Source organism: Nonomuraea ferruginea (genome assembly GCF_039540635.1).
Taxonomy (GTDB): domain Bacteria; phylum Actinomycetota; class Actinomycetes; order Streptosporangiales; family Streptosporangiaceae; genus Nonomuraea; species Nonomuraea ferruginea.
The window spans coordinates 57,672-112,963 of the sequence record NZ_BAABFD010000011.1 but is presented as its reverse complement, the minus strand read 5'-3'; the positions used below and the strand labels follow the sequence as shown (position 1 = coordinate 112,963).

General features: G+C 71.2%; 54 protein-coding genes and 3 tRNA genes (2 of these 57 cut by a window edge). 23 read left to right on the top strand and 34 right to left on the bottom strand.

What is annotated here, in order from left to right; translation table 11 throughout:
- Positions 1–571 carry the 5' portion of a thiamine-monophosphate kinase gene (locus ABD999_RS21405; RefSeq protein WP_271280230.1) on the bottom strand. Its footprint begins 548 nt before the window's first position, so 571 of the gene's 1,119 nt are visible here — the first part of the coding sequence; it begins with the start codon at positions 569–571; its stop codon lies beyond the left edge, outside the window.
- Positions 572–711: 140 nt separating this feature from the next.
- On the opposite strand from ABD999_RS21405, the gene ABD999_RS21400 reads away from it, so the two are divergent.
- Together ABD999_RS21400 and ABD999_RS21395 are read left to right on the top strand one after the other, a co-directional pair.
- Positions 712–945 (top strand): Lrp/AsnC family transcriptional regulator, encoded by a 234-nt coding sequence (locus ABD999_RS21400; RefSeq protein ID WP_138708324.1) that lies wholly within the window; start codon positions 712–714, stop codon positions 943–945.
- A gap of 11 nt (positions 946–956) precedes the next feature.
- Positions 957–1,385, top strand: coding sequence for a DUF3515 family protein (locus ABD999_RS21395; RefSeq protein WP_148029513.1), 429 nt, complete (start codon positions 957–959; stop codon positions 1,383–1,385).
- Here the strand turns inward: ABD999_RS21395 and ABD999_RS21390 are convergent.
- From ABD999_RS21390 to ABD999_RS21380, 3 genes are read right to left on the bottom strand one after another with little or no spacing between them, the layout of a single operon-like run.
- Complete coding sequence (locus ABD999_RS21390; RefSeq protein WP_271280229.1) at positions 1,368–2,465, bottom strand: D-alanine--D-alanine ligase family protein; 1,098 nt, start codon at positions 2,463–2,465, stop codon at positions 1,368–1,370. The two genes, ABD999_RS21395 and ABD999_RS21390, sit on opposite strands and share 18 nt — an antisense overlap.
- 58 nt (positions 2,466–2,523) lie before the next feature.
- Entirely contained in the window at positions 2,524–3,534 is a 1,011-nt protein-coding gene (locus ABD999_RS21385; protein WP_271280228.1) for an NAD(P)H-dependent glycerol-3-phosphate dehydrogenase, read from the bottom strand.
- Between the two features lie 4 nt (positions 3,535–3,538).
- Entirely contained in the window at positions 3,539–4,249 is a 711-nt protein-coding gene (locus tag ABD999_RS21380) for a lysophospholipid acyltransferase family protein (protein WP_271280227.1), read from the bottom strand.
- A gap of 77 nt (positions 4,250–4,326) precedes the next feature.
- Here ABD999_RS21380 and cofC point away from each other — a divergent pair, with 77 nt between their 5' ends.
- Positions 4,327–4,965, top strand: coding sequence for a 2-phospho-L-lactate guanylyltransferase (gene cofC / locus ABD999_RS21375; RefSeq protein WP_148029509.1), 639 nt, complete (start codon positions 4,327–4,329; stop codon positions 4,963–4,965).
- An 18-nt stretch (positions 4,966–4,983) separates the two neighbouring features.
- Entirely contained in the window at positions 4,984–5,184 is a 201-nt protein-coding gene (locus ABD999_RS21370; protein WP_219543711.1) for a hypothetical protein, read from the top strand.
- Positions 5,185–5,232: 48 nt separating this feature from the next.
- On the opposite strand, the gene ABD999_RS21365 is transcribed toward ABD999_RS21370, so the two are convergent.
- From ABD999_RS21365 to leuC, 4 genes are all read right to left on the bottom strand, one after another.
- Positions 5,233–5,532: an HU family DNA-binding protein gene (locus tag ABD999_RS21365; RefSeq protein ID WP_148029507.1), complete on the bottom strand. Its 300-nt coding sequence runs from the start codon at positions 5,530–5,532 to the stop codon at positions 5,233–5,235.
- 100 nt (positions 5,533–5,632) lie between these two features.
- Complete coding sequence (locus ABD999_RS21360; protein WP_148029506.1) at positions 5,633–5,860, bottom strand: SCO5555 family protein; 228 nt, start codon at positions 5,858–5,860, stop codon at positions 5,633–5,635.
- Entirely contained in the window at positions 5,839–6,426 is a 588-nt protein-coding gene (gene leuD, locus ABD999_RS21355) for a 3-isopropylmalate dehydratase small subunit (protein ID WP_148029505.1), read from the bottom strand. Before leuD ends, ABD999_RS21360 begins: the two co-directional genes overlap by 22 nt.
- Positions 6,427–6,440: 14 nt before the next feature.
- Positions 6,441–7,826: a 3-isopropylmalate dehydratase large subunit gene (gene leuC / locus ABD999_RS21350; protein WP_148034312.1), complete on the bottom strand. Its 1,386-nt coding sequence runs from the start codon at positions 7,824–7,826 to the stop codon at positions 6,441–6,443.
- A gap of 101 nt (positions 7,827–7,927) precedes the next feature.
- On the opposite strand from leuC, the gene ABD999_RS21345 reads away from it, so the two are divergent.
- Positions 7,928–8,644, top strand: coding sequence for an IclR family transcriptional regulator (locus tag ABD999_RS21345; protein WP_148029504.1), 717 nt, complete (start codon positions 7,928–7,930; stop codon positions 8,642–8,644).
- A 121-nt stretch (positions 8,645–8,765) separates the two neighbouring features.
- On the top strand, positions 8,766–10,490 hold the full coding sequence (locus ABD999_RS21340) for a hypothetical protein (RefSeq protein WP_271277440.1): 1,725 nt from the start codon (positions 8,766–8,768) through the stop codon (positions 10,488–10,490).
- A gap of 108 nt (positions 10,491–10,598) precedes the next feature.
- Here the strand turns inward: ABD999_RS21340 and ABD999_RS21335 are convergent.
- From ABD999_RS21335 to ABD999_RS21320, 4 genes are all read right to left on the bottom strand, one after another.
- A tRNA-Glu gene (locus ABD999_RS21335) sits at positions 10,599–10,674 on the bottom strand.
- A gap of 18 nt (positions 10,675–10,692) precedes the next feature.
- Positions 10,693–10,768 (bottom strand) — tRNA-Glu (locus tag ABD999_RS21330).
- 78 nt (positions 10,769–10,846) lie between these two features.
- Positions 10,847–11,428 (bottom strand): hypothetical protein, encoded by a 582-nt coding sequence (locus ABD999_RS21325; protein ID WP_271277439.1) that lies wholly within the window; start codon positions 11,426–11,428, stop codon positions 10,847–10,849.
- A gap of 41 nt (positions 11,429–11,469) precedes the next feature.
- Positions 11,470–11,541: transfer RNA gene (locus ABD999_RS21320), tRNA-Gln, on the bottom strand.
- 143 nt (positions 11,542–11,684) lie between these two features.
- On the opposite strand from ABD999_RS21320, the gene ABD999_RS21315 reads away from it, so the two are divergent.
- Positions 11,685–13,652 carry a M3 family metallopeptidase gene (locus tag ABD999_RS21315; protein ID WP_271277438.1) on the top strand — a complete coding sequence of 656 codons (1,968 nt, stop codon included), beginning with the start codon at positions 11,685–11,687 and terminating at the stop codon, positions 13,650–13,652.
- A gap of 4 nt (positions 13,653–13,656) precedes the next feature.
- Here the strand turns inward: ABD999_RS21315 and ABD999_RS21310 are convergent, their stop codons facing one another.
- Positions 13,657–14,472, bottom strand: coding sequence for an NAD(P)H-binding protein (locus ABD999_RS21310; RefSeq protein WP_271277437.1), 816 nt, complete (start codon positions 14,470–14,472; stop codon positions 13,657–13,659).
- A 59-nt stretch (positions 14,473–14,531) separates the two neighbouring features.
- Positions 14,532–16,163: a heparinase II/III domain-containing protein gene (locus ABD999_RS21305; protein ID WP_271277436.1), complete on the bottom strand. Its 1,632-nt coding sequence runs from the start codon at positions 16,161–16,163 to the stop codon at positions 14,532–14,534.
- Positions 16,164–16,292: 129 nt separating this feature from the next.
- On the opposite strand from ABD999_RS21305, the gene ABD999_RS21300 reads away from it, so the two are divergent.
- Positions 16,293–16,892 carry an HD domain-containing protein gene (locus ABD999_RS21300; protein ID WP_148029498.1) on the top strand — a complete coding sequence of 200 codons (600 nt, stop codon included), beginning with the start codon at positions 16,293–16,295 and terminating at the stop codon, positions 16,890–16,892.
- A gap of 10 nt (positions 16,893–16,902) precedes the next feature.
- Here the strand turns inward: ABD999_RS21300 and ABD999_RS21295 are convergent, their stop codons facing one another.
- Positions 16,903–17,265, bottom strand: a complete 363-nt coding sequence (locus ABD999_RS21295) for an antibiotic biosynthesis monooxygenase family protein (RefSeq protein WP_271277435.1) — start codon at positions 17,263–17,265, stop codon at positions 16,903–16,905.
- A 124-nt stretch (positions 17,266–17,389) separates the two neighbouring features.
- On the opposite strand from ABD999_RS21295, the gene ABD999_RS21290 reads away from it, so the two are divergent.
- A complete protein-coding gene (locus ABD999_RS21290) occupies positions 17,390–18,166 on the top strand; it encodes a fumarylacetoacetate hydrolase family protein (RefSeq protein WP_219552330.1) in 777 nt (258 codons plus the stop codon).
- 34 nt (positions 18,167–18,200) lie between these two features.
- Positions 18,201–19,532 (top strand): glutamate--tRNA ligase, encoded by a 1,332-nt coding sequence (gene gltX, locus ABD999_RS21285; protein ID WP_378525191.1) that lies wholly within the window; start codon positions 18,201–18,203, stop codon positions 19,530–19,532.
- An 84-nt stretch (positions 19,533–19,616) separates the two neighbouring features.
- Here gltX and cimA read toward each other — a convergent pair whose 3' ends face one another.
- A complete protein-coding gene (gene cimA, locus ABD999_RS21280) occupies positions 19,617–21,191 on the bottom strand; it encodes a citramalate synthase (RefSeq protein WP_271277433.1) in 1,575 nt (524 codons plus the stop codon).
- Positions 21,192–21,383: 192 nt separating this feature from the next.
- Positions 21,384–22,031, bottom strand: a complete 648-nt coding sequence (locus ABD999_RS21275) for a DsbA family protein (RefSeq protein WP_148029493.1) — start codon at positions 22,029–22,031, stop codon at positions 21,384–21,386.
- Between the two features lie 90 nt (positions 22,032–22,121).
- On the opposite strand from ABD999_RS21275, the gene ABD999_RS21270 reads away from it, so the two are divergent.
- The 4 genes from ABD999_RS21270 to ABD999_RS21255 all read left to right on the top strand — a co-directional run bounded on the left by ABD999_RS21270 (position 22,122) and on the right by ABD999_RS21255 (position 25,076).
- Positions 22,122–22,778 carry an O-methyltransferase gene (locus tag ABD999_RS21270; RefSeq protein ID WP_271277432.1) on the top strand — a complete coding sequence of 219 codons (657 nt, stop codon included), beginning with the start codon at positions 22,122–22,124 and terminating at the stop codon, positions 22,776–22,778.
- An 82-nt stretch (positions 22,779–22,860) separates the two neighbouring features.
- Positions 22,861–23,211 (top strand): YciI family protein, encoded by a 351-nt coding sequence (locus tag ABD999_RS21265; RefSeq protein WP_148029491.1) that lies wholly within the window; start codon positions 22,861–22,863, stop codon positions 23,209–23,211.
- Positions 23,212–23,216: 5 nt separating this feature from the next.
- Positions 23,217–24,455, top strand: a complete 1,239-nt coding sequence (locus ABD999_RS21260) for an RNA polymerase sigma factor (RefSeq protein WP_271277431.1) — start codon at positions 23,217–23,219, stop codon at positions 24,453–24,455.
- 75 nt (positions 24,456–24,530) lie between these two features.
- Positions 24,531–25,076 (top strand): Uma2 family endonuclease, encoded by a 546-nt coding sequence (locus tag ABD999_RS21255; protein WP_271277430.1) that lies wholly within the window; start codon positions 24,531–24,533, stop codon positions 25,074–25,076.
- A 3-nt stretch (positions 25,077–25,079) separates the two neighbouring features.
- On the opposite strand, the gene ABD999_RS21250 is transcribed toward ABD999_RS21255, so the two are convergent.
- On the bottom strand, positions 25,080–26,258 hold the full coding sequence (locus tag ABD999_RS21250) for a DUF418 domain-containing protein (RefSeq protein ID WP_271277429.1): 1,179 nt from the start codon (positions 26,256–26,258) through the stop codon (positions 25,080–25,082).
- 81 nt (positions 26,259–26,339) lie between these two features.
- Here ABD999_RS21250 and ABD999_RS21245 point away from each other — a divergent pair, with 81 nt between their 5' ends.
- On the top strand, positions 26,340–26,963 hold the full coding sequence (locus tag ABD999_RS21245) for a TetR/AcrR family transcriptional regulator (protein ID WP_219552343.1): 624 nt from the start codon (positions 26,340–26,342) through the stop codon (positions 26,961–26,963).
- A gap of 13 nt (positions 26,964–26,976) precedes the next feature.
- Here ABD999_RS21245 and ABD999_RS21240 read toward each other — a convergent pair whose 3' ends face one another.
- Together ABD999_RS21240 and ABD999_RS21235 are read right to left on the bottom strand one after the other, a co-directional pair.
- On the bottom strand, positions 26,977–28,074 hold the full coding sequence (locus ABD999_RS21240; RefSeq protein WP_271277428.1) for a branched-chain amino acid aminotransferase: 1,098 nt from the start codon (positions 28,072–28,074) through the stop codon (positions 26,977–26,979).
- 175 nt (positions 28,075–28,249) lie between these two features.
- Positions 28,250–29,296, bottom strand: a complete 1,047-nt coding sequence (locus ABD999_RS21235) for a 3-isopropylmalate dehydrogenase (RefSeq protein ID WP_148029485.1) — start codon at positions 29,294–29,296, stop codon at positions 28,250–28,252.
- A 107-nt stretch (positions 29,297–29,403) separates the two neighbouring features.
- Between ABD999_RS21235 and ABD999_RS21230 the strand changes: the two genes are divergently transcribed.
- The gene (locus ABD999_RS21230) at positions 29,404–30,219 is read left to right on the top strand and encodes a class I SAM-dependent methyltransferase (RefSeq protein WP_271277427.1); all 816 of its coding nucleotides are present in this window, start codon (positions 29,404–29,406) and stop codon (positions 30,217–30,219) included.
- A gap of 428 nt (positions 30,220–30,647) precedes the next feature.
- Here the strand turns inward: ABD999_RS21230 and serA are convergent, their stop codons facing one another.
- Positions 30,648–32,237, bottom strand: a complete 1,590-nt coding sequence (serA, locus tag ABD999_RS21225) for a phosphoglycerate dehydrogenase (RefSeq protein ID WP_148029483.1) — start codon at positions 32,235–32,237, stop codon at positions 30,648–30,650.
- 238 nt (positions 32,238–32,475) lie between these two features.
- On the opposite strand from serA, the gene ABD999_RS21220 reads away from it, so the two are divergent.
- Both ABD999_RS21220 and ABD999_RS21215 read left to right on the top strand, forming a co-directional pair.
- On the top strand, positions 32,476–33,330 hold the full coding sequence (locus ABD999_RS21220) for a hypothetical protein (protein ID WP_219548453.1): 855 nt from the start codon (positions 32,476–32,478) through the stop codon (positions 33,328–33,330).
- A 50-nt stretch (positions 33,331–33,380) separates the two neighbouring features.
- Positions 33,381–34,763, top strand: a complete 1,383-nt coding sequence (locus ABD999_RS21215; protein ID WP_148029481.1) for an MFS transporter — start codon at positions 33,381–33,383, stop codon at positions 34,761–34,763.
- Here the strand turns inward: ABD999_RS21215 and ABD999_RS21210 are convergent.
- From ABD999_RS21210 to ABD999_RS21200, 3 genes are read right to left on the bottom strand one after another with little or no spacing between them, the layout of a single operon-like run.
- Positions 34,720–37,374 carry an FtsX-like permease family protein gene (locus ABD999_RS21210; protein WP_271280018.1) on the bottom strand — a complete coding sequence of 885 codons (2,655 nt, stop codon included), beginning with the start codon at positions 37,372–37,374 and terminating at the stop codon, positions 34,720–34,722. The two genes, ABD999_RS21215 and ABD999_RS21210, sit on opposite strands and share 44 nt — an antisense overlap.
- Positions 37,371–38,051 carry an ABC transporter ATP-binding protein gene (locus ABD999_RS21205; protein ID WP_271280017.1) on the bottom strand — a complete coding sequence of 227 codons (681 nt, stop codon included), beginning with the start codon at positions 38,049–38,051 and terminating at the stop codon, positions 37,371–37,373. Before ABD999_RS21205 ends, ABD999_RS21210 begins: the two co-directional genes overlap by 4 nt.
- A complete protein-coding gene (locus ABD999_RS21200; protein ID WP_148029478.1) occupies positions 38,048–38,560 on the bottom strand; it encodes a PadR family transcriptional regulator in 513 nt (170 codons plus the stop codon). The genes ABD999_RS21205 and ABD999_RS21200 overlap by 4 nt, the downstream gene beginning before the upstream one ends.
- Positions 38,561–38,649: 89 nt before the next feature.
- On the opposite strand from ABD999_RS21200, the gene ABD999_RS21195 reads away from it, so the two are divergent.
- From ABD999_RS21195 to ABD999_RS21185, 3 genes are all read left to right on the top strand, one after another.
- Positions 38,650–39,207: an FHA domain-containing protein gene (locus tag ABD999_RS21195; RefSeq protein WP_271280016.1), complete on the top strand. Its 558-nt coding sequence runs from the start codon at positions 38,650–38,652 to the stop codon at positions 39,205–39,207.
- A 94-nt stretch (positions 39,208–39,301) separates the two neighbouring features.
- Positions 39,302–40,843, top strand: a complete 1,542-nt coding sequence (gene dacB, locus ABD999_RS21190) for a D-alanyl-D-alanine carboxypeptidase/D-alanyl-D-alanine endopeptidase (protein ID WP_271280015.1) — start codon at positions 39,302–39,304, stop codon at positions 40,841–40,843.
- A 213-nt stretch (positions 40,844–41,056) separates the two neighbouring features.
- Positions 41,057–41,887, top strand: coding sequence for a CAP domain-containing protein (locus ABD999_RS21185; protein WP_271280014.1), 831 nt, complete (start codon positions 41,057–41,059; stop codon positions 41,885–41,887).
- A 140-nt stretch (positions 41,888–42,027) separates the two neighbouring features.
- Here the strand turns inward: ABD999_RS21185 and ABD999_RS21180 are convergent, their stop codons facing one another.
- A complete protein-coding gene (locus ABD999_RS21180; protein WP_271276415.1) occupies positions 42,028–42,867 on the bottom strand; it encodes a LysR family transcriptional regulator in 840 nt (279 codons plus the stop codon).
- 108 nt (positions 42,868–42,975) lie between these two features.
- Here ABD999_RS21180 and ABD999_RS21175 point away from each other — a divergent pair, with 108 nt between their 5' ends.
- Positions 42,976–43,488, top strand: a complete 513-nt coding sequence (locus ABD999_RS21175; RefSeq protein WP_271276416.1) for a nuclear transport factor 2 family protein — start codon at positions 42,976–42,978, stop codon at positions 43,486–43,488.
- A gap of 90 nt (positions 43,489–43,578) precedes the next feature.
- Here the strand turns inward: ABD999_RS21175 and ABD999_RS21170 are convergent, their stop codons facing one another.
- From ABD999_RS21170 to ABD999_RS21145, 6 genes are all read right to left on the bottom strand, one after another.
- The gene (locus ABD999_RS21170) at positions 43,579–43,830 is read right to left on the bottom strand and encodes a hypothetical protein (protein ID WP_219548433.1); all 252 of its coding nucleotides are present in this window, start codon (positions 43,828–43,830) and stop codon (positions 43,579–43,581) included.
- Positions 43,831–44,144: 314 nt separating this feature from the next.
- A complete protein-coding gene (gene ilvC / locus ABD999_RS21165; RefSeq protein WP_148034310.1) occupies positions 44,145–45,128 on the bottom strand; it encodes a ketol-acid reductoisomerase in 984 nt (327 codons plus the stop codon).
- A 23-nt stretch (positions 45,129–45,151) separates the two neighbouring features.
- Positions 45,152–45,676 carry an acetolactate synthase small subunit gene (gene ilvN, locus ABD999_RS21160; RefSeq protein ID WP_148029472.1) on the bottom strand — a complete coding sequence of 175 codons (525 nt, stop codon included), beginning with the start codon at positions 45,674–45,676 and terminating at the stop codon, positions 45,152–45,154.
- The gene (locus ABD999_RS21155; protein ID WP_148029471.1) at positions 45,673–47,409 is read right to left on the bottom strand and encodes an acetolactate synthase large subunit; all 1,737 of its coding nucleotides are present in this window, start codon (positions 47,407–47,409) and stop codon (positions 45,673–45,675) included. The genes ilvN and ABD999_RS21155 overlap by 4 nt, the downstream gene beginning before the upstream one ends.
- A gap of 215 nt (positions 47,410–47,624) precedes the next feature.
- Positions 47,625–50,240 (bottom strand): putative bifunctional diguanylate cyclase/phosphodiesterase, encoded by a 2,616-nt coding sequence (locus tag ABD999_RS21150; protein WP_416276706.1) that lies wholly within the window; start codon positions 50,238–50,240, stop codon positions 47,625–47,627.
- Between the two features lie 242 nt (positions 50,241–50,482).
- Positions 50,483–51,403 carry a 2-hydroxyacid dehydrogenase gene (locus ABD999_RS21145; protein ID WP_148029470.1) on the bottom strand — a complete coding sequence of 307 codons (921 nt, stop codon included), beginning with the start codon at positions 51,401–51,403 and terminating at the stop codon, positions 50,483–50,485.
- Between the two features lie 38 nt (positions 51,404–51,441).
- On the opposite strand from ABD999_RS21145, the gene ABD999_RS21140 reads away from it, so the two are divergent.
- On the top strand, positions 51,442–52,491 hold the full coding sequence (locus tag ABD999_RS21140) for a PQQ-dependent sugar dehydrogenase (protein ID WP_271276418.1): 1,050 nt from the start codon (positions 51,442–51,444) through the stop codon (positions 52,489–52,491).
- Positions 52,492–52,494: 3 nt separating this feature from the next.
- Here the strand turns inward: ABD999_RS21140 and ABD999_RS21135 are convergent, their stop codons facing one another.
- The 3 genes from ABD999_RS21135 to ABD999_RS21125 all read right to left on the bottom strand — a co-directional run.
- Entirely contained in the window at positions 52,495–54,378 is a 1,884-nt protein-coding gene (locus ABD999_RS21135; protein ID WP_271276419.1) for a VanW family protein, read from the bottom strand.
- 179 nt (positions 54,379–54,557) lie between these two features.
- Positions 54,558–55,220 (bottom strand): response regulator, encoded by a 663-nt coding sequence (locus ABD999_RS21130; protein WP_148029467.1) that lies wholly within the window; start codon positions 55,218–55,220, stop codon positions 54,558–54,560.
- On the bottom strand, positions 55,217–55,292 hold the 3' portion of the coding sequence (locus ABD999_RS21125) for an ATP-binding protein (protein WP_261808327.1). The gene runs 1,472 nt beyond the window's last position; only the last 76 of its 1,548 coding nucleotides appear in the window; its start codon lies beyond the right edge, outside the window; the stop codon is at positions 55,217–55,219. The genes ABD999_RS21130 and ABD999_RS21125 overlap by 4 nt, the downstream gene beginning before the upstream one ends.

The following is a 55,292-nucleotide window of genomic DNA, read 5'->3' as shown; positions in this document are numbered from 1 at the left end:
CGGCTCTCCCAGGGGCGGAAGGGTCGGACGGGGATGCGGGCTCGTCCGGGGTGACCTCTGTCTTCTGGGGTTCCTCGTACGTGGCGGAGGTCGCGGGTGGGGGGACGCGGCCGGATTCGAGGAGGGCGAGACCGGCGGCCGACCAGCCGAGGCGGCCGGCGACCGCGACGACGTGCCCCGGCCGTGCGCCGGAACGCTCCACGGGCGGGCGGCCCTGAAGGTCGCCCAGCACCGTCACCCCGATCACCACCAGGTCGCACCGGGTGATGTCACCGCCCGCCACGCTCGCCCCCACCAGCGCGCACTCGTCGCGGAACCCGTCCGTCAGCGCGTCCAGCCACGTGACGGGAAGGCACGCCGGGATGCCCAGCCCGACCACGATGGCCGTGGGCACCGCGCCCATGGCCGCCACGTCGGCGAGGTTCTGGGCGGCGGCCTTGCGTCCGACGTCGTAGCCGCTGGACCAGTGGCGGCGGAAGTGTCTACCCTCGATGAGGACGTCCGTGGAGACCACCACGCGCCCGTCGGGCGCGCTCACCATGGCGGCGTCGTCGCCCGGGCCGAGAAGCACCGTCTCGCCCTGGGGCAGCCGCCCCGAAACACGTGCTATGACACCGAACTCGCCGAGATCTCCGACTGTGATGACGCACCTCCTGACGCACACAGGGTACGGTGGCCCTTCGGCGTGATCCAATCGCCTGGGAGGACGTAATGGTGCAGGCCTACATCCTTATTCAGACCGAGGTCGGCAAGGCCGCCGCAGTGGCTCACGAGATCTCCGGCATCCCCGGGGTGACTCAGGCGGAAGACGTGACCGGACCGTACGACGTGATCGTCCGCGCCGAGGCCCGCAACGTCGACGAACTGGGCAAGCTGGTGGTGGCCCAGATTCAGGCGGTGGAGGGCATCACACGTACTCTTACGTGTCCGATCGTCCACATCTGAGGTTCCCATCGATGCGTGCGGCTTCCATCCTGTTCGTCCTTCTCGCGCTCGCCGGGTGCGGCGCCGTCCAGGTGGAGCCGCCAGTGCCGGAGGGTGAGGCGGTGGCCGCCTGCGAGCGCCTCGCCGGGCTGCTGCCCGAGACCCTCGACGGCGACGGCCGCACCGCGACCATGCCCGAGTCCCCGTACGTCGCGGTGTGGGGCGAGGGCGCCATCGCGCTGCGCTGCGGTGTGCCGCGCCCGGCCAGGATGGCGCCGACCGACCAGCTCCAGGAGATCGACGGGGTGGGCTGGTTCGCCGATCCGGAGACGCCCACCCTGTTCACGGCCGTGGCCGCGCCGCTCTACGTGGAGGTCGCGGTCGGCGGCTCGCACGTGGCCGGCGAGGTGCTGGCCCTGCTGTCGGGCCCGATCGGGCAGGTCTCACCGCAGGCCGGGTGACCGGTTCAGGGCGAGCTGGATGAGCCTGTCGACCAGCTCCGGGTAGGACAGCCCGGACGCCGCCCACAGCTGGGGCGCCACCGACAGCGAGGTGAAGCCCGGCATGGTGTTGATCTCGTTGAGCACGAGCTCGCCCTCGGGCGTGTAGAAGAAGTCGACCCGGGCCAGCCCCTCGCACTCCAGCGCCTCGAACGCGCGCACCGCCAGCGCGCGCACCTCCTCTGCCACCTCGGCGGGGATGTCGGCGGGCACGGTCAGCGACATCTGGTCGGGGTAGTACTTGGCCTCGAAGTCGAAGAACTCCTGCCCGCCCTCGACCTTGACCTCGCCGGGCCTGGAGGCGGCGGGCGGGTCGTCGCCGAGCGACTGCAGCACCGCGCACTCGATCTCCCTGCCGCCGACCGCCGCCTCGATGAGCACCTTGGGGTCGTGCTGGCGGGCGAACTCGACGGCACGCTCCAGCCCGGCCCTGTCGTGGGCCTTGGAGATGCCCTGCGAGGACCCGGCCCTGGCGGGCTTGACGAACATCGGCCAGCCGAGCTGCTGCTCGGCCTCCTTCATGATCCGGTCTCGGCCGAGCCGCCAGTCGCGGTCGCGTACGGCGAGGTAGCGGCCGATCGGCAGGCCGGCGGCGGCCAGCACGGCCTTCATGTAGCCCTTGTCCATGCCGACGGCGCTGGCCAGCACGCCGGAGCCGACGTAGCGGACCCCGGCCATCTCCAGCAGGCCCTGGATCGTGCCGTCCTCGGCGAACGGCCCGTGCATCACCGGGAAGACCACGTCGACCGACCCCAGCTCGACCGGGATGCTGCCCGGGTCGTAGGCGACCAGGCCGGTGCCGCCGGTGGGCAGCGCGAGCGACGCGCCGGAGGTGTCGACGGAGGGCAGCTCGCCGCCCTCGATCTGGAACCGCTGGTCACCGGCGGCCAGCACCCATCTGCCGTCTTGGGCGATCCCGATGGGGACCACCTCGTACTTGCTCGTGTCGATCGCCTCCAGCACGCTCCCCGCCCCCATCAGGGACACGGCGTGCTCAGAATTGCGACCTCCGAAGACGACGGCGACGCGTGGCTTGCTCATGTCGTCCGAATCTACCGGGCGCGTTCCCGTCACAGCGAGCCGAGCACGCGGTAACGGGTCAGACTCCGTAACGCTCGGGCTTGGGCGAACGCGACATCAGGAGCATCCCGGCCTCGGTCGGGGACATGCCGTCGTGCACCACGCCCACCACGACCTCGGTGATCGGCATCTCCACTTCGTGCTTCCTGGCCAGCCCCAGCACGGACTCGCAGGACTTGACGCCCTCGGCGGTCTGGCGGGTGGCGGCGATGACCTCGTCGAGGGTCATGCCCCGGCCGAGGTTCTCGCCGAAGGTGCGGTTGCGCGACAGCGGCGACATGCAGGTGGCCACCAGGTCGCCCATGCCGGCCAGGCCGGCGAAGGTGTGCGGGTCGGCGCCGAGCGCGCCCCCGAGGCGGGAGATCTCGGCCAGCCCCCTGGTCATGAGCATGGCGCTGACGTTGGCGCCCATGCCCATGCCGGCGGCCACGCCGACGGCCAGCGCGATGACGTTCTTCACGGCGCCGCCCAGCTCGACGCCCACCACGTCGGTGTTGGTGTAGGGGCGGAACCAGGGCGGCAGGTGGCAGGCCTTCTGCAGCCGGGCGGCGACGCCCTCGTCGGAGCAGGCGACGACGGCGGCGGCGGGCTGGCGCAGCGCGATCTCCTTGGCCAGGTTGGGCCCGGACACGACGGCCACCTGCTCGTCGGGGACGCCGGCGACCTCGCGGATCACCTCGCTCATCCGCTTGGAGGTGCCGAGCTCGACGCCCTTCATCAGGCTGACCAGGACCGCGTCGCGCGGGATGTGCGGGCGCCAGGCGTCCAGGTTGGCCCGCAGCGTCTGGGAGGGCACGGCGAGCACCACGAACTCGGCCCCGTCGAGCGCCTCGGCCACGTCGGTGGTGGCGCGCAGCGAGGCGGGCAGCGCGATGCCCGGCAGGTAGTCGGTGTTCATGTGGGTGCGGTCGATGGACTCGACCACCTCGCGCCTGCGCCCCCACAGGGTGGTCCGGTTTCCCGCCTCGGCCAGGATCATCGCGAACGTGGTGCCCCATGACCCGGTGCCGAACACCGCGACCTTCGCCATCACGTCACCGCCCTTCGGGGTCGTAGGGAGTCTCCGGCGCCTTCTCGCCCCGGAGCTCTGCCAGCTGCGCGGTGATCGCCGCCATGATGTCGGCGGTGGCCTCGCGCAGCACCTGAGCGTGCGGCGGCAGGCCCGCGTATCCGGACAGGTCGACCGGCTCGCCGACCATGACGCGGAACGTCTTGCGCGGGAACAGCCTGGGCTTCTTCTCCCCGTACGGGAGCAGCTCCTGGGCTCCCCAGTGGGCCACCGGGATCACCTTCGCGCCGCTCTCCAGGGCCAGCCTGGCGACGCCGGTCTTGCCCACCATGGGCCACAGCCCGGGATCGCGGGTGCAGGTGCCCTCGGGGTAGAACAGGATCGCCCCGCCGGCCCTGAGCCGCTCCGACGACGCCTCCAGCGACCTGGCCGCCTCGCTGCTGCCGCGGTTGACCGGGATGGCGCGCAGCGACCGCACCGCGTGACCCAGGAACGGCACCTTGAACAGGGTGGACTTGGCCAGGACGATCGGCCAGCGGCCGTTGTTGTAGAGGAAGTGGGCCAGCAGCACGGGATCGGTCCACGACAGGTGGTTGGCCGCGATGATGACGCCTCCGGTGCGGGGGATGCGGTCGCCCCGGCGCCAGTCGCGCTTGACCAGGAGCGTCGAGAGCGGTTTCACGATCACGACGGCCAGCGTCTCCCAGAAACGCGATGGACGCGTAAAGCGGCTCATGGGCTCCTCCAGCACCGACGGATGCGCCCAAGTGTCCCGGTTGGCCGCGCGGGATGTCGAGGCGCGATGCTTAGCCTATGAGCTTGCGCTGGTCACTGGTGATCCCGGTGAAGACGCTGGTAGCGGCGAAGACCCGGCTGGCCGCCGCCACGGGTCCGCACCGGACGCGGCTGGCCGTCGCCGTCGCCTGCGACACCGTGACGGCGGCGCTCGCCTGCCCGCCGGTGGCGCGGGTGATCGTGGTGACGGCCGACCCCGCCGCCGCGGGGCCGCTGGCGGCCCTGGGCGCCGACGTGGTGGAGGACCCCGACCGGGGGCTGAACACCGCGCTGCGCACCGGCGCCGCGCACGCCGCGCGGCTGGCGCCCGGTGACGCGGTGGGGGCGCTGCAGGCCGACCTGCCGGCGCTGCGGCCGGCCGAGCTGGCCACGGCGCTGGCCGCCGCCGCCGAGTTCGACCAGGCGTTCGTGCCCGACGCGCTGGACGTCGGCACCACCTTCTACGGGGTACGGCCCGGCCGGCCGTTCCTGCCCCGGTTCGGCGGGGAGTCGCGGGCCAGGCACCTGGCGGGCGGGGCGAAGGAGCTGTGCCTGGAGGGCATCGACTCGCTGAGGCGGGACGTGGACACGCCCGACGACCTGCGCGCGGCGCTGGCGCTGGGATTGGGGCGGCACACCGCCGCGGTGGTGGCCGAGCTGTGGCCGGGCTCGGGCTGACCCTCTAGATTGGTTCACGTGCAGGGCACAGTGCGCAGCTTCGACACCGGCACCCGGTCCGGCACGGTCTTCCTCGACGACGGGACCGTGCTGGCCTTCCCCACGCGCGCCTTCGACGCGGGCCCGCTCCGGCTGCTCCGCACCGGGCAGCGGGTCAACATCGCGGTGACGGACGGCGAGATCACCTACATCACGCTGTCGACGTTCCCGCTGCCATGAAAGAGCCCGGGGCCGCGATCGCGGAACCCGGGCCTTCGCCGTCAGCGCTTACTTCTTCTTCGCGGCCTTCTTGCCGCCCTCGTTCACCAGCTCCTTGAAGTCGGAGCCGGGCCGGAACTTGGGCCCCCAGCTCTCCGCGACCTTGATCTCGGCACCGGTCGACGGGTTCCTCGCCGTGCGGGCGGGCTTGTGCACCATTTCGAAGGCGCCGAAGCCGGTGATCGAGACCTTGTCACCATTCGCCACGGCCTTCTGGACGGCGTCGATGATCGCGTTGACGGCCTCGGTGGCCGTCCTCTTGTCGCCCACGCGGTCCGCGATGGCGTCGACGAGCTCCCGCTTGTTCATGAAAGTTCTTTCCCCCCAAGTTGCGGCTCGGGGTTCCAGCTCACGAGTCCGGCGTAGAAACCCCGTACGCGCTCGAAAGTAGGCGGGATCGCGGGTGAACTCAATCACCATGCGTGTTTTCGGCATCGCGTGGCGTGTCGAGCAGCGCCATCAGGCTTTCGAGGCGGGCGGCGGCCCGCCCAGGATCACGTTTGGCGAGATCGCAGATGGCGAGGTAGCGGCGGCCCAGCCGCTCCCGGTCTGCGGCGGGCAGCATGCGGACGCGGCGGTGCGCTTCGCGCAGCCGCCGCGCCAGTTCGTCGTCTTCTAGACGGTGGTCGGCAACCATGGCTGCCGACCATTCTCGTACGAGGTGATGTCGTCGGCGTGACGCAGGGTCAGCCCGATGTCGTCGAGGCCCTCCATCAGCCGCCAGCGGGTGTAGTCGTCGATCTCGAACGCGACGGTCTCGCCGGCCCAGCGGACCTGGCGTTCGGCCAGGTCGACGGTCACCTGCAGCTCGGGGTCCGCCTCGATCGCCCGCTGCAGGTCCTCGACCCGCTCGCCCGGCAGCACGACCGGCAGCAGGCCCATCTTGGTGGAGTTGTTGCGGAAGATGTCGCCGAACCGGGCGGCGATGACGACGCGGAAGCCGTACTGCTGCAGCGCCCAGACGGCGTGCTCGCGCGAGGAGCCGGTGCCGAAGTCGGGACCGGAGACCAGGATCGAGGCGCCCGCGTGGACGGGGTCGTTGAGCACGAACGACGGGTCCTCGCGCCAGGCGGCGAACAGGCCCTTCTCGAACCCGGTGCGGCTGACCTGCTTGAGCCAGACGGCCGGGATGATCTGGTCGGTGTCGACGTTGCTGCGGCGCAGCGGCGCGGCCTTGCCGGTGTGCGTGGTGAAAGCGTCCATCGGTACGGGGTCTCCTAGAGGTCGGCGGGCGCGGTCAGGCGGCCGGTGATCGCGGTCGCGGCGGCGACCTGCGGCGACACCAGGTGGGTGCGGCCACCCTTGCCCTGGCGGCCCTCGAAGTTGCGGTTGGAGGTGGAGGCGCTGCGCTCGCCGGGCTGGAGCGTGTCGGGGTTCATGCCCAGGCACATGGAGCACCCGGCCTCGCGCCACTCGGCGCCGGCCTCCTTGAACACCTCGTGCAGGCCCTCCTGCTCGGCCTGCTTCTTGACCATCATCGAGCCCGGCACGACCAGCATGCGGGTGGTGACCTTGCGGCCGCGCAGGATCTCGGCGGCCGAGCGCAGGTCCTCGATGCGGCCGTTGGTGCACGAGCCGACGAAGACGGTGTCGACCTCGATGTCACGCAGTCGCGTGCCGGGGGTCAGCGCCATGTACTCCAGCGCCCGCTCGGCCGCGGACCGCGCCACCGGGTCGGCGAAGCTCTCCGGGTCGGGCACGCTCGCGCCGAGCGGCAGGCCCTGGCCGGGGTTCGTGCCCCAGGTGACGAACGGGGTGAGCGTCGTGGCGTCGATCTCGACGACCTGGTCGAACACGGCGTCGTCGTCCGTCTTGAGCGTCTTCCAGTACGCCACCGCCTGGTCCCACGCCTCACCGGAGGGGGCGTGCGGGCGGCCCTTGAGGTAGGCGAACGTGGTCTCGTCCGGGGCGATCATGCCCGCGCGGGCGCCGGCCTCGATGGACATGTTGCAGACGGTCATGCGGCCCTCCATGGAGAGCTTGCGCACGGCCTCGCCGCGGTACTCGATGATGTGGCCCTGGCCGCCGCCGGTGCCGATCTTGGCGATGATGGCCAGGATCAGGTCCTTGGCCGTGACGCCGACGGGCAGCTCGCCCGAGACCTCGATGGCCATGGTCTTCGGCCGGTAGGCGGGCAGCGTCTGGGTGGCCAGGACGTGCTCGACCTCGCTGGTGCCGATGCCGAACGCGATGCCGCCGAAGGCGCCGTGCGTGGAGGTGTGGGAGTCGCCGCAGACGATGGTCATGCCCGGCTGGGTGAGACCGAACTGCGGGCCGATGATGTGGACCACGCCCTGCCCGGCGTCGCCCATCGGGTGCAGCCGGATGCCGAACTCGGCGGCGTTCTTGCGCAGGGTCTCGACCTGGGTCTTGGAGACCGGGTCGGCGATCGGGCCGAGCACGGTCGGCACGTTGTGGTCCTCGGTGGCGATCGTGAGCTCGGGCCTTCGCACCTTGCGGCCGGCGAGCCGGAGCCCGTCGAACGCCTGCGGGCTCGTTACCTCGTGGATGAGGTGAAGGTCGATGTAGAGCAGGTCGGGCTCGCCGTCGGCACGGCGCACCACATGCTGCTCCCAGACCTTCTCCGCCAGTGTGCGGCCCATGATCTCCTCCTGTTTGCCTGCGATGCCTCGTCGCACCGCCGCTCCCTCGCGGGGCTGCCCCCGACTTGCCTTCTCATATGGCGAGACTGCAGTATCGATGCATGGACAACTCTAGCGGAGTCGGAGTACTGGACAAGGCCGTTCTGGTGCTCAACGCCCTCGAAGCCGGACCGGCATCCCTGGCGCAGCTCGTTCAGGCGACCGGCCTGGCCCGCCCCACGGCCCATCGGCTCGCCGTCGCTCTCGAACACCACCGCATCGTGAGCCGTGACACGCAGGGCCGGTTCGTGCTCGGCCCTCGCCTTTCGGAGTTGTCCACCGCCGCCGGCGAGGACCGGCTGCTGGCGGTGGCGTCGCCCGTGCTGACCCAGCTGCGCGACACCACGGGCGAGAGCGCGCAACTCTACCGCCGCCAGGGCGACGAGCGGGTGTGCGTGGCCGCGGCCGAGCGCTCCAGCGGCCTGCGTGACACCGTGCCCGTCGGCTCGGCGCTGCCCATGACGGCGGGCTCGGCGGCGCAGATCCTGCTGGCCTGGGAGGAGCCCGACCGGCTGCACCGGGGGCTGCGCGGCGCCAAGTTCACCGCCGCGACGCTGGCGTCGGTGCGGCGGCGGGGCTGGGCGCACAGCGTGGGCGAGCGCGAGCAGGGGGTGGCCAGCGTCTCCGCGCCCATCAGGGGCAACGGCGGCAAGGTGATCGCGTCCGTCTCGGTGTCCGGCCCCATCGAGCGGCTGACCAGGGCACCCGGGCGGCTGCACGCCGTGCCGGTGGTGGCCGCGGCGGAGCGGATCACCGAGGCGATGCGGCGCACCTCGTGATCGGTCGAAGCCGTGACGAACGGGAAACCGGCCCACCGGCCCGCCGCCAGCGGTTCCTATAGCACATTTCCCCTTCGTATTTCGGGAGCCGAGTGTCTCGCGGGAGCACTAGCCTGAGTGCGTGACCGATCGCATCGAGGTAGCCGCCACTGAGCTGCGACCCCTGCTCGAAGAGTTCATCTTGTGGGCGCGCACCAACGCGCCTGACAGCGACCCCGAGCTGGTGGGGCCCGCCGCACTCTGGCACCGCCTCGCCTTCTCGCCGGACCTCGGCACGTGGAAGCGCGCCGACCTGCGCGACCTGCTGCTGGACCGCATGCCGGAGGTCGTGGATGATCCTGACGCCGCGGCCGACGGCATGCTGCCGGCCGTCGACGCCTACCTGACGTTCCTCGCGCAGACCGGCAGGCTGACCGCGGGCTCCGACGGCCTCGACGATCTGCGGGCCGAGCTCGACGACGTCGAGGACCGCTTCGTCGAGCTCATGGAGGACCTCATCGACGACGTCGACGAGGACGAGGGCGAGGACGACGATGACGACCTCGGCGACCTCGGCGACCTGGAGCCGTTCGCCGACGAGCTCGCCGCTCTCCCGACGATCCGGCTGCGCCCCGACTCCGAGCTGGCCGCGGCCGCCCGGGGGGTGCCGCTGATCGCCAAGGCCCGCGACCTCGCCCTGTGGGTGGGCTCGGGCCGCCGCATGGGCGACGACACGCTGCTCAGCGACGCCGAGATCGAGGAGGCGCTGGCGACCGTCGGCCTGCCCAGGCCGGAGACGTCCGGTCCGCTGGCGGAGTCCGTCCCGCAGCTGTGGAACGTCTGGAACCTCGCCGTCGACCTGGAGTTCCTGGAGCCGGGCGAGGGCAACACGGTCGCGGTGCAGGACGACACCTCGGAGTGGCCGTTCGACGACGACGAGGACGTGCTCGACGCGTGGATGCTCGGCCTCCACTCGGTCGACTACGGCGATCCGGAGCCGTCCGACGACGACCTCGCCATGGCCCTGGCGGGCCTGACCCGCAACCTGCTCGTCAGGCTGCTGCTCGGGGGCGGCTCGCGGCTGCTGCCCGAGCTCCGCGAGGAGCTGGCGGAGGCCGTCGCCGACAACGACGAGCTGGGCGGCGACGCCTGGGCGGCGACCGGCGACCCGCTGGCGCCCGTGCTCGACTGGCTGACCGGCTACGGCATGGTCGAGCTCGACGGCGACACGCTCAGGCTCACCGCGCTCGGCACCGAAGGCGTCGTCCACCTGGTGGACGATTCCGACATCGAGATCGACGCCCGCCCGGCGATCGAGTCGATGAGCGCCCACGAGCTGCTGGTGCTCAGCGCCGAGCTGCCCGAGGAGGAGGCCGACGCCGAGCTGGCCGCGTGGATGCGGCTGCGCGAGCCGGCCAAGGCGGCGGAGGAGCTGCTGCAGGCGGCGGCCGAGGACGAGGCCGACGCGCTGATCCGGGTGCAGGCGGCCAGCGTGGTCGGCACGCTCGGCGCCGACGCGGTCCCGGCCTGGCAGGCGGCGCTGAAGGAGCCGTCGCTGCGCCCGTACGCGGCCACCCACCTGAGCCAGCTGGGGGTGGAGGGCGCGCCGCAGCCGACGGAGGACGACACCTACTGGCTGATCCTCGACATGTGGACGATCTCGGCCGGGCTGGGCCGGGCGGAGTTCGTGGGCAGCCTGCGTGACATCGACCCGGAGATGATCAACAACCTGCTCGAGGTGATCTGGAAGATCCCGCACGCGCACGTCGAGGAGCTGCTGGACCGGATCTCCCAGGTCCACCCCGACAAGCAGGTGGCCAAGGCGGCGCGAAGGGCGCTGTTCAAGGCCCGCTCCGCCAGTCAGTGACGTTTCCGGGAAACGCCGTCTGCCCAAGCAACAGGGCAGGCGGCGTTTTCTGGCATATGCCCCGAAATGCGAAAAGACCCGGTCGGCAGACCGGGTCTTCATGAAAGGTGGTAGTCCCGACCGGATTCGAACCGGCGCTACCGCCTTGAGAGGGCGGCGTCCTGGGCCACTAGACGACGGGACCTTCGTGAGCTTGCGACAGTGGTAGTCCCGACCGGATTCGAACCGGCGCTACCGCCTTGAGAGGGCGGCGTCCTGGGCCACTAGACGACGGGACCCTGTCCGCAAGCGGTGTGCCGGGGACCTCCCCGGCAACGGACGTAACTCTACCGCACCCCGAGGAGCACTCCAAACCACTATGAGGCCAGCAGATCGGGCCTGTGGTGGCGCACCCACTCCCCCATCCGCCCGTTCTCCCAGGCCGGGTCCACGACTCCCAGGGGGATGCCGAGCCACTGCAGGCCGGTGTCCGGGTCGACCGGCACCCGGGCCAGATGGGCGCGCATCCAGCCGGGGACGCGTAGCGGCACCTCGCGCTCGCCCCAGCCGACCAGGCCGACGCTCCGCATGGCCCCGGCGCGCACCTGGACGCCCCCGGGCCGGCCGACGCGGCGCGGGCTGGCCATGCGGCTCTCGACCACGTCGACGCGCTCGATGCCGGCCCACGGCAGCCGGAGCAGGAAGCCGTACGTGTCGGCCATCTCGACGCCTTCGGCGGAGAAGCGGACGACGGTGCCGCGGACCATGCGGCGGTATCTGGACACCAGCACGCCGGTGAGCGCGGCGGTGGCGATGATCCCGATGAGCAGGCCCAGGCCCCCGTCGCCGGTGAGGATGCCGCCCAGAGCGGTGGTGACGGGGAGGAACAGCAGGAGCGGGAGCACGAAGGGAGCGACGAAGGCGCCGAAAGCCCGGTGCCGGATCCGAAACTCTTCCATAAAACAAGAAAACGGATGCCTTATCAGACATCCGTCACGTGCTGGGGTACCAGGACTCGAACCTAGACTAACTGAACCAGAATCAGTCGTGCTGCCAATTACACCATACCCCACCGCTCACGAGCTCCTTCGGAGCGCGCTCGGCGATGTCCGAAAGAATAGCCCAGCCGAGGGGGTAAGGCCAAAACGAATCCGCCACTCCCTTGGAGGCGTGCCAAGCTGAGGGGGACGAACCCCACGTGGAGGAGCCCCAGAGTTGGCCGAGAACCCGTTCTTCGCCCCGAGCAGCCTGCCCTACCGGCTGCCGCCCTTCGACGAGATCCGCGAGGAGCACTACCTGCCCGCGTTCGAGCGGGGGATGGCCGAGCACCTGGCCGAGGTGGAGGCGATCGCCGGTAGCGACGAGCCGCCCACGTTCGACAACACGATCGCCGCTCTGGAGCGCTCCGGCCGGATCCTCGACCGCACGGCCACGGTGTTCTTCAGCGTGGCCGCGTCCAACACCTCCGACACCCTCATGGAGATCGAGAAGCGCGTCTCCCCCGAGCTGACCCGCCACAGTGACGCGATCCGGCTCGACCGGGCGCTGTGGGCCCGCATCAAGCGGGTGACGACGGACGACCCCGAGCAGGCGTGGCTGCTGGAGAAGTACCGCGAGGACTTCATCAGGGCCGGCGCCGACCTGACCGAGCCCGAGCAGGAGCGGCTGCGCGGGCTCAACGAGGAGCTGTCCAGGCTGTCGACCGAGTTCTCGCAGAACCTGCTGAAGGCGTCGACCGAGTCGGCGCTGGTGGTCGACGACGCCGCGGAGCTCGACGGGCTGGACGAGGCCGCGATCAGGTCGCTGGAGAAGAACGGCCGCTACGTGCTGCCGCTGCTCAACATCACCAACCAGCCCGCCCTGGCCCAGCTCACCGACCGCGACGTGCGCAGGAGGCTGTTCGAGCTGAGCGTCGGCCGCGCGCCGGTCAACTTCGGGCTCGCCGTCCGCATGGCCACCCTGCGCGCCGAGCGCGCCGCGCTGCTCGGCTTCCCCGACCACGCCTCGTACGTGGTCGCCGACCAGACGGCCAAGACCGTGGCGGCGGTCGAGGAGATGCTGGGCCAGCTCGTCGGCCCGGCCGTGCGCAACGCCAAGGCGGAGGCCGAGGCGCTGGCCGGGCAGGCCGGGTTCCCGATCGAGCCGTGGGACTGGTCCTACTACGCGGAGAAGGTGCGGCGGGCCCGCTACGACTTCGACGCCGACGCCATGCGCCCCTACTTCGAGCTGGGCCGGGTCTTCCGCGACGGGGTGTTCGAGGCGGCGACGCGGCTCTACGGGGTGACCTTCACCGAGCGGCCCGACCTGTCGGGCTACCACGAGGACGTGCGGGTCTTCGAGGTGTTCGACGAGGACGGCTCCGCCCTCGGCCTGTTCCTGCTCGACCCGTACGCCAGGCCGGGCAAGCGCGGCGGGGCGTGGATGAACAACCTGGTCGACCAGTCGTTCCTGTTCGGCGAGAAGCCGGTGGTGATGAACAACCTCAACATCACCAAGCCGGCCGAGGGGCCGACGCTGCTGTCGTACGACGAGGTGAACACGGCCTTCCACGAGTTCGGGCACGCGCTGCACGGGCTGTTCAGCGCGGTGCGCTTCCCCCGGGTGTCCGGCACGAGCGTGCCGCGCGACTTCGTGGAGTATCCGTCGCAGGTCAACGAGATGTGGGTGACCTGGCCGGAGATCCTGGCCAGCTACGCCCGCCACCACGAGACCGGCGAGCCGATGCCGGCCGAGCTGGTGGAGAAGCTGAAGGCGGCGGAGAGGTTCAACCAGGGCTTCAGGACGGTCGAGTATCTCGCGGCCACGCTGCTCGACTGGGCCTGGCACAGGCTGGCGCCGGGCCAGGAGGTCCCAGACGCCGAGGCGTTCGAGCAGGCGGCGCTGGAGGCCGCCGGGATCGCCTTCCCGCCCGTCCCGCCGCGCTACCGGACCAGCTACTTCATGCACATCTTCTCGGGCGGCTACAGCGCCGGCTACTACTCCTACATCTGGAGCGAGGTGCTGGACGCCGAGAGCGTGGAGTGGTTCAAGGAGAACGGCGGGCTCAAGCGGGCGAACGGCGACCACTTCCGGCGGGAGCTGCTGTCGCGGGGCGGCAGCGTCGACCCGCTGGCGTCCTTCCGCGCCTTCCGCGGCCGCGAGCCGGGCATCGGCCCGCTGCTGGAGCGGCGCGGCCTGGTCTAGGGCCTCACAGGAACGCCTCGGCGTGCTCGGCCGCCCACTGCGCGAACGTGCGCGGCGGGCGGCCGGTGACCGCCTGGACGGTGTCGGTGACCTGGTAGACGCCGTCGGGCACGTCGAACGCCTCGACCTGGAAGGCGATCAGCTCCTCCGGCACGCCCCGCGCCCGGTAGCGTTCGCGCATCTCCGCCACGCCGAGCTCCACGTACGCGATCTCCCGTCCGATGGCCTCGCCCAGGATGCGCACCTTGGCGGGCATGTCCAGCAGCTCCGGCCCGGTGAGCCCGTAGGAGTGGCCGGCGTGCCCGTCGCCGGTGAGCACGGTCGCGATCACCGCGCCGATGTCGGCCTCGTGGACCATCGCCGTCTTCGTGGCCCCGAACGGCTCCTCGACCACGCCTGCCGTCCGCACCGAATCGGCCCAGGCCATGGCGTTGACCATGAACTCGGTCGGCTGCACGTACGTCCAGTCGAGGTCGCTGCCGGTCACCGCGGCCTCCAGGGTGCCGGTGGACCAGCCGCTGAGCAGGGTGACCTTGCGCACCCCGGCCTCGCGGACCAGCTCCACGACCTCCTTGCCGTGCGGCTGCGGCGCGTAGTCCGGCCCGCCGACGTCGATGAGGTGCACGCCGGTCACCCCGCGCAGCGCGGGGACGAGCGTCTCGGGGCGCGCGAGGTCGCCGCAGACGACCTGCACGCCCGCGGGCAGGCCGGCCCCGGCGGGGTCGCGGGTGAGCGCCCGCACGGGCGCTCCCATCCTGAGCAGCTCGTCGACGACGTGGCGGCCGACGGATCCGGTGGCTCCGGTGATGAGGAACGTCATGGGAGCGACCGTACGGATCAATGCGGAAGGTTCGGTTCCGCGATGCGCCGGCGGAGCGGTCAGAGCACCTTCGCCGGGAAGGTCACGCCGTTGACCTTGACCTTCCCGCCCGCGCACGACACCTTCGGGTCGTCGGTGCCGGGCACCACGATCGTCAGCAGCTCCTTCGCCGCGGGCGAGACCACGACGTTGGTGCGCTGCTTGGACAGGTAGGTCGGCGACATCCAGCCGAGCCTGCCGCCCCGCTCCACCTTCTGCCCGCCCACCGGCCGGCAGGAGGAGAGCTGCACCAGCGTGACCTTGAACGAGCCGTCGCCGAGCACGACCCGGCCGCCCTTGTTCGAGATCAGCTTCAGCTCGTCGTCGAACCGCCACAGGTTGCGGATCTTCTTGCCGCCGGACGCGGTGTCGTGCACCGCCATCACGTCCTCGCCGTGGTTGACGAACACGGACCGGGTGCGGGTGACGCCGTAGGCCTGGTCGGACAGCCTGAACGACTGGCGGTCCTTGCCGTAGCTGGTCTTGACGAGCTTGCTGGCGGTGCGCGGCCGGAACCGCTGGCCCACCACGGTCGGCACGTTGTGCGCCTCGGGGGAGAGCGTCCAGTAGCGGTACGACGTCTTCTCGTAGGAGTGGAAGCCGGCGTCGACGAGCACGTCACGGCCCTGGGCGTAGTAGGTGACGCCCAGGTGGTCCTCGTGGCCGTGGTACTTCATGCCGGGGCCGTACCTGATCGAGTAGTACGCCGAGTCGCGCTTGTCCCAGTCGGTGCGGCCGTAGACGTAACCGGCCCGGTAGGTGCGGACCTTCTCCTTCGGCGTGCCCGTCTCCATCTTGGGTTCGGTCTCGGCGCTGCCGTCGCCGATGGGCACCATGAAGCCGTTCGGCTGGGTGGAGTGGGCGATGAAGTCCTTCAGCGCCTCGGCCCGCTTGCCGATCTCGCCGGGCACCTTGCGGCCGCACGCGCGCATGTTCGTCATCGCGACCTGGAGTCGCCCGTACACGTAGACGGCGTAGCGGGGGGCCTGCTCCATCAGCGCGCCCTGGGAGTCGACGTCCAGCTTCACGGTGCCGGTCAGCCGTCTGGAGGCCAGGTCGGACCAGTCCTTGCGGTGGTAGCGGCAGCCGATGGCCATGAGCGCGATGTCCTGGTCGATGCCGTGGTTGTGGCCCTTCTTGTAGAGCCGGGGGTTGGACAGCAGCCTGGCGTGGACGGTCAGGCTCTCCTTCAGCCAGCTCTCGTTCACGTGCCTGCTCAGGCAGACGAGCGGCTGGGTGCGCAGCGAGACCGGGTGGTCGGTCCAGACGTAGGACTTGGTGCCCCGGGCGCCGTGTTTGTTGCGGGCCACCCAGTCCTTGGTGATCTCCTTGGCGCGGTCCAGGTAGCGCTTCTCGCCGGTGTTCTCGTACTCGACGACGAGGGTGCCCATCCAGCGCAGCGAGTGGTAGACGTACTCCCACGAGCGGTTCCGGTACGGGCTCGCGTTCCAGTCGATCTTCTTGCCCAGCTTGTAGGCGGGCAGGCCGACCAGGGAGATCTCGCCCTGCATCACGTCCGCGGCCGTCGGCGTGCCGGGCAGCCAGTCACCCTGGCACTCGGCGGTGCGCTTGACGGGGGTGTCCGCCTGCGCCGGGCTCCCAGCAGCGCCGAGGACGAGCGTGAGAGCAAGAGGGATCGCGAGGCGGCGCACGCCGATTCCTTTCGGGCCAAAGAGGTGAGGGTGAAACATGCTGGCCGAATCCGGATAACAAGGTCAAGTCAGGTGCGCGATCGTTAGCCGCCCGATGCGCTCCCCATCCGGGTCGGCCATGCTGATCTCATGAGATATGACGACATCGTGCTTCCCGACACCCCCGTGTGCCACGCCGCCCGCGAGATCGCCGCCAAGTACCACACGCCTTCCCTGATGAACCACTCGATCAGGGCCTACCTGTTCGCCGCCGCCTACGGGCAGGCGAACGGCATCGCGTTCGACGCCGAACTCCTGTACGTGTCCGCGATGCTGCACGACATGGGCCTGACGCCGGAGTTCGACAGTCACGCGGTGCCGTTCGAGGAGGCGGGCGGCCATCTGGCCTGGGCGGTCACGGCGGGCGCCGGATGGCCCGAGGAGCGGCGGGTGCGCGCCGCCGAGGTGATCGTCCGCCACATGTGGGACGAGGTGCCGGTGGACAGCGACCCGGAGGGTCACCTGCTGGAGCTGTCGACCGGCATGGACATCTCGGGCCGGCGCACCGACGACATCCCGCCGGGCGTGCGCGAGGAGGTGCTGCGCCGCCATCCGAGGCTGGACCTGGCCCAGGAGTTCGCCGGGTGCATCGCCGAGCAGGGGCGGCGCAAGCCGTCGAGCATCGCGGGGGCCTTCCTGCGCGGCGGCGTGCTCGACCGGATCGCCGCCAACCCGCTGGACCGCCTCTGAGACGCGGGCGTCAGGACGCCGGCGCCGCGTGCTGGATCACCTCGAACGTCCACACCTGGGAACCCGACGCGGCCGGGCCCTGCCCGTGGCCGTGCCCCTGCCCGTGGCCGTGTCCCTGGCCGCCGCGCTCGGCGGCGGCCTCGGCGTGGCCGCGCTGGAAGGCCTGGCTCTCCTGCCAGCGCTGGAAGTCCTCCTCGCTGCGCCAGCGGGTGTAGACGAGGTACTGGTCGGTGCCCTCGACCGGGCGGAGCAGCTCGAACCACTCGAACCCGTCGGCCGACTCCACCAGCCCGGCCCGGTTGGAGAAACGCTTCTCCAGCGTCTCGCGCATCTCGGCGGGGACGGTCAGCACATTGATCTTCACCACGGACACGGGAGCTCCTCCAAGACGTTCCGGTGCTTGCCCGACAAGCAAATCACGGCGGCGGCCCGCTCGCCGGGCGGGCCCCGCCGGTTAATCGTCCGGACCCCGCCGGTGTCGGCGATAGCCTTGTCAGGTGCGTATAGCGAGGTTCTCCGCAGGCGAAGGCGTGGCGTTCGGCGTGGTCGAGGGCGGCCCCGGTGAGGAGATGGTGTCCGCCGTCGCCGGTCATCCGTTCAACCAGGTCCAGTTCACCGGCGAGCGGTTCCCCCTGTCGCAGGTGAAGCTGCTCGCCCCGATGCTGCCGAGCAAGGTCGTGGCGATCGGCCGCAACTACGCCGAGCACGCCCGCGAGATGGGCAACGAGGTGCCCGACGAGCCGCTGATCTTCATCAAGCCGTCCACCTCCGTGATCGGCCACGGCGAGTCGATCGCCTACCCGACGTCGCTGTCCCACCGCGTCGACTACGAGGGCGAACTGGCCGTGGTGATCGGCAGGCTGTGCCGCGAGGTGCCGGTCGAGCGGGCCAAGGACGTCATCTTCGGCTACACGTGCGCCAACGACGTCACCGCCCGCGACCTGCAGAAGAAGGACGTGCAGTTCACCCGGGCCAAGGGCTTCGACACCTTCTGCCCGCTCGGCCCGTGGATCCAGACCGACCTCGACGCGTCCGACCTGGCGCTCACCACGTCGGTCAACGGCGACATCCGGCAGAGCGGCCGCACCAGCCAGCTCATCCATGACATCCCTGCGCTCGTCGCCTACGTCAGCGCCGTCATGACACTGATCCCCGGCGACGTCATCCTGACCGGCACGCCCGCGGGCGTGGGCCCGCTGGAGATAGACGACGAGGTCAGCGTCGGCATCGAAGGCATCGGCACTCTGACGAACAAGGTGGTTGCTCGTGACTGATCTACGGGTGCGCTTCGCCCCGTCCCCGACCGGCATGTTCCACGTGGGCGGCGCCCGCACGGCCCTGTACAACTGGGCGCTGGCCCAGCAGTCCGGCGGCCGGTTCGTGCTGCGCGTCGAAGACACCGACGCGTCGCGCAACCGGCCCGAGTGGACCGAGGGCATCATCTCCGCCCTCGACTGGATCGGCGTCAACGGCACCAACCCGGCGTTCGAGGGCCCCTACTTCCAGTCGGCGTTCGAGCCGCAGCACCGCGAGGCGGTGGCCAAGCTGCTGGCCGACGGCAAGGCCTACTACTGCGACTGCACCCGCGAGCGGCTCGTCGCCCGCACCGGCTCCGAGCACCGCGGCTACGACGGTCACTGCCGCGAGCGCGGGCTGACCGCGGGCGCCGTCCGCTTCCGCACCCCCGACGAGGGGGTGACCGTGGTCGCAGACCTGATCAGGGGCAACGTGGAGTTCCCCAACGAGGCGCAGGAAGACTTCGTCATCGCCCGCACCGACGGCTCGCCTCTTTACGTGCTGGCCAACGCGGTCGACGACATCACCCAGGGCATCACCCACGTGGTGCGCGGCGAGGAGCATCTCGGCAACGCCGCCAAGCAGGAGCTGCTGTGGCCGGCGCTGGGCGCCACCCCGCCGGTCTGGGCCCACCTGCCGGTGATCGTCAACGAGCAGCGCAAGAAGCTGTCCAAGCGCCGCGACAAGGTCGCGCTGGAGGACTACCGCGCCGAGGGCTACCTCGCCGAGGCCATGGTCAACTACCTCATGCTGCTCGGCTGGGGTCCGGGGGACGACCGCGAGATCATGCCGTGGTCGGAGATGGTGCCGCTGTTCCGGCTTGAGGACGTCAACTCCTCCAGCGCGTTCTTCGACGAGAAGAAGCTGCGTGCCTTCAACGGCGAGTACATCAGGGCGCTGCCGCTGGAGACGTTCGAGGAGCGCTGCCTGCCCTACCTGGAGCCGTCCTGGGACCGCGAGCTGTTCAGCAAGGTCGCCCCGCTGGCGCAGACCCGGGTCGGGGTGCTGTCGGAGATCCGGCAGAACGTCGACTTCCTGTTCCTGGAGGAGCCGGTGTTCGACCAGGCCTCCTGGGACAAGGCGATGAAGAACTCCCCCGAGGAGATCCTGAGCGGCTACCTCGACCGGCTCGACACCGTGAGCTGGGACCCGGAGTCGCTCAAGGAGGCGCTGGAGGAGGTCGGCGCCGCCAACGGCCTCAAGCTGGGCAAGGCGCAGGCCCCGGTGCGGGTGGCGGTCACCGGCCGGACGGTCGGTCTGCCGCTGTTCGAGTCGATCGAGGTGCTCGGCCGCGAGCGCGCCAAGGAACGCGTCCGCGCGGCGCTGGCGCGCCTGCGAGGCTGAGTGCTGGTGTAACCGCCGCGCTCTGGGGCTTCTCCTCGAGGGTTGGAGGGGCGCCGCGGGACGCCCCTCCAACGGTTCAGCCGCTCAGCACTCGTGTCCGGCGCGGAGCAGGCCGTACGTGACCGCCTGCTCCAGCGCCTGCCAGGAGGCGTCGATGATGTTCTGGCCGACGCCGACCGTGGACCACCCGGTGGTGTCGTCGCTGGAGGTGATGAGCACGCGGGTGATGGCGCCGGTGCCGTGGGTGCCTTCGAGGATGCGCACCTTGTAGTCGACCAGCTCCACCTTGGCCAGGTCGGGGTAGAGCTTCTCCAGCGCCAGCCGGACCGCCTTGTCGAGGGCGTTGACCGGGCCGTTGCCCTCGCCGGTGGCGACGATCCGCTCGCCCTTGGCGTGCAGCTTGACCGTGGCCTCGCTGACCAGCTCACCGCCCTTGGTGTGCTCGACGATGACGCGCCAGGACTCGACCTCGAAGTGGCGCCTGCGCTCGCCGTGGACGGTGTCGCGCAGCAGCAGCTCGAACGAGGCGTCGGCGGCCTCGAAGGTGAAGCCCTTGGACTCCAGGTCCTTGACCCGGTCGACCAGCTCCTTGGTGTTGCCGGGGGTGAGCTCGTAGCCCAGCTCGCGGCCCTTCAGCTCGACGGACGCGCGCCCCGCCATGTCGGAGACCAGCATGCGCATGTCGTTGCCGACCTCGGCGGGGTCGATGTGCTGGTAGAGGTTCGGGTCGACCTTGATGGCGCTGGCGTGCAGGCCGGCCTTGTGGGCGAACGCCGAGGCGCCGACGTACGGGGCGTGCGAGTTGGGGGTGACGTTGGTGACCTCGGTGATCGCGTGCGCGATGCGGGTCATGTCGGCCAGCGCCTGCGGCGGCACCAGCTCGAACCCGCGCTTGAGCTGCAGGTTGGCGACCACCGTGAACAGGTTGGCGTTGCCGGAGCGCTCGCCGTAGCCGTTGGCGCAGCCCTGCACGTGGGTGACGCCGGCCTTCACCGCGGCCAGCGTGTTGGCGACCGCGCAGCCGGTGTCGTCGTGGCAGTGGATGCCGACCCTGGCGCTGGTCTGGACGGCGCCGTGGACGATCTCGGCCAGTTCGTCGGGGAGCATGCCGCCGTTGGTGTCGCACAGGGCGATCACGTCCGCCCCGGCCTCGGCGGCGGTCCTGACGACCTCCAGCGCGTAGGCTGGGTTGGACTTGTAGCCGTCGAAGAAGTGCTCGGCGTCAAGGAAGACGCGCTGACCCTCCGCACGAAGGTGAGAGACCGTGTCGCGGATCATCGCGAGGTTCTCCTGGAGAGTCGTGCGGAGGGCCAGCTCCACGTGCCGGTCGTGACTCTTGGCGACAAGGGTCACGACCGGCGCGCCGGATTCGCGCAGAGCGGCGACCAGGGGGTCGTCGGCCGCCTTCACACCTGCCCGGCGGGTCGCGCCGAACGCGGCTAGCTGCGCGTGCCTCAGGTCGAGCTCTGTTCGAGCGCGCCTGAAGAACTCGGTGTCCTTGGGGTTGGCGCCGGGCCACCCTCCTTCGATGAAGCCGACGCCCAGCCCGTCCAGGTGGCGCGCGACAGCGAGCTTGTCGGCCACCGTGAGGTTGAGGCCTTCCTGCTGTGCGCCGTCACGCAGCGTCGTGTCATAGACGTGGAACCGGTCGTCGGCCATGGATTCTCTTTCTGAGAGTGGAGGAAAACAAAAAGACCCCTCACGGACGTGAGAGGTCTGCGCGCTGGCGGTGTCCCTGCGTTAGCCAGCGCGCCTGCCGATAATGAGCAGACCGTAGAACATGGTGCTCCCGAGTCTGCCATACGAATCCAGTGCCCGGGACATCGATCTCACAGTACGGACGAGATCTGGTCAGACGGTTACCCCGTCACCGCCCGTGATGGCCTTCTCCAGCGCGGCCGGGTCGAACGCCTCGTTGCCCATCACCCGGCCGTCGAGCACCAGGGTCGGCGTGCCCTCGACGCGGATGCCTGCGGTGTCGCGCAGGTGCGCCTCCGCGTACGCCTGGGAGTTGACGCACGACTCGGCGGAGGCGGCGCCGGCCTTGCGCGCGGCGGCCACCAGCTCCTCCACGGTGAACCCGGTGGCCACGCCGTGCGGCACCGGCTGCATCGCGTACAGCTCGTCCCGGAAGGCCAGCCAGCTCGACTCGGGGACGCACCGGGCGGCCGCGGCGGCCCTGATGGAGTTCGACCGCGACGGCTCGTCCCGGAAGATCGTGACGGGGTGGTAGACGACCTTGACCTTGCCCTCCCTGGCCAGGCGTTCGATCGTGTCGTCGACCCGGGAGTGCAGCTCTCTGCAGACGGGGCATTCGAAGTCCTCGTACAGGACCAGCACCGGCGCCTGCCCGCCGCGGTCGGCCAGCACCATGGACCCGTCGGCCTGCCGCATCAGCCGCACGCCGTCGGAGGACGGCCCCGACTGGACCAGCGTCACGAATCCCATCACGGCCAGCACCGCAACGGCGGCCACGATGGCCGCCACCCTCTTGTTCATCCCCGCCCGCTCTCGTCCGCCGATCGCCGCGACCCTATCGGAACTGGGAACATAGGTGTTATCCGGCCACACCAGGCCAGAATCACCCTCATGAAGGCATTTCTCCTCGACCAGGCCATGGCCCGGTACATCCTCGACCTCTCCACACCGCCCGACCCGCTGCTGGAGGAGCTGGCCGCGGAGACCGTCGCGGCCACCGGCGACCACGCGGGCATGCAGATCTCGGCCGACCAGGGCACGTTCCTGACGATGATCACCCAGCTCGTGGCGCCTGAGGTGGCCGTGGAGGTGGGCACGTTCACCGGGTACTCCTCGCTCTGCATCGCCCGCGGGCTGTCCGGCGGCACGCTGCACTGCTTCGACGTGAGCGAGGAGTGGACGGCCGTCGCCCGCCGGTACTGGGAGAAGGGCGGGGTCGCCGACCGGGTCACGCTCACGCTGGGGCCGGCGCTGGAGTCGCTGCGGGACTTCACCGAGCCGATCGACCTGGCGTTCCTGGACGCCGACAAACCGCGGTATCCCGCGTACTACGAACTGCTCGTCGGCAAGCTGCGGCCGGGCGGGCTGATCATGGTGGACAACACGCTGTGGTCGGGGCACGTGGCCGACCCCGGTAAAAATGACCCGGCTACGGTGAACATGCGCGAGTTCAACGCGCTGGTGCGCGAGGACCCCCGGGTGACCGTGGTCATCCTGCCGGTCGCGGACGGGCTGACCCTGATCCGCAAGCGGGTCACGCCGGCCTGAGGAAAATCCTGCCGGCCTCGTGTCCATCGGGCGGGGTCCCGTTCGTAGACATGGCACAAGCACGGCAGAAGGAGCCAGAACCATGAAGTACATGCTGCTGATCAACAGCGCCGGGACCGACCAGGCGCAGGAGGGCTGTGAGGCGTCCTTCGAGGACTGGATGGCCTACGACAAGGCCGTTCAGGAGGCGGGGATCTTCGTGGCCGGCCACTCGCTGGCCGACCTGACCACCGCGACCACCGTGCGGGTCGACGCCAAGGGCGAGCGGGCCATCACCGACGGGCCGTTCGCGGAGACCCGCGAGGTCCTCGGCGGCTACTACGTGATCGACGTCCCCGACCTGGACGTGGCGCTCGACTGGGCGGCCCGCTGCCCGGGCGCCACCGGCGGCGGCTCGGTGGTGGTGCGGCCGATCGCCGACTTCGAGGGCTGACCGTCATGACCGGCCCGTGCGCGGAGAACGTGGAGGCGGTCTTCCGGGAGGAGCGCGGCCGGCTGCTCGCCGCCCTGGTGCGCCGCTTCGGCGACCTGGATCTGGCCGAGGAGGTCACGTCGGATGCCATCGAGGCGGCGCTGGTGCGCTGGCCGGTCGACGGCGTGCCGCCCAAGCCGGGCGCGTGGCTGATGACCACCGCCCGGCGCCGGGCGGTCGACCGGCTGCGGCGCGACAGGACGTACGCCTCCCGGCTGGCCCTGCTGCAGGTGGAGGCCGACCGGGCGGCGCCCTCGCCCACCGGCGCGGGCGACGAGCTGCCCGACGAGCGGCTGCAGCTGTTCTTCACCTGCGCACACCCGGCGCTGAACGCCGACGACCGCGGGGCGCTGACGCTGCGCTGTCTCGGCGGACTGGCCACGCCGGAGGTCGCGCGCGCCTTCCTGGTGCCGGAGGCCACGATGGCCAAGCGGATCGTACGGGCCAAGAAGAAGATCCGTGAGGCCCGCATCCCGTTCCGCGCCCCCGGCCCCGACGAGCTGCCCGCGCGGCTTCCCGGGGTGCTCCAGGTCATCTACTCGATCTTCACCGAGGGGTACGCGGCCAGCGCCGGACCCGACCTGCAACGGCTCGACCTCGCCGAGGAGGCCATCCGGCTGGCGCGGATCCTGCGCCGTCTGCTGCCCGCGGAGCGGGAGGTCGCGGGCCTGCTCGGGCTGATGCTGCTGATCCACGCCCGGCGCGACGCCCGCACCGGGCCCGGCGGCGAGCTCGTCCTGCTGGACGAGCAGGACCGGGGCCGCTGGGACCGCGCGATGATCGAGGAGGGCCTGCGGCTGGTGCCCGCCGCGCTGGCCGGCGGCCCGCCCGGCCCGTACGGGGTGCAGGCCGCGATAGCCGCGCTGCACGACGAGGCCGCGGACGTCGCGACCACCGACTGGCCGCAGATCGTCGCGCTCTACGACGTCCTGCTCGCGCTCGCGCCCTCACCGGTCGTCGAGCTGAACAGGGCCGCGGCGGTGGCGCTGCGCGACGGCCCCGAGGCCGGCCTGGCGCTGCTCGACGCGCTGGCCGGCGAGCCCCGGCTGCGCGCCTACGCGCCCTATCCGATGGCCAGGGCCGACCTGCTGCAGCGCCTCGGCCGGCTCCCCGAGGCCGCGGCCGCCTACCGTGAGGCGCTCGACCTGGCGGGCACCGAGCCCGAACGCGCCCACCTGCGCCGCCGCCTGGCCGCCGTCACTTGACCTGCTCTTTGCCGTTCCCGCGCCCTGGTATTACGCTCTGTCGCGCATCGATCACCCAGAGTCGGGAGCGGAGACATGATCAGGCCTGTCGAAGAGCGCTACCGCACCGTGCGGGACGTCTTCCCGGAGCTCCGCGTCGAGCTGGTCAACGGCCGCATCGTGGTCAACGAGCCCGGCACCTGGCAGCACAACACCATCATCGCCCAGCTGATCGCCCAGCTCGCGCCCGTGGTCGCCGGGCGGGGCTGGGAGATCTGGCCGAACATCACCGTCCACCTCGGCGACGAGGCCGACCGGTACGTCCCCGACCTGACGATCGTCCCGCAGGAGCCGGTCATGGAGACCGACGAGGCCGTCCACGGCGCCAGCACCCTGCTCCTGGTCGACGTGGTCTCGGCCGGCAACGCCTACGACGACCATGTGATCAAACCGATGGGCTACGCCCCGGCCGGGGTGCCGCTCTACCTGGTGGTCGACCCGTTCCAGCGCCTGCTCAAGCTCCACAGCGACCCGGCGCCGAGCGGCTACGGACGCGAGACGGTGGAGCCCGCCGGCGCTCCCCTGACGCTGCCCCACCCGTGGGACTGCGCGATCGACACGACCTGCCTGCTGAACCTCTGATCCTCAGCCCGCGCGGCGGTAGGTCAGGCGGCGCAGCAACGTCTCGGCCGGTCCGCGCCGGCCCGTACGGGACAGCGACGCCGCCAGCACCACGGTGGCCAGCCAGGTGATCACGGCCACGGCGGAGGCGGCCGCGTCGCCGACACGGGTGCCGAGCCCGCCCAGGTACGGCACGAAGACCACGGTGAAGACCACGGACTGGAGCAGGTAGCACGTCAGCGACCATTGACCGCACGCGGCCAGCGCCCTGGCCACCGGGCCCGGCGCGGCGCGGCGGGCTCCACCGGCCACGGCGAGTCCTATCAGCGCGGCGTACGCGAGACCGCCGGCGATGCCGCTGACGCTGTGCAGGGCGTACGCGGACACGCCGATCGCGTCCGAGGGCGCCCAGAGCCGGGTGTCGACGAGCATGAGCGGCACGCCACCGGCGACCGCGATCGCGGTGCCCACGACGCCGGTCCGGAGGAGCAGCGTCCGGTGCGCCCACGGCTCCTCCAGCACGCGGCGGCGGGCCGCCCAGATCCCGAACAGGAAAGCGGGCACGACGCTCGCGGCGAAGTACGTGGGCGTCATCCCGGACCAGCCGACGACCCGCATCATGAGGGCCTCCGCCGGGTCGCCCATGCCGGCGATCGAGTCGCCCTTGTCGGCGCTCACGGTGAGCAGCCCGAACAGGGCGAGGACGGCGACGTGCAGAACAGTCGTGAGGCCGGCGGCCCACAGCAGGGCGCGGTCGCCGCGCCGGATGAAGCCCACGAGCACCAGGCCGACCAGGCCGTACGCGCCCAGGATGTCGCCGAAGAACAGCAGGAGGGCGTGGCAGAACCCGAACGCCAGGAGCCACAGGCTGCGGGCGCGCAGCACCCGCCGCACGTCCGGCCATGCGCGACCGGCGGCGAGCTGCCGGCTCGCGAGCTGCACCAGGCCGTAGCCGAAGAGGGCGGCGAACATCGGCAGCGCCCGCCCGTCCACGAGGAGGATCTGGATCCCGGCCACCAGCCGGTCGAGGGCGCTTCCGTCCAGCGTGTAGCCGCGGAACCCGACCGGGTGACCGGACAGGTACATGTGTGCGTGCGCCACCGCGATGAGCAGGAGCATGAGACCTCGGGCGAGGTCGGGGGCCAGGGACCGGCGGGCGAGCGGCACGGCCCTTCGGTCGGCGGGCATGGTGGTGGTAGACATGACTATCCCCAGGATTAGATACACGAGTGTAGCTTAGGATGAAGGTAAGATACACCGCTGTAGCCAACCAAGGGAACAGCCGTGAACAACAGCCGAACGCGGCGGCGGGGCGAGGAGCTGATCGCGGCCATCCACGCCGCGGTGATCGAAGAGGTGATGGAGGTCGGCGTCGGACGGCTGACCATGGACGGCATCGGCAAACGGGCGGCGACCGCCCGCACGACCCTCTACCGTCGCTGGTCAGATCCGATCGAGGTGCTGCTGGACGCGCTCTACCACGCGCATCCGGTCGAGGAGCCGAGCCCGGGGGCGGACGACCTGCGCGGTGACCTCATCAGGGCGCTCCGGCTCATGCGCGACTGGATGCTCAGCCCCGCGGGCCACGCCGTCGCCTCGATCCTGACCGACCCGGTGAGCGCGTCCAAGATCTCCGAGGAGCTCGTCGACCGGGTCTTCGCCGTACGGGGCGGCACGTTCACCAACACCGTGCTGCGCCACTACGCGGAGCGCGGCCACTTCCCCGCCGAGCTCCTCACCCCGGTCGTGGCCGACATCGGGGAGGCGCTCGTCACCAAGCGGCTGATCGACACCAGGACGCCGCCCAGCGACGCCGACCTGGCGGACATGGTGGACCAGGCGATACTGCCGGCGATCGGGCTGGGCCCGGACGTGCGGGGAAGGCGCCGTCCGGACCCTGAGGCGTGATGCCGGCGGGCGGCTAGGCGATCTTGTGGATCCAGTCGCGGGTGTCGGGGCGCGAACCGTACTGGATGCCGATGAGCTCCTCGCGGATGCGCATCGTCACGGCGCCGGCGTTCCCGTCGCCGACGGTCCAGGCGCGGTCGGCGCCCTTGACCGAGCCGACGGGGGTGACGACCGCGGCGGTGCCGCAGGCGAACACCTCCGTCAGCTCGCCGGACTCGCACCCGGCCTGCCACTCCTCGACGGTGATGAGCCGCTCCTCCGTCTCAAGACCGAGGTCGGCGGCGAGGGCGAGGATGGAGTCGCGGGTGATGCCGGGCAGCAGGGTGCCGGTCAGCGACGGGGTGACGAGCTTGCCGCCGATGACGAAGAACAGGTTCATCCCGCCCATCTCCTCGACGTAGCGGTGCTCGGCGGCGTCCAGCCAGACCACCTGGTCGCAGCCGTTCTCGACGGCCTGCCGCTGGGCGACGAACGCGGCCGCGTAGTTGCCGCCGCACTTGGCGAAGCCGGTGCCGCCGGGGGCGGCGCGGGTGTACTCGGTGGACAGCCAGACCGAGACGGGCTTGACGCCGCCGGAGAAGTAGGACGCCGCGGGCGAGGCGATGGCGAGGTAGCGGTACGTCTTGGAGGGCCAGTTCACGCCCAGCCCGACCTGGGTGGCGATCATGAAGGGCCGCAGGTAGAGGCTGTGGCCCTCGGTGGTGGGCACCCAGTCCCTGTCGGTCTGGACGAGGAGTTCGAGCGACTCGACGAAGGCGTCCTCGGGGAGCTCGGGCATGGCCATGCGGGTGGCCGAGCGGTTGAACCGGGCGGCGTTGGCGTACGGGCGGAACATCACCACCGAGCCGTTGACCTGCCGGTAGGCCTTGAGCCCTTCGAAGAGCTCCTGCGCGTAGTGGAAGACGGAGGTGGCGGGGTCGAGGGTGAGCGGCGCGTACGGCTCCAGGCGGGCGTCGTGCCAGCCCTCGCCCTCGGTGTAGTCGACGGAGACCATGTGGTCGGTGAAGACCTGCCCGAATCCGGGGTTCGCCAGTACCTGCTCGCGCTCGGCCGCGGTGCGAGCGTGGCCGGAGAGCTGCACGTCGAAGCTGAGCTTCTGAGCGATGGTCATGACGCTGGGTCCTTCTCTCTGCGATTTCGGGCGGCACTGCCACAAACAGGGGCAGTCCGTACTTCCTATTGTCTCGCCATTTGGAATGGCAAGGGGAGGGCGGGGGTGGACACGAAAAAGCGCCCGGCGGGTCCTGGGGGAACCGCCGGGCGCTGCTCGTCGAGCTGGGGGCGGCCTAGCTCGATACTCGCTCGGTGATGTCGTCGCCGATCTCGCGGGTGGTGCGGCTGCTCCACCCGGTCAGGCGCTCGACGATGTCGTCGGCGACGGCCTGCTCGACCTTGGCGGCCTCGGCGGACAGGCCGAGGTGGTCGAGCATCATGGCGACGGACAGGATGGTGGCGGTCGGGTCGGCCTTGCCCTGCCCGGCGATGTCGGGGGCGCTGCCGTGGACCGGCTCGAACATGCTCGGCGCGGTGCCCTCGGGGTTGATGTTGCCGCTGGCGGCCAGGCCGATGCCGCCCGCGATGGCGGCGCCGAGGTCGGTGATGATGTCGCCGAAGAGGTTGTCGGTGACCACGACGTCGAACCGCTCGGGCTGGCTGACGAAGAACATCGAGGCCGCGTCGATGTGGCTGTAGTCGGTCGTGACGTCGGAGTATTCCTCCGCGACGCGGTCGACGGTGCGCTGCCAGAGGTCGCCGGCGTAGGTGAGCACGTTGGTCTTGTGGACCAGCGTGAGCTTCTTGCGCGGGCGGGAGCGGGCCTTCTCGAACGCGTAGCGCACGACCCGCTCGACGCCGTGGGCGGTGTTGAGCGACTCCTGGGTGGCGATCTCGTACGGGGTGCCGCGGCGCATGACGCCACCGGTGCCGGCGTAGAGGCCTTCGGTGCCCTCACGGACGACGATCATGTCGATGTTCTCGACGGGGGTGTCGGCCAGCGGCGTCTCGACGCCCGGGAAGAGCTTGACCGGACGCAGGTTGACGTAGTGGTCGAAGGCGAACCGGATCTTGAGCAGCAGGTCGCGCTCCAGCACGCCGGGCGGGACGCTGGGGTCGCCGACGGCGCCGAGCAGGATGGCGTCGTAGCCGCGCAGCTCCTCGAGAACGGCATCGGGCAGCGTTTCGCCGGTGCGGTGGTAGCGGGCGGCGCCCAGGTCGTAATGGGTGGCATCGATCTTGGTGCCGACGGCCTCCAGGACCTTCAGACCTTCGGCCACCACCTCGGTGCCGATGCCGTCTCCAGGGATGACGGCCAGGCGGATGTTGCGCGACTCCATGGGCGTACCTTACCGGCTCGTCTCGGCTGACGAACACTTGATCTCATTGTGTGGACAGGTGGTGCTGCTGACCCAAATCTTTCACACCGCGGGGGTACCGTGGCGTCATGGCTGCCGAGAAGGTGTGTCTCGACGGCGAGAAGGCCACGCTCCTCGCCACCCTGTACGGCCGGGCGCTGGACGCCCGCTCCCCCGAGCCGATCCTGAACGACACGATGGCCGCGCGGGCGGTCGAGCGGATCGACCACGACTTCACCAAGATAGGCATGAGCCCCCGCAACGCCGGAGCGGTGGCGTTCCGGGCCAGATTCCTGGACCGGTGGGCGGCCGAGTTCCTCGCCGCCCATCCCGGTGCCACCGTGCTGCACCTAGGGTGCGGCCTCGACACCCGGGTCCACCGGATGGACCCGCCGCCGGAGGTCGCCTGGTTCGACGTCGACTTCCCGGAGGTCGTCGAGCTGCGCGACAGGCTGTTCCCGGGGCGTCCCGGATACACGACGATCGGCTCGTCCGTCACCGAGACCAGCTGGCTGGACCGCGTCCCCGCCGACAGGCCGGTGCTCGTGCTCGCCGAAGGGCTGGTCTACTACCTCGACGAGGCGGGCGGCCGGGAGCTCTTCCGGCGGATCGTGGACCGCTTCCCGCACGGCGAGTTCGTCTTCGACGCCCTGAGCCCGTTCGGGCTGCGGCTCCAGGTGCTCAACAGCCCGGTGCGCAAGGCCGGGGCGCGGATGCACTGGGCCGTCGGAGGCCCGGGGGACCTCGAGTCGATCCACCCGCGCCTGCGCTGCCGCGACGCGATCAGCGCGCTCGACCTGCCGGGCTACGACCGGCTGGCCAGAGGACTGCGCCTGGCCACCCGGCTGATGAGAGCGGTGCCCGCGATGCGGCGGGCGGCCGTCTTCTACCGGCTGGAGTTCTGAGGCGCGCCGCCGTTGTCGCGGCGGTCCAGGGCGGTCTGCAGGGCCTCGGCGGCCTCGTCACGGTGCTCGTCGGCGGCGTACTCGCGCATGGCAATCATCTCGTTTCGCGGGGTGTGTGCTTGCAGTGAGGCGGGGTGTGTGCTTGCAGTGAGTCGGAACCCCGGTCGCGGACCCGACCGGGCCTGATCTCGCCAGTCCGGGTCACGGACTGGGCGATGGGGCTTACCGGCCGACGCGACGCCGCTCACCGCGGCGGGTCGTCGACCTGCCCTAACAGGCCCCGCCGCGGCAGGCAATGAGTACGAGCACCTGACGCATCACCAGCCAGGTTACCCGAGCATCTCGTTGGATGTCCTAGCATCTCGCATCGTGAGACAACGAAACGGCCGCCGCCGGAAGCCCGGCGGCGGCCGTCGTCACTGGAGCCGTCAGTCCTCCAGGTCGACCGAGCGCCCGGTGTCGGCGCCGATCTCCTGGCCGATCTGCTCGACCACCTCGGCCGGGATGGCCGTGTCGACGGTCAGCGCGATGAGCGCCTTGCCGCCCTTGGCGTGGCGGGAGACCTGCATGGAGGCGATGTTGATGCCCTGCTCGCCGAGGATGCGGCCGACCACGCCGACGATCCCCGGACGGTCGGTGTAGGTGAAGAACGACAGGTGGGCGGTCGGCTCGATCTCCATCTCGTAGCCGTTGACCTCGACGATCTTGGTGATCTGCCGGGGGCCGGACAGCGTGCCGGAGACCGAGACCTGGCGGCCGTCGGCCAGCACGCCGCGCACGGTCACCACGTTGCGCCAGTCAGGGCTGTCGGAGCTGGTGACCAGGTCGACGCCGACGCCCCGGTCCTTGGCCAGCAGCGGCGCGTTGACGTACGTGACCTGCTCCTCGACGACGTCGGAGAAGACGCCCTTGAGCGCGGCCAGCTCGATGACCCGCACGTCCTGCGCGGCGATCTCGCCGCGCACCTCGATGTCGAGCTTGGTGGCCACCTCGCCGGCCAGGGCGGTGAAGACCCGGCCCAGCTTCTCGGCCAGGGGCAGGCCCGGCTTGACGTCCTCGGCGACCGCGCCGCCCTGGACGTTGACCGCGTCGGGCACGAACTCGCCGGCCAGCGCCAGCTTCACGCTCCTGGCGACCTGGGTGCCGGCCTTCTCCTGGGCCTCATGCGTGGAGGCGCCCAGGTGGGGCGTGACGACGACCTGGTCGAGCTCGAAGAGCGGGCTGTCGGTGCAGGGCTCCTTGGCGAACACGTCGAGGCCGGCGCCGGCGACGCGGCCTTCCTTGATCGCGGCGTAGAGTGCGGCCTCGTCGACGATGCCGCCGCGGGCCACGTTGACGATGCGCACCGACGGCTTGACCTCGTGGAGCTCGCGGTCGCCGATGAGGCCGACGGTCTCCTTGGTCTTGGGCAGGTGGACGGTGAGGAAGTCGGCCTGCTTGAGCACCTCTTCGAGGCTCAGGAGCTGGACGCCCATCTGCGCGGCGCGGGCCGGCGGCAGGTAGGGGTCGTAGGCGATCAGCTCGACGCCGAACGGCTGCAGCCGCTGCGCCACGAGCTGGCCGATCTTGCCCAGGCCGAGGATGCCGACGACCTTCTCGTCGAGCTCGACGCCGGTGTACTTGGACCGCTTCCACTCGCCGTTCTTCAGCGCGGCGTGGGCCTGCGCGGTGTTGCGGGCGCTGGCCAGGATGAGCGCGACGGTCTGCTCGGCGGCGCTGGTGATGTTGGAGGTGGGCGCGTTGACCACCATGACGCCGGCCTTGGTGGCCGCCTCGACGTCGACGTTGTCGAGGCCGACGCCGGCCCTGGCCACGACGCGCAGCTTGGGCGCCGCGGCGATCGCCTCGGCGTCCACCTTGGTGGCGGATCGGACGATGAGCGCGTCCACGTCGGCGAGGGCGGGCAGCAGCTGGGACCGATCGGCGCCGTCGGTGTGGCGGACCTCGAAATCGGCACCGAGCACGGCCAGGCCGGCCTCGGAGAGCTCCTCTGCGACCAGTACGACGGGCTTGTTCACGAGCGTGAGTCCTTAGTAGCGTGCGGCGGGCGTCAGGGACACGTCGATGGGTCCCCCGGTCACCTGAGAGTCTATCGGTGGCTTGTGAACGCTTTCACGAAGGATCAGCATCTGAGATGACGCGGTGCGTACCCCTGGACGGGACAAGTCATCCACACCGCAGCCATCTTCATCTTGATCCGGAGAATTATTCGCCATTAGCCTGATAAGCCGTGGCCGACTACCTATGGTTCGTCATATGAGCATCGGGAATCCTGCGCTTGCCGACGTGCTCGCCCAGCATGGTGCTCCGCACCGGTTGCTGGCGGCTCTCGCTGACGGTGGAGTCCTGGTGGCCGTGCGACCGGATCGATCCGTCGTCCTGGGCACGACCCAGGCCGGTGACCGCGTGCTGCTCGGATACACCAGCGCGGCGACCTACGCCAGACACCACGGCAGCCATTCGCTCTCGGCCTGTGACGCCGACACCATCCTCGACATCGAGCGTGTCACCGGCGTCCGGGAGATCGTGATCGACGCCGCAGGCCCGGCCGCGGCCGCCGTTCCCATCGACGACCTGCAGCGTTTCCTCACCTCGACCCGCACCGGGCCCACCCCCGTCCTGTCCGGGGCCGCCCCTGCCGCCTACGCGACGGGCGCGATGGCCACGGTGTCGCGGAGCGGCGCGATCGCCCAGGCCGCGCCGCGGTCGCAGGAGGCGCCCCCGCTCCCGTGGATCCCGGCGCCCAGACCGCATCTGTCGGGTCCGATGCAGCAGGTCGACCCCGGCTACCGCCGGTGCGCGCACCCGATCCTGCCCGCGCTGCGCCAGGCCGTCGCGCAACTGCTCATGGACTTCCCGCTGGTCCACCACGTGTGGATCTCCGAGGCCCGCACCGCCTCCGGCGCTCCCGGCATCATGCTGCACGTGAAGGTCCACATGACGGCCGCCGAGGACGTGGTGCGCGACCTCCACCGGGGCGTGCGCGCCCGGCTGCCGCAGCTCGCGGCGAGCGGGGCGCCGATCCTCATGGCCAGGGTGGCCGACTCGCTCAGCGAGCGCCGCATGGTGGAGATCGGCGCGCATGTGGTATGCGCCAACGTGAACGAATAGCGTGGATCCGTCGAACTAGGCCCTACCGAACGGTCTTCCGCTCGGCTTCAATGAGTTCCGTGATCGCACCCGCCGTGGCCGCCCCCACGGTCCCCAGAGGCGTGCGGCTGGGCTACGGTGTCGGCTCCTTCTGCACCGCCACCTTCGGTTCCGTGCCCGGACTGCTGCTGCTGTTCTACATGACCAACTTCCTGGCGGTGCCCGCGTGGCTGGCCGGGATCGTGGTGACCGCGCCCAAGGTGTGGGACCTGCTGATCAACCCGCTGGTGGGCCGCTGGTCCGACCGGACCGTGTCGCGGCTCGGGCCGCGCCGGCCGTGGCTGCTGGCCGGCGCCTGCACGCTGCCGGTCGCCTTCTTCCTGGTGTTCGCCGGCCCGCCGCTCACGGGCATCCCCGCCGCCTTGTACGTGGGAGCCTGCTTCATGGCGGCGGCCACGGCCTACGCGCTGTTCGAGGTGCCGTACAAGGCGATGCCCGCGGAGATGACCGACGACTACCACGAGCGGACGTCGCTGCTGCAGTGGCGGATGGTGTTCGTCGGCGCGGCGACGGCGATCGCCGGCGTCGCGGCCCCCGCGATCGTCAACAGCCAAGGCGAGAGCGGCACGCTGGCGAGCTACCGCCTCATGGGCGTGGTGATCGCCGTGGTGCTGTTCGCCGCCATGCTGGGATCCTTCTTCGGTACGGCACGCGCCCCCATGACGGGTGCGCCAGAGGCCGACACCGGCAGCCTGATCAAGCAGTTCGCGGTGGTCAGGGGCAACAAGGCGTTCATCTGGCTGACGGCGCTGAGCTGCACGCAGCAGCTCGCCGTGGCCATCATGCTGGCGGCCGCCCCCTACTTCGCCACGTACACGATCGGCGATCCCCGGGCCACCACCACGCTGTTCGCCGCGCTGGTGGTGCCGATGATGCTGACGATGCCGATGTGGACGTGGCTGTCCAAGCGCTTCGACAAGCGGAACGCGATGATCATGGCGGCCTCCACCTTCGCCACCGGCACGGCGCTGGCGCTGGCCACCCCGATCTTCGGCGGCTGGTACGCGCACGTGATGATCCTGCTGGTCGGCACCGGGGTCGCGGGGGTCACCCTGCTGCAGTTCTCGATGCTGGCCGACGTCATCGCGGTGGACGCCGCCACCACGGGCAAGCGGCGGGCGGGCGTGTTCACCGGCCTGTGGACGGCGATCGAGAGCGGGGTCAGCGCGTTCGGCGCGCTGATCCTGGGATCGATCCTGAGCATCGGCGGGTTCCTGTCGTCCGTGGCGAGCCAGCGGGTCGAGCAGCCGGACAGCGCCGTGACCGCGGTGCTCATCGGGCAGACCGCGGTCCCGGCGCTGATCATCCTGCTGTCGGTCGTGATGACGCTGCGCTACCAGCTCAGGGACCCTAAGCGAACCGTCTCCCCGGCGGTCCCTGACGCGACCGTGTGACGAGCCCGGCCACCAGCGCCGCCAGCAGCGGCGGCCCGAGCACCACCAGGGCCGTGGCCGCCCACGGCACGGCGATCACGGCAGGCCCCAGGCCGTCCAGGGCACCCAGCGGCTGTCGCTCCCTGGTCAGCGGCACGGCCATCGCCGCGCCCATGACCGCGCCGCCGGCCGCGCCCACGAGGGCGCCGATCCCGGCGATGAAGCCGGCCTGAGCGGCCAGGATCGCCCTGCGCGTCCTGGGCGGCCCGCCGACCGCCGACACGATGTCCAGGTCGCGGCGCAGGTCGGCCGCGGCCAGCCCGGTGGCGGCCAAGGTGCCGCCGAGGCTGAGGAGCAGCGCCAGGCCGAACACCCACCAGAACATGCCCAGGGTCGAGGGCGCCTCCCTGTCCAGGACGGCCACGTCCGCGCGCGCGGACGGCATGCTGAGCTGCCGTTGCAGGCGCTGGACGTCGGCGGACCGGTGCGTGGCGTACAGCACCCGCTCGGCCACCGTGTACCCGGCCTTCTCCAGGGCCGCGGGCGGGATCACGACACCGGTCCTGCCCGGGTCGCCGGACGCCGCCGCCACGGCGGGGATCCGGACGAGACTGCCTCCTCCCCCGCCGTCCGCGGTCAACTGGAGGGCGAGGGTGCCGTTCTGGAGCAGCGCGGGATCGAACACCACCGCTTTGCCGTCGGCCAGCGCCTCGGCCGCCCGCGGGTCGGGCCGTCCCTGGAAGAAGGCCAGCAGGCGGGCGTCGCCGATCGGCGGGTCCACGAGGAAGTAGCCGATCCGGGGATTCTCGTCCGCCAGGATCTGCACGGCCCTCCCCTCGCCGTCGAACGCCTTGCCCGCGGGCACCAGCGGCACGCCCGGCAGCGCCTTGGCCGCGGCCGCGCGCAGGTCGGCCCATCCCCGGTCGTCGACCTGCCTGGCCGCGATCCGCAGCGTGTCCGGCGGCTGCTGGGCCCGGTGCGTCGTGAGGGCGACGGTGATCGAGCTCTCCACCCCGATGCCCAGCGTGACGGCCCCCATCGTGGCGGCCATCACCGCCGCCGCCGCGGACGCCGTACGGGTCCGGTGGCGGGCGGCGTCGCGTACGGCCAGCCGGAGCGGGAGCGGCAGCCGCGCGGCGAGCCCGCCGAGGGCCGTCACCATGACCGGGATGAGCGCGACCAGTCCCAGCACCACCAGAACACCGGCCGGCAGGAGAAACGCGTCGGCGATCACCCCGTACGGACGCCCGCCACGCAGCGCGTACACGGTCACGGCAAGCCCGCCCACCAGCAGGAGTCCTGCCAGCACGGGAAGCCGCCCACGCCGCGAGCCGGCGAGCGCGGGACGCCGGGCACCGCGCGGGTTGATGACCCCGAAACGCCGGGCACGGCGCGCGACGACGCCGGCTCCCGCGCTCTCCTCGCGGTCGGCCAACACGCGGGCCGGGTCCTGGCGCCCGGCTGACACGGCGGGGACGAGGGCCGCGACGAGCGCGCCCGCCACGCCGAGGGCCGTCACGCCGAGGACCGGGCCCCAGGGCACGTCCGCCGGGCCGGACTGGCCCAGCAGCCGCTTGAGCAGCGGCATGAGCGCCAGCGTGCCGCCGGTGCCGAGCGCCGCGCCGAGCAGGGCGGCCACCCCGCCCAGCACCAGCCCGTCGGCCAGCACGATCACCTTCAGATGACGGGCGGAGCCGCCCTGCGCGGCGATCAGCGCCAGTTCCCTGCGCCTGCGCCGCAGCCCGACGGCGAAGGCCGGGCCCGTCAGCAGGGCCATCTCCATCACGACCAGCACCGCCATGGCGGCGAGCGTCATCAGGGCGGGCGCGCCGAGCGCGCGGTCGAACGGGTCACCGTACGCGCCGGCCACCGGCGGGCCGGTCAGCACGGCACGGGAGGTCACGAGCATGCCGATGCCGTTCAGTCGCTGCACGTCCTCCCACAGGACCGGCCGCGCGGAGTCGGCGAGCCACCCGGGACCGTGCCCGCCGCGCTTGTCCAGCAGGAGCGTGTGCTGGAGGCCGACCACCTCCTGGATCTCCACGTTGTGCGGGTGCTCGACCACGCCGACCACGCGGACCCGCCGGTCCCTGGCCGTCACCGTGATCGTGTCGCCGACGCGCAGGCCCGACCCCCGGGCCAGGGCGGGTGTCACGGCCACCTCATCCGCGGAGGCGGGGAAACGGCCCTCGGCCAGGAGGCGGATGCCCTGGGTCATCGGGTCGCGCAGGTCCAGCTCCAGCGCACTGACCTCGTGGTAGCGGTCGGTGTCGCGGATCTCCACCGATCCCACGTCATAGGGGATGAGCCGGGCGTCCAGCAGCGCGGTCACCTCGTCCGCGGTCCGCACCGTGCCGTCCGTCGCGGGGCCCTCGGCCGCCAGCATGAACCAGCCGTGCACGGGCTGGGAGACGCGGCCGTCGTGGGCCGTGGTGACGATCCGCGCGTCCGCGGCGCCCAGCTCGGCCGTGATGTCCTCGCCGGGTGCGACGTCCACGGTGGCGTCGTAGGTGAGCAGGGCGGTGAAGACCAGCACGGGCAGCCCGATCATGGCCATGACGAGCGCGGTGCGGCCCTTGGCGCGCAGCGCCTCCCTGCGGGACAGGCGCAGCGCCGCCAGGAACGCGCTCATCTCGCGCTCTCCAGGGGCTCCGCGGTCGAGTCGGCCACCCGGCCGTCACGCAGGTAGACCACGCGGTCGGCCCAGGCCGCGTAGCGCGGCTCGTGCGTCACCAGCAGCACGGCCGCGCCCGCGTCGCACCGCTCGCGCAGCAGCCGCAGGATGTCGTCGCCCGTCGCGGTGTCGAGCGCGCCGGTCGGCTCGTCGGCCAGCAGCAGGCGTCGCTCGCCGACCAGCGCCCTGGCGATCGCCACCCGCTGGCGCTGGCCGCCGGACAGCTCGCCGGGGAAGCGGCCGGCCACCTCGCCCGCGCCCACCTCGCGCAGCGCGGCCTCGGCCTCCTCGCGGGCCCGACCGGCGCGCACGCCGTCGAGCTCGCGCGGCAGCATGACGTTCTCGGCGGCGGTCAGCGACGGGATCAGGTTCAGGTCCTGGAACACGTACCCGATGCCGCCGCGCCGCAGCGCGGCCGGATCACGCACCGAGGCCAGGTCGGCGCCCTCGACGGACACGCTCCCCGAGGTGGGCCGGTCGAGCCCGCCGGCCAGGTTGAGCAGGGTGGACTTGCCGGACCCGGACGGGCCCATCACGGCCAGCAGCTCGCCGCGTCCCACCGCCAGGGTGACGCCGCGCAGCGCGGGCACGTCCCCGAACGTCCGGGTGACCTCCCGCATCTCCAGCACGCTCATGCCTTCCTCTCCTTGAGTACGGCCTCGCAGTGGTCCAGCCAGCGCTGTTCCGCCTCGGCCTTGAAAATCATGGAATCCAGGACGAGCCGCTGGGCGGCCCCGTCCGCGGCGCCGCGCTTGGCCCTGGTCAGCTCCTGCAGCGTGCGCATGGTGGCCATCCGCTGGGCCAGGATCACGCCGGCCACGTCCACGTCGGCGGCGGCGACCGCCATGGCGATCTTGATGACCAGCTCGTCCCTGGGCCTGTCGGTCTGGCCGACAGGGGTGGCGAACCACGTCGCCAGTTCTTCCCGGCCCGCCTCGGTGATCGCGTAGAGGGTGCGGCCCTGATCGTCGGCGCCGCCCGGCGCCACCAGGCCGTCGCGTTCCAGGCGGGAGAGCGTCGTGTAGACCTGGCCGATGTTCAGCGGCCAGGTCGCCCCCGTCGACGCCTCGAACTCCACCCTGAGCTGGTAGCCGTAGCGTGGCTCGCCGCTCAGGAGGGCGAGCAGTCCGTGTCTGATCGACATGCATACTGAGTATGCATACTCGGTATGCATGTCGTCAACAGATCCGCGTATTCTGGACAGGGTGCGCACTCGCGGCCGATACTCGGGAGATGAGCTCGACGCACCCACCGTTCCGCGCCTCTGATGGCGAACGGGATCGCGCGATCGACGAGCTCCGCGAGCGCGCCGCCGAGGGGCGGCTCTCGCACGACACCTTCGTGGTCCGCGTCGACCAGGCGCTGCGCGCCCGCAACCAGCAGGAGCTCGACGCGCTCGTGGCCGACCTGCCGCGGCGGCTCACGCTGCGCCGGCGGGTGACGAACGCGGTCACCGGCGCGGTGTCGGCGGTCTCCGGCTTCACCACCAGCCTGCAGTCCGCCTGGCGCAAGCCCCGGCTGCCCCGCCTCGCCCTGCCCGACGACGCCCGCCGGCGATACGTGGTCGGCCGCGGGTCCGCGTGCGACCTCGTCCTGTCGGACCTGACGGTCTCCCGGGTCCACGCCGAGCTGCGCCGCGACGACGACGGCGAGTGGATGCTGGTCGACCTGGGCTCGCTCAACGGCACCCGGCTCAACGGCTGGCGGCTGGTGGGCCCGGCCCGGGTCAAGCCCGGCGACGAGGTCTCGTTCGGCGACTGCGGGTTCGTCATGAACGCCGAAGGGCCCTAGTTCCACAAAGATACGGATATTTGCGGATTACACCGTGCGCCGCCTGGTTCATGATCACAGGCGAGCCCCTGTCGCATCCCTTTGGAGACCCCCTATGCGGCGCACCTCAGCATCCCTCGTCGCGGGCGCGCTCGTCGCGGCCCTCGCGTGGGCGTCCGGCCCCTCCTCCCCCGCGGTCGCGCTCGAACCCTCGCCCGGCGTGGCCGACCTGGCCCAGGACATCAACCAGATCCTCGCCGACTCCCGGCTGACCATCGCCCAGGCCGGTGTGATGGTCAAGAGCGCGGCGAACGGCGAGGAGCTCTACTCGACCGACGCGGGCAAGCTCCTGATGCCGGCGTCCAACACCAAGCTGTTCACGTCGGCCGCGGCGGCGGAGGTGCTCGGCCTCGACTACCGGTTCACCACCAGCGTGCTGAGCTCCGGGCGCAAGGCCGGTTCCGTGCTCACGGGCGACCTGGTGCTGCGCGGCACCGGTGACCCGACCATGCTGGCCGACGACTACGACGCGCTGGCCGCCGAGGTCGCCGGCTCGGGCGTCAAGCTGGTCACCGGCAAGCTCGTGGCCGACGACACCTGGTTCGACGCGGTCCGGCTCGGCCAGGACTGGGCGTGGGACGACGAGACGGCCTACTACGCGGCCCCGATCTCCGCGCTCACCGCCTCCCCCGACCGCGACTACGACGCGGGCTCGGTGATCGTCACCGTCGCGCCCGACGGCGGCAAGGTCAAGGTGACCACCACGCCGGACACCGACTACCTGGAGATCGTCAACAAGGCCACGGTGGGATCGTCCACCGATGTGCTCATCGAGCGCACGCACGGCACGAAGACCGTGGTCATCACCGGCACGGTCGCGTCCACGTACAACGAGTGGGTGTCCGTGGACGACCCGGCCTCCTACACCGCGGCGCTGTTCCGCGACGCGCTCAAGAAGCACGGCGTGCGGGTGCTGGGCAAGACCGTGGCCGGCGCGGCCCCCGGCGGCGCCAAGGAGCTGGCGAAGAAGGAGTCGATGCCGCTCAGCGAGCTGCTCGTGCCGTTCATGAAGCTGAGCAACAACATCCACGCCGAGATCCTCACCAAGGCGATGGGCCGCAAGGTCGCCGACCAGGGCACCTGGGCCGCCGGGCTCAAGGCGAGCTCCGACTTCGCCCGCGCCAACGGGGTGCAGGTGCTCAACCTGCGCGACGGCTCCGGCCTGTCGCGCCGCGACGGCATCACGCCCGCCTCGATCGCGCAGCTGCTGCTCGCCGTGCGTGACAAGCCGTGGTATCAGGCGTGGTACGACTCGCTGCCGGTCGCGGGGAACGCGGACCGGTTCGTGGGCGGCACCCTGCGCAGCCGGATGCGCGACACTCCGGCGGCGAACAACGTGCGCGCCAAGACCGGGTCGCTCACCGGCGTCACGGCGCTGTCCGGATACGTGACGAGCGCCGACGGGGAGCCACTGGTGTTCTCCATCATGCTGAACCAGTATCTGTCGTCCTCGCCGAAGGACATCGAGGACAAGATCGCGATCCGCCTCGCGCAGTTCTCCAGGACCGCGACGGTGGACGCCGCGGTCCAGCTCAAGTCGGCCGCCAAGGAGTCGCCCGACCTGGAGTGCTCGTGGCTCAAGCCCGCGCAGTGCTAGCACGATCACTTTTCTGACCGGGTGCGCCCCAACGGGCGCACCCGGTTTTTTGTGCCCTGGACGCGTGATCCAGGCGATGGGTTTACCGAGGCCAGCGGGTTAATTGTTACGATTGGGTCACGTGGAGCTCCAGATATAGAGGAGTTTTTCCGGACATCAACGACGCGGAGGGCCAGAATGCGGTCTCGACGCTCAACTCACCGGAGGACAGCGATGCGAAGACGGCTCCAGGCACTGGCCTGCCTCGGAAGTCTCGCGGCGACGGGCATTCCCGCGTCGAGCCCGGCGGCCGCGCAGACCGCGTACACGGCGCAGGCCGTGGGGACCGCGGCGGGCGCCGCGGTCCCCACGATGGCGGCGTGCCGCGTGGTGGCCGCCAGGCCGGCGCTGGACCCGGGCGGGACGATCACGGCCACGGCCGTGCGGACCGGCTGCGACGACGAGTCCCTGCTCCGCCTACGGATCAGGGAGGCAGGACCCGGCCCCGACCGCACCCTCGGGAGCGACTCCCGGGTGCTGGTGAACGGCCGCGTCACGGTCAGGCTGCGCTGCTCCCCCGCTCCGCGCCGCTACTACGTCACGGCCATGGACTTCGAGGGCCGCCCCGCCACGTCGCGCAGCGTGGTGCTGTCCTGCGGGTACGGGCGAGGGTCCGGCTCGGACGCCTCCGCCACCGAAGCCGCGGTCGTCAGGCTCACCAACCAGGCCCGCGCCGGCCGGGGCTGCCGGCCGCTGCTGCACGACCGCAGGCTGCACAGGGCGGCCGAACGGCACTCGGCGGACATGGCCGCCAGGGGCTACTTCGACCACACCGGCCGGGACGGCCGCTCCGGGGGCGACCGCATCCGGGCCGCCGGTTTCGCGCCGCTCCGCGGCTGGGGCGAGAACATCGCCGTAGGCCCGCACTCCGCCGCCCAGGTGGTGCGGGGCTGGCTCGACAGCCCCGGTCACCGCAGGAACATCATGGACTGCTCGTACACCCACATCGGCGTCGGCCAGCACCCGCGCGGCCCGCACTGGACCCAGACCTTCGCCAGCCACTGAGCCCCGGGCGCCGAGACCACCGGAGCGCCGGGCGTACCGGCCCCACCCGTGCCGGTTCCCACCGCACGCCCCGCGCTCCCCTCCGGCGGGTCCGGCCGCGGCTCCGTATCGGACCGCGGCCGGGCCCGCACCCAGGCGGGTCAGTCGCTCAGAAGGTCCACCGCGGCCCGGCCGAACGCGCGCACCCTGCCCGTCTCGCCGCCGGCCCGCCACACCAGCCCCCATTCGACCCGGGGCGCGTCGCGTACCGGCACGTAGGCCACGTCAGGGCGGGCGTAGTAGCGCCGCGTCTGCGCCCCCACCAGTAGCACCCCGCGCCCCGCGCCGACCAGCGTCAGGGCCTCGTGCAGGGTCGCCGCCCGAGGCCCCGGCGAGCCCGGTGCGGCCCGGCCGCCCGCCAGCTCCACCACCGTCACCCGCTCCAGGTCGGCCAGCCCCACGGACTCCCGGCGGGCGAACGGATGCCCCGCCGGAACCGCCGCCACCAGCGCCTCCCGCACCAGCACCGGCCCCGCGTCCGCGCCCGGCACCGGCAGCGTCGTCAGCACGACGTCCACCTCGCCGTCGCGCAGCCACGCCGCCACCTCTCCCGGCTGCGCCTCCCTGATCACCACCTCGCAGCCCGGCACCCTGCTCCGGAACAGCTCCTCCACCCCGGCCAGCAGCTGCCCCGCGGCCGCCCCGGTGAAGGCCGCTCGAAGCGTCCCCGTCAGCCCGCGGCCCGCGTCGGCCGCCCGCTCGTACGCGGCCCCGATGGCCTCCCAGGCGGGCCGCACCTCCTCGTGGAGCCGGCGCCCCACCGGGGTGAGCGCGACGCGGCGGCTGGTCCGGTCGAACAACGGCGCGCCCACCCGCCGCTCCAGCTTCCTGATCGTCTGACTGACCCGCGCGGTGGACACGCGCAGCCGCTCGGCGGTGTGCCCGAAGTGCAGCTCCTCGGCGAGGGTCAGGAACGCCTCGATCTCGTGCCTCTCCAGCACCCCGCCCTCCCGTCCTTAAGCCCGGCTTCACGATCGTGGCACAGAGCGGCGTTGATCACCGCCCGCCGGAACCGGAGGCTGGAGGCGCGTTCGAAAGGAGCACCACGCATGTACGTCACCGAGCACCACGCCCTGTCCGGGGCCCCGCGCGAGCTGGAGGACCGGACGGAGATCACCGACACCCTCCTCCGCTTCGCCCTGGGCCAGGATCTGCGGGACGAGGACCTGTTCGCGTCCTGCTTCACCGAGGACGCCGAGCTGGACTTCCGCCCGGCAGCCGCCCGCTGGGGCGCCGCGCCGCCGCTGATGAAGGGCCGGGACGCGATCGTCACGACTATCCTGTCCGGCTTCAGCGGACGGGTCGACACCACCCACCAGGTCACGAACCCGCGCATCGCCGTCACCGGCGACACGGCCCGCCTGACCGCCCTGGTCGAGGCGCAGCACCTGCTCACCGCCGACCACGACACGCACGCGCTGCTGAAGAACCGCTACGACGTCGAGCTGGTACGGGACGGCGGCCGATGGCTGATGAGCCGGATCCGCATCGAGAACGTCTGGTACACCGGCGACCCGGCGGCCATCTTCACGGACAGTAACCGGCCCGGCGGCGTCACGTAGAGAGGGAGGGGAATGGGGAAAGGGGCGGAAAACGGTGACGGGGCCCACCTCGTCGATGAGGTGGGCCCCGCTCTAACGACCTGTTATGCCTCAGCGGTTGGTGAGGATGTCCAGGACATCGTTGAGGACGTCGAGGTCGAGGAAGTCATTGTCAGAACCGTTGTTGGTCCACTCGCCATCCTGCGACCTGTTGTACCTGATGTCGTCGCCGTCGTCGTCGTGGTCGTGGTCGTAGTTGGCCACTACCGGTGCGGTGGTGTAACCCTGAGCGAGCGCGGGAGCGCCGCCCAGCATGACCATGCCGCCGATCAGACCGGTCAGGACAAGTCCCGTCTTGTACATCGGATCTCCTCTGTTACCTCTCGACTACTCTCCGTAGGTAGCGGTCGGAAGTATCCCCGAAGGCCTCTCCGAACAAACGCCGAGAATCACGCTTTGACGTACGAAGAAGCCTCCCTTGGCGGAACCTAGACGAAAGCCGGTCCTCCATGACGATCGGACTACCCACAGGCGACGCCGTCCGGATGAGATGGGGACGGGCAGGGCGGCGCCGGAAAAGCGGCAAAAAGGGCGCGGCCCGGGCCGGAGGATCACCCCGGCCGGGGCCGCGCACGCGGACTCACGCGGCTCTGTCAGCCGCGTAGCGTCATGAAAAATCAGGCCTTGAGCCAGCTCATCATCGGACGGAGCTCGGCGCCGGTCTTCTCGATCGGGTTCTCCGCCAGCTCGTCACGGTGACGCTGGAACTCCTTCTGGCCGCCGTCGAACTCCTCCACCAGCTCGCGGGCGAACCGGCCGTCCTGGATCTCGGCGAGGATCTCGCGCATCGCCTGGCGGGTCTGCTCGGTGACGACGCGCGAGCCGCGGGTGTAGCCGCCGTACTCGGCCGTGTCGGAGACCGACCAGTACATCTTCGAGATGCCGCCCTCGTACATGAGGTCGACGATGAGCTTCATCTCGTGCAGGCACTCGAAGTAGGCGACCTCCGGCTGGTAGCCCGCCTCGATCAGGGTCTCGAAACCGGCCTTGATCAGCTCGGAGACGCCGCCGCACAGCACGGCCTGCTCGCCGAACAGGTCGGTCTCGGTCTCCTCGGTGAAGGTGGTCTTGAGCGCGCCGGCGCGGGTCCCGCCGATGCCCTTGGCGTACGAGAGCGCCAGGTCGAGGGCCTTGCCGGAGGCGTCCTTCTCCACCGCCACCAGGCAGGGCACGCCGCGCCCCGCCTCGAACTGGCGGCGCACCAGGTGGCCGGGGCCCTTGGGCGCGACCATGCACACGTCGACGCCCTCGGGCGCCTCGATGAGGCCGTAGCGGATGTTGAGGCCGTGGCCGAAGAAGAGCGCGTCGCCCTCCCTGAGGTTCGGCGCGACGTGCTCGGCGTAGAGGTGGCGCTGGATGTGGTCCGGCGCCAGGATCATCGTGACGTCGGCCTCCTTGACCGCCTCCGACGGCGTGAGCACGCGCAGGCCGTCGTTCTCGGCCTTCTCACGGCTCTTGGAGCCCTCGGGCAGGCCGACGCGCACGTCGACGCCGGAGTCACGCAGGGAGAGCGCGTGGGCGTGGCCCTGGCTGCCGTACCCCAGCACGGCCACACGGCGCCCCTGGATGATCGACAGGTCGGCCTGGTCGTCGTAGAAAATCTCGGTCACTTGCGAATAACCTTTCAGGCGGTACGGTCCAGTGCCCTGAGGGACCGGTCGGTGATGGAACGGGCGCCGCGGCCGATGGCCACCATGCCCGACTGGACGAGTTCTTTGATGCCGAAGGGCTCGAGCACCTTGACGAACGCGTCGAGTTTGTCGGGGGTGCCGGTGACCTCGATGGTCACCGCGTCGGAGGCCACGTCGATGCAGCGGGCCCGGAAGAGCTGGACGAGCTCCAGCACGTGGGAGCGGCTGTCGGCGTCGGCCTTGACCTTGATCAGCGTCAGCTCGCGCTGCACGGACTGGGACGGGTCGAGCTCGACGATCTTGAGCACGTTCACCAGCTTGTTGAGCTGCTTGGTGACCTGCTCCAGCGGGAGCTCCTCGACGTTGACCACGATCGTCATGCGGGAGATGTCTTCGTGCTCGGTGGGCCCGACGGCCAGCGAGTCGATGTTGAAGCCCCGCCGGCTGAACAGCGCGGACACCCGCGCCAGGACACCCGGCTTGTTCTCCACGAGCACTGACAGCGTGTGTCTGCTCATTCTTCGTTCTCCCACGTAGGCGCCATGTCACGGGCGTACTTGATCTCGTCGTTGCTCGTCCCTGCCGCGACCATGGGCCAGACCATGGCGTCCTGGTGGACGACGAAGTCGACCACCACCGGCACGTCGTTGATCTCCATGGCCTTCTTGATGGTCGCGTCGACGTCTTCGGGACGCTCGCACCTCAGGCCAACACAACCATAGGCCTCCGCCAGCTTGACGAAGTCGGGGATCCGGCGGGTCGCCTGCAGGTCGGTGTTGGAGTAGCGCTCGTCGTAGAAGAGGGTCTGCCACTGGCGGACCATGCCGAGGTTGCCGTTGTTGATGACGGCGATCTTGATCGGCACGCCCTCCAGGGTGCACGTGGCCAGCTCCTGGTTGGTCATCTGGAAGCAGCCGTCGCCGTCGATGGCCCACACGACCGCGTCGGGGTCGCCCATCTTGGCGCCCATCGCGGCCGGGACCGCGAAGCCCATGGTGCCGGCGCCGCCGGAGTTGATGAACGCGCCCGGCCGCTCGTGCGCGATGAACTGGGCGGCCCACATCTGGTGCTGGCCGACCCCGGCGACGTAGTAGGCGTCGGGCCCGGCGATCGCGCTCAGCCGCTGCATCACGTACTGGGGGGCCAGCGAACCGTCGTCGAACTCGTCGTAGCCGAGCGGGTAGGTCTCCTTGTAGCCGTTGAGTGTCGTCCACCAGTCGGCGTAGTCGCCCTGCTGGCCGGACGCCTCGACGGCGGCGATCAGGTCGCCGATGACCTCCTTGCAGTCGCCCACGATCGGCACGTCGGCGTGGCGGTTCTTGGAGATCTCCGCCGGGTCGATGTCGGCGTGCACGATCTTGGCGTACGGGGCGAACGTGGAGAGCTGGCCGGTGACCCGGTCGTCGAACCGGACGCCCAGGCCGACGAGCAGGTCCGCCTGCTGCAGGGCGCCCACCGCGGAGACCGAGCCGTGCATGCCGGGCATGCCGAGGTGCTGGGGGTGGCTGTCGGGGAACGTGCCGCGCGCCATCAGCGTGGTGACGACCGGGATGCCCGTCAGCTCGGCCAGGCGGAGCAGCTCCTCGGAGGCGCGTGCCTTGTGGACGCCGCCGCCGACGTACAGCACGGGCCGCCGGGACTCGGCGATCAGCTTGGCCGCTTCGCGGATCTGCTTGGAGTGCGGCCGGGTGACGGGGCGGTAGCCGGGCAGCTGCATGACCGGCGGCCAGCTGAACAGGGTCTCGGCCTGCAGCGCGTCCTTGGAGATGTCGACCAGCACGGGCCCGGGGCGGCCGGTGGCGGCGATGTGGAACGCCTCGGCGATCGTCCGCGCGATGTCGTCGGCGTCGGTGATGAGGAAGTTGTGCTTGGTGATCGGCATGGTGATGCCGGAGATGTCGGCCTCCTGGAAGGCGTCCGTGCCGATCGCCCCGCTGGCCACCTGCCCGGTGATCGCCACGATCGGCACCGAGTCCATGTAGGCGTCGGCGATCGGAGTCACCAGGTTGGTCGCACCCGGCCCGCTGGTCGCCATGCACACGCCGACCTTGCCGGTGGCCTGCGCGTATCCCTCGGCCGCGTGCCCGGCGCCCTGCTCGTGCCGTACAAGCACGTGCCGGACCTTGGCCGAGTCGTACAGGGGATCGTAGGCGGGGAGGATGGCGCCGCCAGGGATCCCGAACACGGTGTCGACTCCCACGTGCTCCAAGGCCCTGACCAGGGCCTGTGCACCTGTCATCCGTTCGGTCATCGGCTCGTTCCTTGTGTGATCACACGTCAGGACATAAAAAATGCCCCTCCCCACGGGAAGTGGGAGCGGGGCGGCGCGCAGGTCGGAGTGCTTCGCTAACGGCCTGCGCGCCGGCGAAGTACTACGAGAATCTCACTGCGAAGCATGGCTTACACGATAGCCGCTCTGAACCGCCCGGTGTCAACTTGGTGGGACACAGGTCTCACACGCTGAGATCAAACGGTGAGACTGGTCCGCATCAGCGAGTCGACGCCCCTGGCCGCCATGGGCCGGGCCACGAGGAAACCCTGACCGCGGGTGCAGCCCATCTCGCGCAGCAGGTCGAGCTGCTCGGGCCGCTCGATGCCCTCGGCCACCACGATGAGCCCGAGGTCGTGGCCGAGCCGCACGATGGTCCGGGTGAGCAGGGTCAGCGTGTCGTCCTGGCCCAGCCCGGACACGAACGACGGATCGATCTTGATCATGTCGACCGGGAGCTGACGGAGGAAGGCCAGCGAGGCGTAGCCGGTGCCGAAGTCGTCGATGGCCAGCCGCACGCCCAGGGCGCGCAGCTCCGACAGCCGCTTGACGGTCTCGTCGGCGTCGTCGACGAGCATCTCCTCGATCACCTCAAGGGTGAGCGCGCAGGCGGGCAGCCCGCTCTCCTCCAGCGCCTCCTCGACCGTCTGCACGAACCGGGGGGCGGTGATCTGGCGGGCGGACAGGTTGAGCGACAGGCCGATGTCCCAGGACTCGGCCCGCCAGGCGGCCACCTCGCGGCACGCCTCGCGCAGGATCCACTCCCCCAGCGGCACGATGAGGCCGGTGTCCTCGGCCGGGCCGAGGAACTGGTCGGGCGGCACGAACACCGAGCCGCGGCACCACCGCACCAGCGCCTCGACCGCGGTCACCCGGGAGGTGGCCAGGTCGACCACGGGTTGGTACTCGATCGCGAACTGGTGCTCGATCAGCGCCCGCTGCAGGTCGGCGGCGAGCTCCAGCCTGCGGACCACGTCGGCGTGCATCTGCGCGGCGAACACCTCGACCCGGCGCCCGCCGAGCTCCTTGGCCCGCGCCATGGCCACGTCGGCGTTGCGGATCAGGTCGCCTGCGGGCACGTCGTCCTCGGCGAAGGCGACCCCGACGCTGCCGGTGAGCGCCACGTCTCGGTCGGCCACCCGGAACGGCTCCTGCGAGACCGCCCGCAGCAGGCGCTCGGCCAGGTCGACGGCGAGCTGCGCGTCGCCGCCGGTCTCGATGAGCACGGCGAACTCGTCACCGCCCCACCGGGCGAGCGTGTCGTCGGGGCGTACGGCGCCGCGCAACCGGCGCGCGGCCTGGCCGAGGAGGTAGTCGCCGCTGGCGTGGCCGACGGAGTCGTTGACGGAGGTGAACCCGTCGAGGTCGAGGAAGATGACCGCGACGTGGCCGGAGCCGCCGAGCACCTCGCGGGTGCGCTCCTCGAAGTAGGCGCGGTTGGGCAGGCCGGTGACGCCGTCGTGGAAGGTCAGGTGGGCGACCTGGTTGCGCAGCGCCTCCTCGTCGCTGATGTCGCGGGTGGTGACCAGGATCTGGTCCTCGCCGCTGGCGTGGCGGGTGGCGACGGACTCGGTGGGCCGCCAGGTGCCGTCGGCGGCGCGTACGCGGCAGGCGATGAGGCAGGCGCCGGGATTGGCGTCGTCCTCGTCGTCGAGGCCCATCGCGCGCAGCGACGACTGGATCTGGGGCACGTCCTCGGGGTGGATGTAGTCGAAGATCGATCCGCCGACGAGCTGCTCGGGGCGGTAGCCGTAGGTCTCCTCCACCCCGGCCCCGATCTCGTGCACGGTGCCTTCGTGGTCGCAGATGAGCACCACGTCGCCGGTGCTCTCGGCCAGGTCGCGCAGCTGCTTCTCACCGCGCGAGAGCAGCGTGCGCAGCCGCAGGTTGACGCCCGACAGCACGAACAGGCGCAGCAGCAGGAGCAGCACCATCGAGGCGGCGACCACCACGACGCCGGTGACGGGCGCCTGCCGCCCCCCGCCCGACAGGTGGACGACCATCGTCACGGTGGCCACGGCGACCAGCGCCAGCGGCAGCAGGGCGACGAGGCTGCCCATGAGCGGCCAGGCCGTCACCTCGCGGGGGCGTGCCCAGGGCACGACGGTCAGCAGCAGGAACGCCGCCGGCGCGAGCGCCAGGCTCCATCCGGGCGGCCCGCCGCCGTCGAGCCTGGCCACGGCGCCGGCCAGGCTGGAGGTCGTGGTGGCCGCGAGCACGCACAGGCCGGCCACGCCGAGCGGCAGGGCGACGGCCCTGCCGGTGACCACGGAAGGCACCACCGCGCACGTCACCAGCAGCGCCAGCATGGGCGGCAGCATCGAGAAGGTGAACAGCGCCGGGTCGGCGGTGTTGTCGTAGACGTGGCGCAGCGCCACCACCCAGCCGACCACGAACAGCGCGGCGGCGGACAGGTAGGAGTCGGTGACGTGGCGGAGCACGACCAGGGCGGGCGGGCGGCGACCGCCGGCGACGAGCGCGCCCCCGCCGATCAGCACGGTGCCGAGCAGCACGAGCAGGTCGGCGAAGCTCACCATGAGGCTGGAGCTGTCGGTGAACGGGCGCACGGCCACGCCGAGAGCCCAGACCGCGGCGCCGCCGCCCATCCAGCGGATGCCCCTGGACATGGACCGGCGCTCGGCCGGCGGCCCGGAGGCGAGCAGCAGCGAGGCGGCGGCGAGCATGGCCGCGAGGAATCCGGCGACAGCGCCGATGTAGAGGGCCGGGCCGCCCGCAAGGAGCGCAGCCGCGACCCCGGCCGCGCCGATCGCCGCTCCGGCGGTCAGCGATGCCCGTGGATCACGCCAGCGGATCACAGTCGTTGCCCATCCCGTCCTCGAACCCTGCTCCCGTGGCCGCCGAAGCCCGGCGGGTCCACATCGCCAGTGTGTGTGGTCTCGGCTGCGCGGGTGGTGACAACGCCGATGTCGTCACCGATCTGATAACCACACGGACCAATTGCCGCCAAGAATTCCTTGACAGGAAGTCAGGAAACCTTGGATAGACGCAACCGTACGCACCGAAGGTCACGGCCCAGCCACGTTCCGGATTCTCCTCAGTACGCGTCGGTGATGATGTTGTCCAGCGGCTCGCCGCGGAGGTGCCTGGAGATTTGCGCCCGGATGAGCTTCAGCGTGCGCCGGCCGGATGCGGGCGTGCTGCCGGCCACGTGGGGGGTGATCAGCACGCCGGGGGCGCTCCACAGGGGGTGGCCCTCGGGCAGCGGCTCCGGATCGGTCACGTCGAGCGCGGCCCGCAGCCGGCCGGCCTCCAGCTCGGCGACCAGCGCGCCGGTGTCGACCACTCCGCCCCTGGCGGCGTTGACCAGCACGGCGCCGTCCTTCATGCGGGCCAGGAATCCGGCGTCCACCATGCGGGCGGTGGCGGGGGTGGAGGGCACGAGCAGCACCACCACGTCCGCTTCGGGCAGCAGGCCGGGCAGCTCGTCCATGCCGTGGACGGGCCCGTACTCGCTGTCGCGGGCGCTCCTGGCCACCCGGACGATCTCCACCTCGAAGCCCGCCAGGCGGCGCTCCAGCGCGCCGCCGATGGAGCCGTAGCCGACGATCAGCACGGTGGAGTCGGCGAGCGCCCCGGTGTGGCGGTAGGTCCACGCGCCGCGCCGCTGCGCGCCGGCGAACTCGGGGAACTCGCGGACGACCGCGATCATCGCTCCCGCCGCCCATTCGGCGGTGCCGGCGTCGTGCACGCCGCGCGCGTTGCACAGCACCACGCCCTCCGGCAGGTGAGGGCGGTACGGGTCGACGCCCGCGGTGACGGTCTGGAGGAGGCGCAGCGAGCGCATGCGGGCGAGGATCCCGGGCACGTCGGACACCACCACGAGAGGCGGGACCCACACCTCGACGTCCTCGATCCCGGGCGGCTCCGGCACGTCGCGGTGGAACACCGCGCACTCCACGCCGGGCAGCTCGGACAGGACGTCGGCGACAGCGTCGGAGGGCACCCAGATCTTCATGCGGGAAACCTTAAGGGTCGGGAGTGAGTATGGGACACATGAGGCACATCTGGATGATCATCTTTCTGGCGGCGCTCACCGCCTGTTCAGGCGCGGACGGGGTGGCGACCACGCCCACGGCCTCCGTCAGCCCCGGGCGCTCCCCGGGCGAGCCCACGACGGTGGCGGAGAACCTCGCGGTGCCGTGGTCGATCGCGTTCCTGCCCGGCGGGGACGCGCTGGTGACCGAGCGCGACACCGCCCGGCTGGTCCGCGTGAGCGCCTCCGGCCAGGTCACCGAGGTGGCCAAGATCGACGGCGTCGTCCCCGACGGCGAGGGCGGGCTGATGGGGCTGGCGGTCAAGGACGACCAGGTGTTCGTCTACTACACCGCCGCCGAGGACAACCGGATCGTCCGCTACCGGTTCACCGGCGACGGGGTGTCGGATCCGCGGGTGATCGTCCAGGGCATCCCCAAGGGCGGCATCCACAACGGCGGCAGGCTGGCGTTCGGGCCCGACGGCCACCTGTACGCGAGCACCGGCGAGATCGGCGACCGGGAGCTGGCGCAGCAGCGCGACTCGCTCGCGGGCAAGATCCTGCGGATGACCCCCGACGGCGAGCCCGCGCCCGGCAACCCGTTCGGCACGCTCGTCTACAGCCTCGGCCACCGCAACGTGCAGGGCCTGGCCTGGGACGACCAGGGCAGGCTGTACGCGTCCGAGTTCGGCGCCAACAGCTTCGACGAGCTCAACCTGATCAAGCCGGGCGCCAACTACGGCTGGCCGGAGGTCGAGGGCCGCGGCGACAACCCCGAGTTCGAGAACCCGATCGTCACCTGGGACACCTCGGAGGCGTCACCGTCGGGGCTGGCCTACGCCGACGGGTCGCTCTGGATGGGCGCGCTGCGCGGCGAGCGCCTGTGGCAGATCCCGCTGGCCGCGGACGGCTCGCCCGGCGAACCGGTCGCCCACTACTCCGGCGTCTACGGCAGGCTCCGCGCGGTCTCCACGGCTTCCGACGGGAAGCTCTGGGTGGGCACCAGCAACAAGGACGGCCGGGGCGACGTACGTGACGGCGACGACAGGATCATCGCCGTCACGCCGTGACGGTCAGCTTCCGGAGGCGCAGACGACCTCGGCCCGAGGACGGTACTTGGTGGTCAGCTTCTTGTCGCGCTTGACCACCTTGCCGTCGTTGTGGAAGACGCGGGTGACGTCGATGGTGAAGCCCTGCTGGCCGGGGCCGGCCACGCAGTCGGGGGCGTCGCTGGTCTCGCGGCGGAACGGGGTGAAGTCCCGCTTCTCGGACTCGACGGCCTCGACCTTCTCGTACCGCTTGGTGCTGTAGAGGGTGACGGTGACGGACGTCTCGGTGGACGCCGTCTTGATCAGCACGCCGTGGTCGGAGTCGTTGCGCCACTTCAGGTCGAGGTCGGGGTAGAGCAGCGCGGCGTCGCGGCCGGCCGGGTAGCGGGTCGAGTGGTAGTCCATCGGCGTGTGCGCCACGTCCTCGAAGCCGCCGTAAAAGACCGCGTTGTAGAGCGCGGTGGCGAACTGCGACGAGCCGCCGCCCATGATGGTGAGCAGCCGGCCGCCGACGATCTGCGGCGCCGGCACGTAGCCGCCCTCGGTGGTGCGCTCGCCGACCAGTTCGTTGAGCGAGAACGTCTGGCCCGGCCTGACCAGGTGGCCGTCCACGTCCGCGGCCATCTGCCTGATGTTGGTGACCCGCGGCTGGCAGCAGTCGAACATGGAGGTGAACGAGCCCACGGCCTCCTTGATGCCGAGCCCGCTCACCTCCTCGGTGGTGACGTCCGGCGGCGCGGCGGACAGCGTGACGGGGACGACCCGCTCGCCGCCGCGCCGCAGCATGCCGGTCACGTCGCGGGCGAGGCGCTCCTCGTCGATGCCGCGCCCCGCGCGGGAGGTGACGAGCCGGGGGCTGCCGTCGACGATCTCGTACGTGGCGTCGCGTGGCGCCTGGGCCGCGTCCACCAGGACGCTCTCCACGGGGCCGAGCGCCTTCGCGGCGTCGAACCGGGGCTTCAGCGCCCCCTCGTCGTCGGCCACGAAGGTCAGGCTGGCCGCGATGGCCGCCGGGGTGAGCTGGGCCTGCTTGCCGTCGAGGGTCAGCGTGATCGGGCCGGCGACGGCGCGCCTGGCCTGGGTCCTGGCCCGGTTCACGGCCTCCTGCGTGGTGGCGGGCTCGGCCGGTTTCAGCGACAGCGACGCCTTGCCGCTGCCGGTGAGGAAGGCGGCGCTGATGGCCTTGACGGCCTCGCCCCGGTCGAGCAGCGCGCCTGGGCGCGGCTGGGTGACGACGGGCCGCAGCTCCTTGAACGTCACCTTGCCCTCGGTCGGAGGCTTGTCGACGGTCCCGGCCAGCGCCTCGACGGTCCTGGCGAGCTGGGAAGCGTCGACGGTTACCTGGGGTTCCAGCTCGGTGGTGCCGGTCAGCGCCCGCCACACCTCGCCGGGGCTGGGGAAGCCGCTGGGCACCTGGTTGATCGTGCTGACCACGTCCAGCTGCAGGCCGGCCTCGTCGGGCTGGACGGTGTCGCGGTGCTTGCCGACGGTCACCACGACGGGCTTGCTGAGCTCGGCGGCCAGCTCGGCGCGGAGCTTCTCGGCCGCCTGCGTGACGGTCAGGCCGCCGATGTCGACGCCGTCGACGCGGGTGCCTGGCAGCACGGTGCCGGACATCAGCACGGCCGGCACCAGGTAGGCCAGGAGGACGGCGAGGACCACGAGCACGCCGACGGCGGGCAGCAGGCGGCGCCGCCTGGACGGCTCGGGGTCGGTGTAAGCGGGCGGCTGCGGCTCGGTGAAGGCCGGTGCGGGATTCACGCTGACCGGCCACGGCTGCGACTGCTGCGGGGCCGGGGGCGGCCCGCCGTTCGCGGCGGCCTGGGGGCCCTGGCCCGCGGGCGGGGACTCCGGCCGGCCCTGGGGGCCGAAGATGTCCCTGGACACACCGGGTGGAAGGCCTTCCACCTTCGGCTTCCTCGAAGTGGCGCGCGAGGGTAACGGCACCGAGGCGAACGGGTCGGTCGGTGATTCGATCGGTCCCGCGTTACGCACGCCTCAATCTCCTCCCTCTCCGCAGCCACTTCTCAGGAAACAGTAAGGCACGCGGGTACGGATATGTCACGAGAAACGACTACGGAAGTGTGTCAGCCGATCCAGCGGTATCGGTGTTCCGGTCTGCCCGCCGTCCCGTACCTGGGCCGCAGCTCGGCCCGGCGGGCGCCGCACAGGTACTCCAGATAGCGGCGGGCGCTGACCCGCGACAGCCCCGTCAGGGATGCGGTCTCCACGGCCGACAGGTCGCGGCCCGCCTCCCGCAGCACCGTGGCGACCAGTGCGCAGGTCGCCTGCGACAGGCCCTTGGGCAGCGCCGGCGGGGTGCCGGTGACGCCGAAGAGCCGGTCCACGTCGTCCTGGTGGGCCTCCGGCCCGATGGCGCTGAGCTGCCTGCGGGTATGGGCGTACTGCTGGAGCCGCTCGGTGAGCGCGGCGGCGGCGAACGGCTTGATCAGGTAGTTGACCGCCCCGCCGCGCATGGCCTCCCTGACCGTCGGCACGTCGCGGGCCGCGCTGATGACCAGCACGTCCACGCCGCTGATCGCCTTGAGCACTTCCAGGCCGGACATGTCGGGCAGGTAGATGTCGAGCAGGACGAGGTCGGGCCGCGACCCGGCAACAGCGGTGATCGCGTCGGCCCCGTTGTGGGCGGTGGCCACCACCTCGAAGCCCGGCACCCTGGCGACGTAGCCGGCGTGGATGCGGGCCACCATGAAGTCGTCGTCCACGACCAGCACCCGGATGTCGCTCACGTCGCCGCCTCCTCGGGCAGCAGGGCGGTGAACACCGCGCCGCCGGAGTTGCGCACCCGCACCCAGCCGCCG

Bases quoted from the DNA above. Each gene is read 5' to 3' on its own strand.
- ABD999_RS21400 (WP_138708324.1), top strand. From the start codon at position 712: ATGGTGCAGGCCTACATCCTTATTCAGACCGAGGTCGGCAAGGCCGCC.
- ABD999_RS21395 (WP_148029513.1), top strand. From the start codon at position 957: ATGCGTGCGGCTTCCATCCTGTTCGTCCTTCTCGCGCTCGCCGGGTGC.
- ABD999_RS21390 (WP_271280229.1), bottom strand. From the start codon at position 2,465: ATGAGCAAGCCACGCGTCGCCGTCGTCTTCGGAGGTCGCAATTCTGAG.
- ABD999_RS21385 (WP_271280228.1), bottom strand. From the start codon at position 3,534: ATGGCGAAGGTCGCGGTGTTCGGCACCGGGTCATGGGGCACCACGTTC.
- ABD999_RS21380 (WP_271280227.1), bottom strand. From the start codon at position 4,249: ATGAGCCGCTTTACGCGTCCATCGCGTTTCTGGGAGACGCTGGCCGTC.
- cofC (WP_148029509.1), top strand. From the start codon at position 4,327: ATGAGCTTGCGCTGGTCACTGGTGATCCCGGTGAAGACGCTGGTAGCG.
- ABD999_RS21365 (WP_148029507.1), bottom strand. From the start codon at position 5,532: ATGAACAAGCGGGAGCTCGTCGACGCCATCGCGGACCGCGTGGGCGAC.
- ABD999_RS21360 (WP_148029506.1), bottom strand. From the start codon at position 5,860: ATGGTTGCCGACCACCGTCTAGAAGACGACGAACTGGCGCGGCGGCTG.
- leuD (WP_148029505.1), bottom strand. From the start codon at position 6,426: ATGGACGCTTTCACCACGCACACCGGCAAGGCCGCGCCGCTGCGCCGC.
- leuC (WP_148034312.1), bottom strand. From the start codon at position 7,826: ATGGGCCGCACACTGGCGGAGAAGGTCTGGGAGCAGCATGTGGTGCGC.
- ABD999_RS21345 (WP_148029504.1), top strand. From the start codon at position 7,928: ATGGACAACTCTAGCGGAGTCGGAGTACTGGACAAGGCCGTTCTGGTG.
- ABD999_RS21325 (WP_271277439.1), bottom strand. From the start codon at position 11,428: ATGGAAGAGTTTCGGATCCGGCACCGGGCTTTCGGCGCCTTCGTCGCT.
- ABD999_RS21310 (WP_271277437.1), bottom strand. From the start codon at position 14,472: ATGACGTTCCTCATCACCGGAGCCACCGGATCCGTCGGCCGCCACGTC.
- ABD999_RS21300 (WP_148029498.1), top strand. From the start codon at position 16,293: ATGAGATATGACGACATCGTGCTTCCCGACACCCCCGTGTGCCACGCC.
- gltX (WP_378525191.1), top strand. From the start codon at position 18,201: ATGTTCCACGTGGGCGGCGCCCGCACGGCCCTGTACAACTGGGCGCTG.
- cimA (WP_271277433.1), bottom strand. From the start codon at position 21,191: ATGGCCGACGACCGGTTCCACGTCTATGACACGACGCTGCGTGACGGC.
- ABD999_RS21275 (WP_148029493.1), bottom strand. From the start codon at position 22,031: ATGAACAAGAGGGTGGCGGCCATCGTGGCCGCCGTTGCGGTGCTGGCC.
- ABD999_RS21270 (WP_271277432.1), top strand. From the start codon at position 22,122: ATGAAGGCATTTCTCCTCGACCAGGCCATGGCCCGGTACATCCTCGAC.
- ABD999_RS21265 (WP_148029491.1), top strand. From the start codon at position 22,861: ATGAAGTACATGCTGCTGATCAACAGCGCCGGGACCGACCAGGCGCAG.
- ABD999_RS21260 (WP_271277431.1), top strand. From the start codon at position 23,217: ATGACCGGCCCGTGCGCGGAGAACGTGGAGGCGGTCTTCCGGGAGGAG.
- ABD999_RS21255 (WP_271277430.1), top strand. From the start codon at position 24,531: ATGATCAGGCCTGTCGAAGAGCGCTACCGCACCGTGCGGGACGTCTTC.
- ABD999_RS21250 (WP_271277429.1), bottom strand. From the start codon at position 26,258: ATGTCTACCACCACCATGCCCGCCGACCGAAGGGCCGTGCCGCTCGCC.
- ABD999_RS21240 (WP_271277428.1), bottom strand. From the start codon at position 28,074: ATGACCATCGCTCAGAAGCTCAGCTTCGACGTGCAGCTCTCCGGCCAC.
- ABD999_RS21235 (WP_148029485.1), bottom strand. From the start codon at position 29,296: ATGGAGTCGCGCAACATCCGCCTGGCCGTCATCCCTGGAGACGGCATC.
- ABD999_RS21230 (WP_271277427.1), top strand. From the start codon at position 29,404: ATGGCTGCCGAGAAGGTGTGTCTCGACGGCGAGAAGGCCACGCTCCTC.
- ABD999_RS21220 (WP_219548453.1), top strand. From the start codon at position 32,476: ATGAGCATCGGGAATCCTGCGCTTGCCGACGTGCTCGCCCAGCATGGT.
- ABD999_RS21215 (WP_148029481.1), top strand. From the start codon at position 33,381: ATGAGTTCCGTGATCGCACCCGCCGTGGCCGCCCCCACGGTCCCCAGA.
- ABD999_RS21210 (WP_271280018.1), bottom strand. From the start codon at position 37,374: ATGAGCGCGTTCCTGGCGGCGCTGCGCCTGTCCCGCAGGGAGGCGCTG.
- ABD999_RS21205 (WP_271280017.1), bottom strand. From the start codon at position 38,051: ATGAGCGTGCTGGAGATGCGGGAGGTCACCCGGACGTTCGGGGACGTG.
- ABD999_RS21200 (WP_148029478.1), bottom strand. From the start codon at position 38,560: ATGTCGATCAGACACGGACTGCTCGCCCTCCTGAGCGGCGAGCCACGC.
- ABD999_RS21195 (WP_271280016.1), top strand. From the start codon at position 38,650: ATGAGCTCGACGCACCCACCGTTCCGCGCCTCTGATGGCGAACGGGAT.
- dacB (WP_271280015.1), top strand. From the start codon at position 39,302: ATGCGGCGCACCTCAGCATCCCTCGTCGCGGGCGCGCTCGTCGCGGCC.
- ABD999_RS21185 (WP_271280014.1), top strand. From the start codon at position 41,057: ATGCGAAGACGGCTCCAGGCACTGGCCTGCCTCGGAAGTCTCGCGGCG.
- ABD999_RS21175 (WP_271276416.1), top strand. From the start codon at position 42,976: ATGTACGTCACCGAGCACCACGCCCTGTCCGGGGCCCCGCGCGAGCTG.
- ABD999_RS21170 (WP_219548433.1), bottom strand. From the start codon at position 43,830: ATGTACAAGACGGGACTTGTCCTGACCGGTCTGATCGGCGGCATGGTC.
- ilvN (WP_148029472.1), bottom strand. From the start codon at position 45,676: ATGAGCAGACACACGCTGTCAGTGCTCGTGGAGAACAAGCCGGGTGTC.
- ABD999_RS21155 (WP_148029471.1), bottom strand. From the start codon at position 47,409: ATGACCGAACGGATGACAGGTGCACAGGCCCTGGTCAGGGCCTTGGAG.
- ABD999_RS21145 (WP_148029470.1), bottom strand. From the start codon at position 51,403: ATGAAGATCTGGGTGCCCTCCGACGCTGTCGCCGACGTCCTGTCCGAG.
- ABD999_RS21140 (WP_271276418.1), top strand. From the start codon at position 51,442: ATGAGGCACATCTGGATGATCATCTTTCTGGCGGCGCTCACCGCCTGT.